The sequence below is a fragment of the Acidobacteriota bacterium genome, from assembly GCA_022562055.1.
GTDB lineage: Bacteria > Actinomycetota > Acidimicrobiia > Spongiisociales > UBA5794 > BMS3BBIN02.
On record JADFQA010000013.1, the window covers coordinates 1 to 57,671 of the forward strand.

The window sequence follows — 57,671 nt, forward strand, 5'->3', positions numbered from 1 at the left end:
CGCGAGAGGGTGGGAGGGAGCGGGAAATGGTGAGAAACGTTGAGAGGCGAAAACCCAGTCAGGACAGGCGTTTCACGGGTTTCCCCAGGTCAGCGGCACCCCCAGAATCGGGCTCATAACCCGAAGGGCGCTGGTTCAAATCCTGGCCTCGCTATGAAGAAAGCCCTTGTCTGATGGTTGCCGTCCGGGGCTTGGTCGTGTGTTCTGCTGTTCTACCGGCGGCTATCCGGTAGAGGGATCCGGGTTGAGGAGGGCGGCCATGCTGGCGGCGGCTTCGGTGTGCGTCTCGTCGAGGATGTGCTGATAGGTCGCCATGGTGACCGCCGGACTGGAACGGCCGCGCCGTGCGAAGACGACCTTGAGCGGCCCGCAGGTTGCGGAGCACGGCGCTGCCTATGTGGGGCAGCACGTGAAGGTGGACCATCCGCTGGTAGCCGGCGAAGATGCCTGGCGCGGCCTGGACCTCTCTGGCGGGCAGCCGGCAGCGCAGCTAGAACCCGGTGCCCGTGAGCTGCGGATGTCGGCCGGCTCTATGATCCTGCCGTTCGGCGCTGAGTCGGGCGGATCCGTGCCGCACCATGGAACGGACCTGGCCTGAGGCGTTCGCCGGATGTGCTGTCCGGCCTGGACTATCATCGCTGGAAGCTGCGGTGGTCAGTGCATCTCGATGGCTGGAGGAATCGGTGGTTTCGGCAGACGATTCGGCAATGTTGGATGCTCAGCGGGATCATTGGGAGTTGGTGCTTTCCGCGAACGTCGATTTGTTCGGGCTCGATCCAAGCGAGTCGGCGGTGGCCGCGGCGACGGGCTTCGAGGAGGCGGATGCCGTGGATTTGTTGGAGCTGGGGGCCGGCCAGGGACGTGACACGTTGTATCTGGCGGCAGCCGGGTTCTCAGTCACGGCGTTGGACTACACGGAGACCTCGTTTCGGACCATCGGCACCAAGGCTGCCGAGCAGGGGGCGAGTGTGGTGTGTGTCCGCCATGATGTCCGTGGGTCGCTGCCATTCCCCGATGGGTCGTTCGATGTGTGTTATTCGCACATGTTGTTCTGTATGGCGTTGACGACGGGCCAGCTCGAGGCGCTGGCCGCTGAGGTGCGGCGGGTACTGCGTCCCGGTGGTCTGGTGACCTACACCGCGCGGACAACCGACGACGCTCACCACGGAACTGGAATCTATCGGGGTGACGACATGTACGAGCATGGTGGGTTCATTGTGCACTTCTTCGACCAGGAACTGATCGAACGTCTGTCGGTCGGTTACAAGATCGTCGACCGATTCAACTTTGAAGAGGCCGGTTTACCACGGCGGCTCGTGTCGGTGACGATGCGGAGGCCCTGAGTATCGCTTCGGCCCCATCTACGGAGTACGGATCCTGGGTTGAGAGGCATGCTTTACGTGCTTAGCTGTGCTCGTGAGCGAACGGCATCGGAAAGTTCCTCGACACCCGGTACGGTTCCGGCGGCGGTGACATCGCCACCGATCATGAGCGTCGGGATGGCGGGGACCCGATACGAGGTGATCTGCTCGTAGTCGGAGACGACGTCGATCAAACCTACCGGATGCCAATCGGTACCCCCTTTGGACTCGTGAGCCAGCAGATCTTCGAAGGCGCCGGGTACACCGTGTGGTATCCGGCAAGTGATCGTTGTACGCCCTCCCCCGAACAGGGATGTAGCGTACGTGCCCGTCTCGACGACGTGGCCGCGCGGACTCAGCTAGTGGAGGTCGGCGTGGATTCCTACATAGTGTTAATCCGAGTGGGTCAGTACGCCAGGCCGTGATCAGGCGCGGAGGTGCCCAACGTGGTTCTTGTCGCGTGCTCTTTGACATCCTTCGTTCGACGTCGGCCGTCTGATCGAAGTCGTTGATTGTCGTACGGGCGTCACCCGGCGGACCCTTTCCTCCGGTCGATGTCGGAGCTCTGCCAGTCGGCTGTCACATCTGGGCGTCGACGAGTTCTTCTTCGTCTACTGCGCGGCCGGGTCGTACCAGGTAGATGAGTGGGATGGATAGCAGCGTCACGATGCCTTTGATCAGGATGTTTGTGCGGATGATGTCGGCCACGACCGCGCCCGAGAACACACCACCGAATGCGATGAGCGCAAATATGACGGAGTCGATCGGAATGGCGACGATGTTGGATGACAGCACCCTTCCCCATTGCATTCGTTCGCCGAAGTTCTTCACCCAGCGGGAGTAGATCTCGGTGTCGACAAGTTCGGAGATCACCTCGGCAATGATCGATGCAAACACGATTCTCCATACGGGTCCGAGCACGTCGCCAAACAACTCTGACTGGGGTCCTGTTTCCGGGATCAGGTTCATGTTCGTCACGATCCAGAACAACCCAGCCATCACAAGGTTGATCGCTGCACTGGCAAAGATCAGCGTCCGTGCGACTCTCTTACCGGCGACCTTGTGGACCATGTCGCGAAGGGTGAACGTGATCGGATAGATCAGCGTGCCTCCGTCCATTGCGAACCCGCCGATGTCGACAATGCGCAGACTGGTGATGTCGGCAAGGAGCTGCGCTGACACGTAGGCGGCGGCAAGAAGCGCCAGGATCTGGGCACTTCGGACGGTCATCTTGGCTGCCGAACTCATGGTCGCAAGCGTACTCGGAGGAGCAGGCCGCTGATTGTCACTCAACCAGCGGACGGCTAGCCGCTGAAGGAGTCAATTTCCACGGTGCAGTTCAACCGAACCTCGCCCTCTTGCGTCCACGGATACTCATCGAGATCAAGGTACTTCTTGGCGAGCTGGTTGATGAGCCACTTCCCATTGGTATCGGTCTCGACGACACGGCCCTGCATCGTCACGTTGTGATACGCATCACCGGCAGCCACGAAGCTGATCGAGACCCGTGCGTCGCGTTGTAGGTTGTTGGCCTTCACCCGGCCGAGCACAGTGCTGAACAATAGGTTGTCGCCGTCGCGATCAATCCACATCGCGGTGACGTGAGACGCACCGTCATCAAGCGTGGTCGCGATGAAGACCATCATCTTCTCGTCGACCATGTCCTTGATGCTCTGAGGAAGCTCTACACCCATGGTTTGACTCCTTCTCCAGGGTGCCCCATCGTAGGTCCCCTCGACGATCTCCGCCGACGCCGGTCATGGGGCCGGTGCCATTCGCTATCTTGAGTCCATGACCGACTCATTCCATGCCACATACAGGCGATCATTGGACCATCCTGAAGAGTTCTGGGCAGAAGCGGCACAAGACATTGACTGGACCAAACCGTGGCACACGGTGCTTGACCGCCAGGCAACACCGGCCGCTCGGTGGTTCGTCGGGGGAGAGATGAACACGTGTTACAACGCGCTCGACCGGCACGTCGAGCGTGGTCGAGCCGAGCAAGCCGCCCTGATCTACGACAGTGCAGTCAGGGGCGTGGTCGAAACGTACACCTACGCCAGTCTTCTCGATCGCGTCGCACGGTTCGCCGGAGTTCTCGTCGCTCGCGGTGTCGGCAAGGGTGATCGAGTCATCATCTACATGCCGATGATTCCCCAAGCGGTCATTGCAATGTTGGCGTGCGCGAGGATCGGCGCTGTCCACTCTGTCGTGTTCGGCGGGTTCGCCGCAGGTGAGCTCGCTGTGCGCATCGACGACTGTGAGCCGAAGGCCATCGTTTCGGCTTCGTGCGGTATCGAGGTCGATCGGATAATCGAGTACAAGCCCCTTCTCGATCGGGCGATTGAGATGGCGACGCACAAACCCGATCATTGTGTCATCTATCAGCGCGACATGTTGACAGCCGACATGCAGTCGGGTCGAGACCTCGACTGGGAGGAGGAGATGTCGATGGCGGCACCGCACGACTGCGTTCCGGTCGCGGCCACCGACCCGCTGTACATCCTCTACACGTCGGGGACAACGGGACAGCCGAAGGGGATCGTTCGAGACAACGGTGGCCACGCCGTTGCCCTGAAGTGGTCGATGCAGAACGTCTACGACGTGAGTCCCGGAGAGGTGTGGTGGGCGGCATCCGATGTCGGTTGGGTCGTAGGTCACTCCTACATTGTTTACGCCCCCCTCATGCACGGCTGCACATCGGTGCTTTACGAAGGTAAGCCGGTCGGAACGCCGGATGCCGGTGCGTTCTGGAGAGTCATTGCAGACCACGGTGTCGTGAGCATGTTCACCGCTCCGACCGCTATCCGAGTGATCCGCCAGCATGACCCGGACGCATCGTTGCTCGCCGACCATGACCTGAGCAGGTTGCGATCACTGTTCTTAGCCGGAGAGCGCCTTGACCCGGCAACGCTCGCCTGGTCAGAGGAGAAGCTGGGCGTTCCGGTAATCGACCATTGGTGGCAAACCGAAACCGGTTGGGCGATTGCAGCGACATCGCTGGGCATAGACAGCTCCCCAGTGAAGCCTGGTTCTCCGGGGCGACCGGTTCCGGGGTGGGAGGTGGCGGTGCTTGGTCCAAACGGTGCTGAACTTCCAGCAGGCGAGATCGGTGCGCTGTGTGTGAAGCTCCCGATGCCTCCGAGTTCGTTTCCGACACTCTGGAATGCGGAGCAACGGTTTGTTGAAACCTACCTCTCCGGGTTCGCGGGATTCTATGAGACTGCCGACGCGGGTTTTATCGACGACACCGGTTACGTCTTTGTCATGGCTCGGACCGACGACATCATCAACGTTGCCGGTCATCGTCTTTCCACCGGTGCTCTCGAAGAGGTGCTCATGTCGCATCCTTTGGTTGCCGAGTGCGCCGTGATCGGTGTCGCGGATGATCTGAAAGGGCAGCTTCCGATCGGGTTGCTGGTTCTCCAGGTCGGTGTCGATCAGAACACCGAAGACGTTGTTAGCGATGTGGTTGCTGCGGTTCGTGAGCAGATCGGTCCGGTCGCGGCGTTCAAGTCGACTGCTGTCGTCAAGCGTCTTCCGAAAACACGGTCTGGCAAGATACTCAGAGGAACGATCGCCAAAATCGCTAATGACGAGGCCTGGAAGATGCCGGCCACGGTCGATGATCCGGCGATCTTCGACGAGATCACCGAAGCGCTGGGCACGATCGGCTACCCACATCGGTAGTGACCGACCAAGGCGACGATCACTTCTAAGCTCCGGCTCAGAAACGGAGGCACATGGATACGGGACTTGCAGGCAAGGGAGTGTTGGTCACCGGTGGCGCCGGCGGCATCGGTACTGAGATCGTGCGTGCTTTTGCGCAGGAGGGCGCCAAGGTTGTGGTCCACTACCACACCTCTCGGGACGCAGCTGTGGAGCTCGCAGCCGAGATCGATGGTGTCGCCCTTGGTGCCGATCTGACCGACGAGGCCGAGGCGGACGCGCTCATACCCGCCGCCGTCGAAGCTCTTGGTCGGCTTGACGTTGTGTGTGCCAACGCCGGGTGGTGGCCTGGCGATGACACGCCCATTTGGGAAATGGACCTTGAGCGGTGGCGCACCACCATCGACGCCAATCTCACGACAACCTTCCTTACGGCGCGGGCCTTTTTTCGCCACCTCGTGACCACAAGAACAGGTTCGCTGATCTTGACGGCGTCGACCGCCGGACAGTTCGGCGAAGCAGGTCACTCGGACTACGCGGCTGCCAAAGGCGCCCTCCAGTCAGGGCTTTTGCTGTCTCTCAAGAACGAGGCTGCCCGTATCGGAGATGGCGTGCGGGTGAACGCGATCAACCCGGGATGGATCGTTACTCCGCGCAAGGAAGGATCGATCACACAGGACCACGTTGAGTGGGCAACCGCAACTATGTCGCTCAAAAAACTGGGGAGACCTCAGGATGTTGCTACCGCTGCTGTGATGCTTGCGTCGGACACCATCTCAGGGCACGTCTCGGGTCAGGTGATCACGGTGGCCGGCGGTATGGAGGGGAGGATCATTCAATGATTGATGTTGCCGCAGTTCGCGCCGACACACCCGGCGTCGACCATGTTGTTCACTTCAACAACGCAGGGGCGTCTCTCATGCCTCGGCCCGTGTATGACAAGATCACTGAGGTTCTCAAGGAGGAGTTTCTCGGGGGTGGGTACGAAGCAGAGCGCGCTCACGTCGAAGAGATCCAAGCTGTCTACACCTCGCTCGCAAGACTCGTCAACGGGGCAGTGGACGAGATCGCGGTCGTCGACAACGCGACTGTCGGGTGGCAGCAGGCGTTCTATGGCATGCGGTTCGAGCCTGGTGATCAGGTGTTAACGACGACCACTGAGTACGGCGCTAATTTTGTGGCCTACCTCCAGATCGCGCAGCGGAAGGGGATTACTGTCGACATTGTTCCTGATACCGAGACCGGCGAGATGGACGTTACCGCGCTGGAATCGATGATCACGGACCGCACCAAGTTGATCTCCATCAACCACATGCCGACGAGCGGTGGCCTCGTCAATCCAGTTGCTGAGGTGGGGAAGGTTGCCCGGAGTGCTGGTGTGCCATTCCTTCTCGATGCGTGTCAGACGCTTGGGCAGATGCCAATTGATGTTGAAGCTATTGGCTGTGACATGGTCATGGGTACGAGTCGTAAGTTTCTGCGCGGTCCGCGTGGTGTCGGATTTCTTTGGGTACGGGGCTCGATGTTGGACAGGCTCGATCCGATCGTGCTCGACCACCATGGCGCTAAATGGACGTCTCCGACGAGTTTCAGACCGGTCGCTACCGCACGACGGTTTGAGCATTGGGAGTCGATGATCGCGGCAAAAATCGGGTTTGGTGTCGCTGTTGATTACGCACTTGATCTTGGACTTGAGTTGATCTGGGAAAGGGTCCAGGACTTGTCGAGCGAATTGCGTGTACGGCTTCAGGAAACTCCTGGTGTGACCCTTCACGACCGTGGTCGGGTACAGGGCGCAATCGTTACATTTGATGTTGCCGGGGTGGATCCGCACGTGGTTCGTGATGTGCTCAAGTCGGGCGGCATCAATGTGTCTTTCAGTACCCGCGCTTCGAGTGTTATCGACTTTGATCGGCGCGGTATCACGTCGCTTGTCCGTGCGGCGCCGCATTACTTCAATACGAGTGACGAAATCGGCACACTTGCCGAGGCGGTTGGCGGTTTGGTGCTCTGACAGGCGGCGACCGTTTTTCCGTTAGGGACTGTATGGTTCCGCTCCAACACGGTGCCGAAGTCTTGTAACCGGACGGCTGAATCCCGAGAGGCAGGGGGCGTGTTTGGCGATGTAGCGCGGGTGTAAAATTGTCGCATGATGCACGGAAGTTCCTTCGGCGCGTTCATGCGCCAAGATGATTCTCAGTCACCTCCACCGATCGACCGTGCATTGCTCAGGCGCGTACTGACTTACGCGACTCCGTACCGGCCTCAGCTTGTCGTCGTTCTCATAACCATCTTCGTGATCTCGACGTTGACGCTCGGCCCACCGCTGCTCATGCGGACGTTGATCGACACGGCCATTCCCAAGGAGAACCTCAGCTTGGTGACATGGTTGGGCCTCGGCATGGTCGCGATCCCGTTGATCAATGGAGTGGTCGGCGTTCTCCAGCGGCGGGCAACAGCGCAGATGGGCGAGGGCATCATCTTCGACCTGAGAGGGCAGCTGTTCGACCATCTCCAGTCGATGTCGCTCGGGTTCTACACGAACACAAAGACCGGTGAGCTGATGAGCCGCCTGAACTCCGACGTGATCGGCGCCCAGCAGGCCGTCACTGCGACGTTCGTGTCGTTGGTGGCAAACACTTTCACCGTCATTGTGACGTCAATCATCATGCTGAGACTCGAATGGCGCCTCACGCTGCTGGCAATTTCGATACTGCCGGCGTTCATCTACGCATCGCGTAAGGTCGGCGTCCGACTGCGGGAAGTGCGTCGACTCCAGATGGTGAACAACGCGACCATGAACGCGATTATGCAGGAGACCCTGTCGGTTTCTGGGGCGCTGCTGGTCAAGTTGTTTGGTAGGGCGACCTACGAATCGGACCGTTTTAGTAACTCTGCTGCCCATGTGCGCGATCTCGGTGTTCGTCAGGCAGTGATCGGAAGATGGTTCTTCATGGCGCTCGGGCTGCTCTCGGCACTTGGTACGGCAGTGACCTTCTGGCTTGGCGCCGTATTTGTCATCAACGGTGCCATCACTATCGGTACGGTTGTCGCACTCAGCGCGTACCTCGGCTTGCTCTACGGTCCGCTCACCGCGCTTGCAAACGCCAGGGTTGAGTTCACGACTTCGATGGTTTCGTTCGAGCGCGTGTTCGAGGTGCTTGACCTACCGCTCGATGTGCCTCTGCCGGTCGACCCAGTGGACCTGGAGAACGTTGCCGGCTTGGTCGAGTTCCGCGACGTCTCGTTTGCTTACCAGGCGACTGCTGGTGCCGGTCTTGAGTCTGTGGCACGGTTTGGTTGGGGAGACAGCGGACAAACCGACGACATCCTCCGGCAGCGCTCGTCTGCGTTGACCCTCCAGGATGTGTCCTTCGTCATCCACCCTGGGCAGACCGTCGCCCTCGTTGGGCCGTCGGGCGCTGGCAAGACGACGATGACGTACCTGGTGCCGAGGTTGTATGACGTAGTCAGCGGGGCCGTGTTGATCGACGGTATCGACGTTCGCAACATCTCTCCCCGCACGCTGTCTCAGGCAGTAGGCGTCGTCACTCAAGAGACGTATTTGTTCCATGACACAATCGAGGCGAACCTCAGATACGCGAAGCCATCAGCAACCCTTGACGAGATGCGTGCTGCGGCCGACGCGGCGAACATACTCGACTACATCGATTCGTTACCTGACGGTTTCGCAACCAGGGTCGGCGAGCGCGGATATCGACTCTCCGGCGGCGAAAAACAGCGCGTCGCCATTGCGAGAGTGATCTTGAAGAACCCGTCGATTCTGATCCTCGACGAGGCGACCTCGCATCTCGATTCGCAGTCTGAGGCGCTCGTGCAAGACGCGTTGGAGCGCGTGATGCGGGACCGCACGTCGCTTGTCATTGCCCATCGCCTGTCGACCATTGTGAACGCCGACGCCATCCTCGTCGTCGACAACGGGCGCATACAAGAGACCGGGACTCACGAAGAGCTGCTTGCCCAATCGGGACTGTATGCCACCTTGTTCGAGAAACAGTTCAGGGACGTTTCGGCTGATGGAGCGGACAGGGCTGACGCCACAGAGCGGGCCGACGCCGCTGACAGATAGATCTGCGTCTGCGGCAACCGGTTCAACCGTCGCCGAGACTTGCCTGTGACGCCCGAGTCGGTTTGACTGCTGAGCTCTTGAACCCGGGGAATCCCGCCGCCTGCCACGAGTCGTATGCCTCCGAGTTTGGGATGTCGCGCATCTGCCGCTTGGCCTCCTCAAGGCGAAAACCGAGGAAGTCGCTGTAGGCCTGGAGCGCATCTTGGTCGGGTAGGTCGTCGACGATTTTCAGCATCAACGGTTCGAATATTGCTGATCGCCACTTGATCGCTGCGACCGCCTTGCCAGTCTTCGACATCCTTCCGAATTTGACTTCGTGATAGTTGAGGTCTGACAAGATGACCTGGGCCTGGTTTTCGGAAGCGTCGATGCCAGCGATTTGCCGAAGCCGCTGGGAGTGGTGATGACGTCCGCCAACTTTCACCCGAATTTTCACATTTGCTCCATCGTCGACCGGGATCAGATTGATATCGTCGATTGCGAACCCGAGGTCGTTGAGGCGGGTGATGCGTTCCCTAATTCGATAGTGGTCGCCCGCGGTGACGATCAGTGACGTCGTAAGCTCCTTCCACAGGCCGTGGTAGCGAGCAGCGATGTCGTTCCCGAGGGTCAGGTCCGCATCGTCGAGGTCGCCACCCTGCTCGACGGCGATGTCGGCCATCTCGCCCGCGACGTTCATCTCCATGATCTCCAGATCCTCCAAGCGTTGGCCCCTGGACATCCGCGAATACACCCGCGACGTCTCCGCGTCGATCATGATCGCTTCGATCAGCGAGGCGTCCCACCGGTATAACGTGTTCGAGAGCGAGCAGTCACCCCAGTACAACCCGTTGAGGTGCAACTCCACGAGTAGCCCGGCGAAGGCGTCGAGGAGCGCGTCTCGCTGGTTCCCGAATCCGTGCCCTGACACGAGGTCCCGATACGGGAAGGCGTGGGGCACATACGCCGTGATAACAGCACCAGACCATTCTCGGTCCCGCGGGACCCAGGGGCGTTCGACGGACCCGACCGCGCGGGCGGTGTGGCGGGTGGCGTCTTCCATCGAGCGAAGTACCTTGAACTCGTGTCTGGCGAGATGCAGCGGCATTTCCTTGATTGCGTACACGCCTTCGCTGTATGCAACGAAGACGACGGGGTGTCGATGAATACCTTTCGGCATCTCTACGAGGCGGTCATGTGTCCACTCAGAGATCGGTGTCGCCCAATCGAGATCGACAAAGTCAGGATGACCGAGTCTGGTGTGAATGTGCGGTGTATTGATCATCTGAGTCCGGTTCCCACTCGGCTTGGCAGAAGGCATTACCGAAGCCTTCAGAACATGACAAACTCGTCCCCGCCTGGTCCGGCGGGAAGCTTGTTGGTCGTCACGCTACACACGCTTCGACGTAGCAGGCGCAAGTGATCGCCGCGTCAGTCACTGGGACGAACGAGAGTGGCGGTGTGCGATCACGGCGGAGCCGGCCCCCGAGATCTCACACAAGAGAAGTCCCCGTCAGTCCTTTGGTTGGAGAACAATGACCGGGATCTGGCGAGTTGTCATTCCCTCATACTCGGCGAAGTTTGCAAAGTCCGCCTTCTGCTTCTCCCAGATTGGTGACCGCTCATCGTCGCTCAAGACACGAGCTGTAACTGGGAGGGTCTCGGTTCCGACCTCGATCCTTGCATCGGGATTGGCAACGATGTTGTGGTACCAGGCCGGGCTACTCGGTGCGCCAGCGGCCGACGCAAAAATTGCGTACGCTTTGTCGAGCTGTTGAAACATCAGAGGATGAACGCGAGATTGACCACTCTTCGCCCCGGTACTGTGGAGGAGCAGCAGCGACGCTCCTTCGAACATGCCCCCGACCTTGCCCGCGTTCTGGCGGAACTCGTTGACAATGTCACTGTTGAAGTCACTCATACCGTCCCTTTTCGTCTGGAGAGATGGACACACAATAGGGGTGACGCGCTGCTAGAGATGACGCGCATCCTCGAAGGGTGCCAACGGATGAACTATTCGGGCGGGAACGGGGTCCCTGCCCTGAACGCTGCCAACAACTCCGAAGCGGCTGGCTCGATAGTGATCACATACGACACGCCGTTCTGGTTGGCGATTTCTACGGGTAAGGTTCGCATTTCTAGTTGGTCGGCGTTGAGCGATAGGCCAGCCCGACCAAGCTCGAGTAGCACGCCTGGTGTCACCCCTTCATCTGCTGTGATCTGCTCTGCGAACGTGCCGACGAAACCCGGCAGGTTGAATGCCGAACCAACCCTCGTCGCCTGTTTGAACATGGTCAAAAGTACTTCCTGTTGGCGACCCGTGCGGCCGATATCGCTGCCGCGAACGCTTACCCACTTGCCGTTCTGTTTTTCCTGGTAAAAGCGGGATCGTGCGTATGCGAGCGCCATCTCACCGTCAAGCCGCTGTGTCCCAGCTTCGACGTTGAGGCCAGATTTCCTGTCGCGAGCGGGGTAATCGAAGGTGATTTCAATGCCGCCGAGCGAATCGACGATGCGCCCGAATCCGCCGAAGTCGATCTCAATGTAGTTGTTGATCGAAATGGCGAAGTTGCTCTGGATTGTTTGGATCAGCAGATCTGGACCGCCAAACACGAAGGCGGCATTGATTTTGTTCACCCCTCGGCCGGGAATGTCGACCTTCAGATCTCGAGGAAGCGAAATCAACTGGCCGGTGCCGTCCTTGTTGATCTGGGCGATCATGATCACGTCGGTGCGTTTGCCGGAGAAGTTGCCGAAGTTGTCTTCCCAATCCTCGGGGAGATCCTCGCGGGAGTCGCTGCCAACGAGCAGCAGCGTTCGTGGCTCGTTCTCGACGACCGGCCGGAGCGATGTCAACTCCGATGCCGGGATCTTGTCGATCTTCGCATCCGCCCACAAGATAAACCCGACCGCGCCGAACACCATCGTGATGGCGACGAGGAGAAACCCGAGGAGTACCTTCTTCGTGCGAGACATCCGTCTCTTCGTGGGTGCGGGCGCGGGTGGTTGCAGTTGATCGTGCATGGGGGTTGTCCTGCGTTCGACGTGAGGACCGGGCCTGAAGGATAGTGCAACCCTGCGTGAACGCACGTTCGCATGCGTATGGTTACGGCATGGACGATCACGGATATCTCAGTTTGGCAATCGCAGAGGCGCGTAACGGTCTCGCCGAAGGGGGCATCCCCATTGGTGCAGTTCTCGTGGCCGGAGGCGACGTGCTTGGTCGCGGGCGCAACCGCCGTGTGCAGATGGGGTCAGCAATCCGACATGGCGAAACCGATGCCCTTGAAGCCGCGGGACGACAGCCAGCGTCAGTTTACCAACGGGCAACAATGTATACGACACTCTCGCCATGTGACATGTGCACGGGCGCAATTCTGCTGTACGGCATCCCGCGTGTCGTGATCGGAGAGAACACGACGTTTGTTGGCGGCGAGAGTTACCTGCGTCAACGCGGCGTCAACGTGACCAATCTTGACTCCGCAGAATGCAAACAGCTTATGGCCGATTTCATCGCCGCCAGCCCAGAACTGTGGAACGAAGACATTGGTGAGTAACGGTTCGTGAAACCGAAGTCTTTGCGGCGCACTATTGTCGTGGTATGAGCATCAAGATCCACTCCCAGGATGTCACGATCGGTCCGGCTAGTGCCGGCGCCCGTGCAATGCTGCGTGCCGTCGGCCTCGGCGAAGATGACTTTGCGAAAGCGCAGGTCGGCGTCGTGTCGGCCGGAAACGAAGTTACACCGTGCAACCTGACGGGTCCAGAGCTTGCCGGCCTCGCCAAGCAAGGTGTACGTGCAGCTGAAGGCGTCGCACTTACGTTCGCAACTATCGCGGTTTCGGACGGCATCGCGATGGGTCACGAGGGGATGCGCGCCTCGCTCGTTTCCCGCGAGGTGATTGCCGACTCGGTCGAGTTGATGATGCACGCGCAGCGTTTTGATGCAATGGTGTCGATCGCGGGGTGCGACAAGTCGTTACCCGGCATGTTGATGGCAGCAGCGCGGCACAACCTACCCTCGGTGTTCCTTTATGGTGGATCGAGTCTGCCCGGCAACTACAAGGGTAAAGACATTTCAATCGTCGATGTTTTCCAGAGCATCGGTGCTCACAGCGAAGGGCTAATCGACGACGCCGAATTACTCGCGATTGAGCAATCCGCTTGCCCGGGCGTCGGGTCGTGTGCTGGGATGTTCACCGCAAACACCATGGCATCTGTCGGAGAGGCGATTGGCATGTCGCTGCCGGGTACCGCAACATTGGCAGCGTCCGACCCGCGTTTGAGAGAATTTGCACGTCAGTCCGGTGAGGCGGTCATGGGTCTGCTGAGGGCCGATATCCGCCCTCGCGACATCATGACTTCCGATGCATTCGAAAACGCGATCACCCTGGTCATGGCGCTCGGAGGGTCGACAAACGCAGTTCTGCATCTCATGGCCATAGCGCACGAGGCCGGAGTCGATCTCAAGCTCGAAGACTTCGATGAGATCTCCCGTCGCACCCCGCATCTCGGCGATCTCAAACCGTTCGGAAAGTATCATATGATCGATTTCGACCGTATCGGCGGTGTTCCGGTCGTGCTGAAGGCTTTGTTGGACGGTGGACTTTTGTACGGCGATTGCATCACGGTGACAGGAAAGACGATGGCCGAGAACCTCGCTGGAGTCGAGTTCCCCAGCGGCCAAGACGTCGTGCTGCCGCTTGAAAATCCGATCGCCACGCAAGGAGGCATCGCGATTTTGCGCGGAAATCTCAGCCCCCAGGGTGCCGTTGTGAAGATTGCAGGCATCGAGTTGGATGTGTTTGAGGGGCTGGCGCGCGTGTTTGATGACGAACAACACGCCCTCCAGGCCATGTGGGATCACGATCTCCGTGCCGGCGATGTCGTGATCATCCGCTACGAGGGACCCAAGGGCGGCCCCGGTATGCGTGAAATGCTCGCGATCACCGCGGCCATCAAGGGAGCCGGTCTTGGCAACGACATTCTGCTCATAACCGACGGTCGGTTCTCGGGTGGCACCACCGGTCTATGTATCGGTCATGTGGCTCCCGAGGCAGCGCACGGTGGTCCGATCGGTCTTATCGAAGAGGGTGACCGGATACGCGTCGACGTCTCTGCCCGGACTCTGGACATATTGGTGGACGACGCAACGCTCGATGCCCGCCGGGAGAAGTGGGAGTGCATCCCTGCGCGCTACACGACGGGTGTGCTCGCAAAATATGCCAAGCTCGTCGGTTCCGCCGAAAACGGAGCCGTCTGCGACTGAGGATCGTCGAGATATCGGATCACGTCAGCGTTTGTGGCCCGGTTCGTTGATTCTTTTCGCGCTCTGGTGTTGCTGGCAGGTCGGTACGGAGCTAGAGGATTGTGCGTTTGACCGTGAGCAAAGGCGGGTTTTAACGAAATTCGCTTGCGATCAACGGTCGGCGGTCGCCACCGCGGCATGTGCGCTAGCGGGGTCTCACGCCACGCGAGACCGCCATCACTCCCGCTCGGCCCGTGGTTGTACAAGACCCAATTTCTGATGCGGCGGCGGGGCCCGCCGGGGGGTTGGGCCTCGTGATTGGTGTAGCCCGTCAAGACAACGGAGAAGCTCTGGCCGCGGCGGGAGCTGACGTCGTTGTCACGGTCCTTGCTGACGTTTCGACGGTTGGCTTCTAGGGTACGCCCACCGATTTCGCTGATGAGGGTCGTCTCGTGCAGGCACCAACAGACGCTACAGTGCTGGGCATGAAAATTTCGATTGAATACTGCGTCGCCTGAAACTACACAGGCCGTGCGGTCAGCATGGCAGAAGGACTGCTCAAAGAATTTGAGCAGTACATCGACGATTTTACTTTGATCCCCTCAAGAGGAGGCGTGTTCGAAGTGCAGGTTGGCGATACCTTGGTGTACTCCAAGATTGAGACTGAGCGCCACGCTGAGTACGAAGAGGTCGCGGCCCCGATCCGTAAGATTCTCGACAGGCCCGATCCCGAACCCACCCAGTAGTGACCGGCAGCCGCAAGACTCTGTCGACCTCTGAGGGTTCGCACAGTGGCGACTTCCAGAAGCGACATTGGCTGCTCGTTGCCATCGTCGCTCTGGTGTTCGGTTCAGCTTTCTTTTGGATTGCACTTGCGCTGCGGTCCTTCGATCCCCGGTTCCTTGCCGTGGCCCGTGTTGCACTCGGTGCTGGCGCGCTGTCGCTGATCCCGTCCGCCCGCAAGAGAATCGAACGCGTCGACTACCTTCGGATCATCATTGCAGGTGTGGTCGGTCAAGCTGCACCAGCCATATTGTTCGCTCTCGCCGAGCAGCGAATTGAGTCTGCCCTGACAGGTATGATCACCGGTGCTGCTCCGATAACGGCTGCGATCTGGGCTGCCCTCTTTATGGCTAAATTGCCCCCTCGTCGGCGAGTTTTGGGGCTCGCCATCGGTTCCGTGGGCATCGTGATTCTGTCGCTGCCATCGCTGGGGGAGGGCGGTTCGAGTCTCCTCGGGGTGCTCTTTGTCATCATTGGAATTTCGGGATACGGCCTCGCCGCGAACCTGCTTGTCCCGATGCAGCCGAAATACGGTTCGCCGACCGTTATTTTGTGGGCGCTGATTGTTGCGACAGTTGTGTTGGCACCGATCGGCATTCCGGCATACAGCGCGGGTGCGTCGTCGGAATCGATTGGTGCGCTTTTGATTCTCGGAGTGGTCGGCACCGGTTTGGCGCGGACGGTGCATGTGTCGTTGATCGGAAGAGTCGGGGCATCTCGTGGATCTGTGATCGGCTATTTTCTACCCCTTGTTGCCCTCTTCCTTGGCGTCGTTGTACTCGACGAGACCATTGTTGCGATTCAGCTCGTCGGTATGGTCGTGGTGGTGTTCGGCGCCTACGTCCTCAGCCGAGCCGACTGACGTCGCGTCTCAATACGTCCCTGGAATCACTGAGTGTGCGCGCACTCATGCTTGCTAATCTGCGTAGGATCGTCGAGAGGGACCACCCATGGACACTGCTGAATTTCTACGAGGTACACCGCTGTTTGCGAGTTGCTCTGATAAGCACGTCAAAAGCATCGCAAGACTGGCGCGTAGGAGAACTGTCGCGGCGGGCGAAAAGATTATTCGTGAAGACAGTCAAAGCACCATGGGGTTTTACATGCTTGTTGAGGGATCCGCCGTGGTAACACGCGGGGATCACCTGCTCGCCGAGTACGCCCCCGGCGACTACTTCGGTGAAATCGCTCTGCTGCTTGATGACACGGTGCGGACTGCCACGGTGTCGGCCAAGACCGACGTCACTGTCTTGGTCATCACTCGGTGGGATTTTCGAGCGCTCGTCAAGACGAATCCTGAGATCGCGGTCGAGCTGATGGCGGTGTTGGCGAAGCGCCTTGCGGATACCGACCGAGTGCTCAGCGAATAGGGCGCGGTTCGGGTTCGGGAGTAGGAACGTTGTGTAGACAGCTCGTTGGGTGTCGGGTCACGCGATGGTGACCAGCGGCGTCAAAACCATCATGTTCACGGACCTTGTCGGCTCGACGAGGATGCGTGATCTCCGTGGCGACGACGTAGCTGATCGCATCAGTAGCGAGCACGACGCGATCGTCGAGGCTGCTGTGTCGTCAACGGGGGGTCGCATAGTGAAGCGCCTCGGCGACGGTGCGCTCGTCGTGTTTTACTCTTCAGTTGATGCCGTCAGGGCTGCGCAGCGGATCCAAGAAGGCGTTCGGGTGCACAACCGGTCGGCCGAGGAATCTCACCAAATCGACGTTCGTATCGGTATTAACGTGGGAGAGGTCGTCACTGATGCCGATGGTGATGTAACGGGTCTACCGGTCGCTGTCGCGTCGCGTGTTTGTGATCAGGCTAATGGTGGTCAGATCGTGGTGACGTCGGCTGTCCAATCGATGATTGGGCGGAGGGCGAGGTTCCCGTTTTTGTCCATCGGCATCCATGTTCTTAAGGGGGTGGCCGAGCCTGTGGAACTGTGGTCGGTCGAGGAAGCTTCTCCAACGGCGGGGCTGGGCCGTGGCGGATCGGTTCCTCTGCCTCGTTTCGTTGCGAGGGGTGCCGTATCCACGCTCGTCGGGCGCGGCGATCACATCGCTCAGCTCGACGCTTGTTACGAGGCCGCCGCTGGCGGTGTGCAGTTCGTCACGGTGGTTGGAGAACCCGGTATCGGAAAGACCGCGTTGGTCTCAACATGGTGTTCTGCGTTGGAGGGGGAGGGGGCGATGGTGGTTGCGGGGCGCTGCACTCCGGATGTAGCTTTGCCGTATCAGCCTTTCATTGAGGCCGCCAGGCAAGTATTGGAATCTCATCCCGAACTGCTGCCAACACTTGGCCCGGCCGCCGGCAACGTTGCGCAGCTTGTCCCGAGTGTGAACGTGGTGTCGTGGCTCCCACCACCGCCCCAGACCGATTTGGACACCACTCGCTATTTGATGGCAGAAGCTTTTGCGGCCCTGTTGAGACCGCTCGGCAGCGTCTCCCCAACGGTCATCGTGCTCGAAGATCTTCACTGGGCGGACGAGGACTCCTTGGCCGTTCTTGCCCACCTCGTGCGATACCAGGACCGACTCCCCCTCATGATTCTTGGCACCTACCGCGATACCGATCTCGTTGCTGGTCATCCGTTGCCTGCATTGGTCACCGATTTCCGCCGCGAACGCAGGCTCACCAAGATCCCCTTGCAACGCCTCGATGGGGGAGAGGTTGGCGAGATGGTGGGGAGGCATTTCGGTGCCGAGGTCTCAGAGCTGGTGGTTGCATCGATTTCTGGCGAGACGCAGGGCAATCCTTTTTTTGTCGAGGAGGTTGTAGCTCACCTCATCGACGTCGAAGCATTAGACCAAGATGGCCAATGGGTGTCCGACGTTCCGATCGAGGACTACGGCATTCCCGAGGGGATCCGGGACGTGGTCGGCCGTCGCCTAGAGCTTCTCGGCGAGGAGGCAGTTGCAGTCCTTGAAGTTGCGGCAGTGATCGGACCTACCTTTTCACTGGATGTCGCAGCCGCGATCGAGGGACTGAGCGAGGAACAGTGCGATGATGTCATTGGCAAAGTCACAGCCGCGGGGATTGTCGGCGAGGGCGACGGGCCGGACGAATTTACTTTCACCCATGCCCTCATACGGCAGACGTTGTACGACGATCTGTCGGCGAGGCGGCGGACCCGCCTCCACAGAAACGTCGGTGAGGAACTTGAGCAACGGAACGAGCCCGCTTCGGTGGTACTTGGCCATTGGTTGAACGCTGGCAGTTCCGATAGGGCACTTCGAGCAGCGCTGCGTGCAGCGGACGCCGCGCAAGAAGCTTCGGCCGGCTCGGATATCCTGCGTTATCTGCAGTTGGTTTTGGATTTGTGGGACGACTTTGACGATCCAGAAAAAGTGGCTCGACAATCGCATGCCGAGATCGTGATCCGCTTGGCGCGAACGCAAATGGACTTTGCCGATCCGCGCATCCAAACGGTCGATCTGGTTGCCTCGGAAATCCAGGATGGACATGTAGACGATGATGAGGTGAGGGGGCAGCTTTACTCCATTCACGCTGGAGGGCTGTGGCAGGTCGGACGCCAAGCTGAAGCTGAAGCCGCTGATCTGGAGGCGCTTCGGCTAACAAAGGACGACCCTCCAAACTCCGCGCGGGCCGAAGCCCTCGCTGGCTACGGACGCCGTCTGGTACTCCAAGCAAGATTGCGCGAGGGGATCGGGTTCGCTGAGAGGGGTCTTGCGATGGGCCGAATCGTCGAATCTGACCTTGCTATCGCATCTGCTGTGACCGCTCTCGGGACTTCCTATGGATTCCTGGGTGAACTCGAGAAGGCGAGTGTCCATTTCGAAGCTCTGAGTGCTCTTGCGCAGAGGACGGGCCGTTTGTCGTTGAGGCTTTTGATGCACGTGAACTGGGGTTCAATCCTCCATGACAGCGGCAAGCCGACCGACGCCCTGCATCTCTTTGAGGAGGGGATTGAGCGCGCCACTGCATTGGGTGAAAACAACAGGTACGAGGCTATGCTCCGCGTCAATGCGGCATTCACCCTGTTCGATCTCAGCCGGTGGGATGAAGCGGACAGATACATAGGAGCTGTTCCGCCCTCCGACCGGATAGACCACCCCGGCATCAATCGTGCGCTGTGCGTTCTCACAATGGCCGCCGAGCGCGGCGACGCCAACAGCATTGCTGACGAACGGGGGCGCCTCGCCGGTGTAGATGTTGCAGCTCTGAACCCGCAGATGAAGGGGCCTATTTGGGCGGCGACTGTTGCGGATCTGCGGTGGCGTGGAGAGCTTGTCGAGGCCTACGACCTCGCCGCTGAGGCATTGGTTGTTATCTCTGATGGCGACGCCTGGCCCTACGTAATCCGTCTCAGCGCCTTCGCCATCGAAGTGGTAGCCGACGGCGCCCATGTAGGCATCGGTGATCACTCATGGTTGGCGTCTGCAAGGCTGTGGCACGCTCGATTTGCACAGGAACATCCGCCGGGGGCATACAGTGCAGAATTTCACGTCACTGCAACGGCCGACTTGGCCAGAGCCGAAGGAGAGAATGACCCTGATTTGTGGCGCATCGCGGTGGATGCGTGGGGTGAGCACAGTTACTACGGAGCCAAGGCCCGGTGGCGTCTTGCAGAAGCGGAGCTCGAAGAAGGTGGATTAACGTCAGAGGTCGCGACGCTGCTCGACAATGCCGCTTCTGTTGCGACGCGCTTGGGGGCGCAACCGCTTCTGCATGCGGTTCGATTACTTCGTGACACGACGTGACATGGGGTCTGTCGTTCCCTTTACCCTTGCTGAGGACGACTACCGACGCATCGCGTTCATGCGCGACAACCTAGAAATTGCCAGCGGGTCTCCTGCTCTGAATCGGCGTGACTCGTGGCATGCAATCGTTCGCGGTGCCCGGTTCGTTATAACGATTCATGATGAGTCATTTCTCGTTCTGCAGCGTGAGTTCAAGCGTTTTGACAAGAACCGGCGTCGTCTTGAAGTTTTAGCCCAAGACGACACGCTTCGGTGGACCGTTGAATCTGTCGGACGGTTTGCGGGCCATGTAAAACGCGTCGATCGTTCCTTGGTCGGTACGCTCACGCGAAGTGGCGCGTCGTGCATTGCCCCCACTGAAACCGAGCAACTCCTGGTTGCAATGCTTGATGCACTTCAAGTGCGCCTGGTCCTGTCGGTGCCCTGGATTGGTTTGGCCTTCCGCGGATTTTGATCATCCGGTCAGGTATCAGTCTTCGCACTACCCGCCCCACAAAGACCGTTCTAGCGTCCAATAGTGCAGGATCCTGCACTATTGGACGCTAGAACGGTCTGGAATCGGCGTTCGTACTGCCCGCACCTCGAAGCCGCGTGGATCGAGGGGCCAAGCACTAGAGTTTGACGGAACCCCACGGTCCAGTCGCCGCTTTGGTGGTGCACGGTTATGTGGGTCATCGAATCGCCGACAGGTTGATCATGGTGCAAATGGCTAGCCGAGAGTTATTCGGGTTCGTTCACCGGGCAGGAACAGAGCGGTCGGGCGCGAGGGTTCTCGCTGAACTCAGTCGCTTCATCGGGAACCGGTTGTCGGTACACCGAGTAACGGTGTACGCGCTAGATGGTGAACACCTAGTTCCGTTGGTGTCGGAGTATTCATCGGGAACGACTGACGTGCGGCAGTTCGCCAGATGGCGAGGGGCGATGTCCTTGGCTACGACCGAGATGGCCGATGATCTGCGTGGTAGTGAGCGGCCGATCTTGGTAAGGAACCCCAGAGACGCGCTGCCAAGACGTCTAGTAAAGGCATTGGGTATCCAGCCGTTTCTCGTGGTAGCCCTCCGTGCTGATACGGAGTTCATCGGTGCCTTGATTGTTGAGGGCGACCCCGATTCCCTGATCGCCCAAGAGGACTCGATTGAGACGCATGCCGGGGTTGTCGCCCTAGCCCTTGAGGCTGTCAAGACGTTTCGGATCGGACGCGAGCGGATCCGAGGAACAAAAGCGTTGCTCGAAGTTGGAGCCGTGCTTGCGAGATCGACCTATCTCATTGAGGTCCTCGCTTCGGTCGCCCGCAATTCTGCCCGGGTGTGTGATTTCGAGCGCTGCTCGATATTGCTTTTGGACGAGGCGGGGACACTCAAACCGGTCATGAGTCAGTTCGCCGATGGCCATACTGATATGGAAATGTGGGATATGTTCCGCTCGATAGAAGCGGATCTTCCCGCCGCTCGACAAGTTCTCGACTCCGGCAAGCCCGCTGCTTATTCGGACCCAGAGAACAATGCAGACTTGAATCCGGCGTTGTGGATTCGTCCGTTCGGCAGCAAGTCGATCCTCTTTGTCCCGCTCACGGCCTGGGACGAGCGTTTCGGGGTGCTCATGCTCGACCATCAGGAGCGCCGTTCGATCAGCCCAGCGCAGATCAGTGCTACCCAAGTGGTAGCCGACCAAGGCGCTGCCGCGATCGGTGTCAGCCGACTCCTCGAACGTGAAGCAGCGAGTCGTCATCGCGCTGTGACGGCGTTGGCGGATCTCAGCGCCCGAGAAGCACAACAGGCCGCCGTTGCTGCGGTGAGTCAGGTGGCGGTGACGGGTTCAGACCTCGGTGAATTGATGAGCGAGGTGGTCCGGGTCCTTACGAAGACACTGGACGTTGAGTATGCGAAAGTGCTCGAACTCTTGCCCGATGGTCGAAAGATGCTTCTGAGGGCAGGTGTTGGCTGGGATGTTGGGTTGGTCGGCACGGCCACAGTGGAGAGCGGTGTCAGCTCGCAGGCTGGGTTCACGTTGGCTTCTTCTGGTCCGGTCATTGTCGAGAACCTCGATACCGAACAGAGATTCCGTGGACCCGAACTCCTCGTCAACCACAGAGTCGTCAGTGGCGTGAGCGTGATTATTGGAGGTCGGGAGAAGCCGTACGGAGTGCTTGGCATCCACACGGTCCGACAGTGCGTTTTCACCGCGGAAGACGTTAACTTCGTGCAATCGCTCGCCAACGTGCTTGCTGGCGCAATCGAGCGAGATCGAGGAGATAAGGCGATAATAGACAGCGAGGGCCGTCTCCAGACGATCCTCAACACCGCCAGCGACGCCATCATTTCAGTCGACGAGAAACAAACAATCACTCTCTTCAATGAGTGCGCACGCCAGATATTCGGGTATAGCTCTGACGAGGCGCTGGGACAGCCTCTCAACATGTTGTTGCCGATCAGATCCCGTCAGGTGCATGGTGAGGATGTGCGGCGCTTCGCCGGCGGCGAGCAGGACTCGCGCGGTATGGCTGAGCGCTCTACGCTGCTGGGGCGCCGCAAAAACGGGGAGGAGTTTCCCGTCGAGATCACGATCTCGAAAGCGAGGCTTGGAGACCAGTTGATCTTCACCGCGATCGTCCGTGATGTGACCGCGGTACATGCCACCCGGTTGCTTATGAGAAAAACTGAGGAGCGTTACAAGAATCTGTTCGAACGTTCGCCGATCGCGATATGGGAACAAGACTTCTCCGCCGTCGGTGCGTGGCTTGATGGTCTGCGAGATGCTGGTGTTATCGACCTCGGTGTGTATCTGGCAGCGCATCCAAAAGAGGCAGAGGTCGGTATGATGCTGGTAAGAACACTCAGCGTCAACCCCGCCGGCCTCGATCTCATCGGAGCCAGGAGCCTCGAAGAAATTCTCGAGACCGCTCCCGAGGAAGCCCACGACGCGGGGATCCGGCAGTCCTTCATCGTGCAGTTCCTTGCCATCTGGGACCAGGTCGACCGTGTCGAGTTCGAGTTCACTGCCACGGACCCCTCAGGCGATCGCATTGATTGCGCGCTCCACTTTGCCGCCGGACGAACCGGTGGTCGGCTCGACCTTGACAGTGTCATCGTTGCTCTCGTTAACATCACCGAGCGAAAAGTCGCCGAGGCGCTCCTGAGGGATTCGGTACGCTCAAAGGAGGAACTCATCGCCTCCGTTTCGCATGAAATCAGAACGCCGCTCACGGCGATCCTCGGATTCGCCGAACTGCTCAGCAACGACGCCAGCGGTTTTACCAAGGAAGAACATGCTGAAATGTTGCGAGTGCTCGTCAGCGAGAGCATTGACGTCGCCAACATTGTTGAGGATCTGCTCGTTGCCGCCAAGTCCGACACCGGGAACCTGCAGGTCATGCGTGTCCCTGTTGATCTTCGGGCGCAGGCAGCGCAGGTGCTCGAAGCGTGGGATCAGAGTGTTACCGGCCATATTCGATTGGTGGGCGGCCAGGTGCGATGCGTTGGTGATCCCGCCAGAGTTCGTCAGATTGTTCGCAATCTGATCAGCAACGCCCTCCGCTACGGCGGCGATCACATTCGGATTGAAGTCGGGCGCCACGAGTCCGCCGGCTACATCGTCCTCGTCGACGATGGACCGGGAGTGCTGCCCCAAGACGTGGATCGCGTGTTCGAGTTCTACCGCAGCGGCGAACAGGTACCCGGTCTCACCGTTGCGATGGGTTTGGGTCTCGGGATATCTCGGCGCCTCGCCCGAATCATGGATGGTGATGTCACCTACCGCCGCAGCGACGGAGAGACGGTTTTCGAACTCGCTCTCCCGCTTGCGGTATCCGTTGATGTCGGGGTCAACGCCACCGACTCTGCTGACCCCAATTACTCGTTACGGTCCACCAGATCTGATGCTTGATAGGCGTGCGGTGAACCTCACGATTGTCGAGAGCGACCACAGACGCGTCGTTGTCCCGACTTCGATGAAGTTCGGGACAACGATCAACCTAAGCTACAGCTTTGCTCCACCTGGCGCGCCTATCCGCCTGTGTCGAAGTGGTGACACGCGTAGGGGCCATTGCCGACACCGCTTAGATCGTGATAGGCGCTGCCGTCGTCGGTCATGCACGGCTGACCTGCATACACCGCGGCGGAGATGAGTAGCTCGGTACCGAGAAACTCTGAACCATCCACGGAGAATACCTTCACGACAGTCGCTTTCGTGTTGTTCGATCCACCTCCGGGCGCAAAGCAATGCGTCCAGTCATTGGGACCGGCGGGGACGCAGGACCAGCCGGCGTTCGATAGCGTTCCAGCGCTTTGGCCACCGGCAGATGCAGCGGGGGCCATCGCGAGCATCATTGCCGTTGCCAGGCCTATCGTCGCAAGTAGTCGTTTCATTTCTATCCCTCCTTTGGTACATGCACTTTGTTGTGCATTGAAATTGGCGAGTGTTGTGGGTCGACGTACTTAGCTGTGTTCGCTTACGGCGAAGATTTCGTCGGCGACCAGGCCGTGCGCCTCACGATGAACGGTTGCGGCGTCCTCAGCGGTGTCCGCCTCAACCAGGCAAAAGATCTTGCCCTCGTCTTGGCTCACCCAGTACCTGAGGTAGCTAACGCCATACTTCTCTTGGGTATCTAGGTCCTTCTTGTGTGCGTCTGCGACGTCGTCGGCCGAAACGCCACCGTCCAAATTGTGGACATCCATAAACAGGGCCATGTCGTTCTCCTCAGAGCGGGTATGTGTCTGTGTTGAACGTCTGTGGTCGGTGCGTTCTAGTCATGAGGGTGTACTACCCATCTCTGCGCGAGCGAACACTCAGATTTGGATCGGGATCGCGTGACGGGCGCAGCGGCCACGGGGAGTACCCGCCCCGTCGGTGGGTCTTTCTAGAACGCGATTCCGCTACCGCCATACACGCAGAGTCCAGCGGACGAAGTCCGAAGCGTTAACGTGCCGCGAGAATGCCCCGTTTGCGGGCAGCGTCAACAGCAGCGCCTCGTGTCGGCACGTCGAGCTTCATCAGGATGGCCGAAACGTGGTTTTCTGCTGTTCGATAGGAGACGAAAAGCCTGTCAGCAATTTCGGCGTTGGTAAGGTTCTCGGCGAGCAGTTGGAGGACCTCGGCCTGTCTAGCTGTCAGCCCCGCCGCGTGGTCTCTTGTGGAGCGCGACTTGCCGCGTGACACCACAACACCCTGGTTCTGAAGGACCCGTCTCACCTTCGCTGCTGTGGCCGTTGCCCCGAGTTGCTCGAAAATGCGTACGGCTTCTATCTGTTCGTTCTCGCTGCCGTGCATGAGAGCAAGGCCCTCCTCGTATGGAATCGCTCGTTTCCGCCAGAACTGTGCTGACTTCGCGTAGTCGCCGCGGATGATCCAACCGTAGAAGTCCGCCGTGCCCTCGGGCACAGCGTCGAGCAGCCCAAGTTTCCACATCCAGAAAGCGAACGCACCGCTCGGCCACGGTCTTCCTGCTTGCAAACCCATCGCGAGCACCGTGCGAAGGTCGGACTTCCACTTTGTGTCGTCCTGACCTGTTAGCCACATATGCTCGGCGAGGACGGCGGCTGCCGGCTCCATGACCGTCAGCTGCTGGGCCGTCTGCGCCAGCGACCACATGCGGGTGAGCGCGGAACGTGCCGTAGATCGACCCCTTCGCGTCTGTAACGTTGCGAGTACTCGCCATGAAAGCGTGGCCGATTCGGCAGATGAGTCGACCGACTCGGACGCAGCATTTTCGGCTTCAAGCCAGGCTCCCGTCCACAATAGATATTCACTATGCATCGATCTCGCGGTGGCTTCGAGCGCGGGCGTCTCATTTCGAATGGCGGTGTCATGTGCCCTCCGTACGAAATCCATCGCTCGCCCGATGTTACGGTCATCACCCGACATCGAAGCCAGGTTAAGTAGCGCCCGTACCTCTTCGTGTGCATATCTGCCGCGTTGCGCCAACCTGAGGCCCTCTTCGACCAGCGACATCCCGCGCTGGTCGCCACCGCTGTACATGATCGCACCCTCAATCTCCAGTGCGATGAGAGTGGCTATCTCATCGGCAGACTCCACGGCGACCGCAGTTGCCTGCTCGGCTAGGAGCAGCGCCATTGGGATGTCTTCGTAGCTGAGCCAATTCATGAGTGCGCGGATGCTTAAGGCTTGGGCGAGATCTCCCGTCGCTCCATACGGTTCCAGAATCCTGACGGCATCAATTAGGTAAGCCAACGCGTCAGCGTTTTTCAGATGTGACCTCATGATGCGTGCGGCGAGGGTCAAGGTTCGTGCTAGCGCTTGATCTTCGCCGACGGATCGGCGGATTTCGATTGCCCGGTCAACAAGTGTGAGCGATGAGACGTCGTCGAGGTAGTACTCCTCTAGCGCCCAATCTTCCAAGATGTCGGCTTGCTCGCTGATCGGCATTTGTGCGAGATGTGGTTCGAGAGCCCGGAAATGGGCAACCGCTTCGCGTGTACTCTTGCTGGCCGATGCTGCTCTCGCAGCTTTGGGAGCATGGGCGATGATCGACTGGATATCACCAGCTTCTCTTGCGTGATGCGCAAGTAGCGACGGGTCGGCGTTCGCTGAGATCTGCTTCAGCACCAGTGCGTTTAATCTGCGACGGTCGGTTGAAGAGAGCGAGGATTCGAGTGCCCTGCGCTGTAGTTCGTGGGGAAAGGTCACCGTGCCATAGTCAATGCGGAGAAGGCCCTGTCGGACGCATTCATCCAACTGTGAGTCGGCTACATCGAGTATTTTACCAATCAGAGAAAGGTCGGCTTCACCGGGAACGACCGAGACGAGGTCGAGAATCTGTCTGGCCCCCGTGGAAACTTTCAGAGCTCTTGCAAGCACTGAATCTTGTACTGACGTCGGTGCCGCTTCGACTCCTGACGAGACGACTTCTGTGACGAAGAGCGGGTTTCCGTTTGTCAGGGAGTGAACCGTGGCGAGGTCGAACGGCCGATCCCCGATTATCGCGGCGGTTGCCTCGGTCGAAAACCTATTGAGACGCATTCGGATGAGGCTCCGCGGTGGGAGAGTGCCAATTACCTGGCGCAGAGGGTGGCTGGCGTCGACCTCGCTGTCGCGATATGTGAGGATCAGCAGGCCATTGGTCTGAGCAATGCGCCTAGCGAGAAACTTGATGATGTCGAGCGTTGCCTCCCCTGCCCACTGGGTATCTTCGAGCACGAGCAATGTTGGACGCAGTGCTCGAGACAGTAGATCGAGTAGGACTTCCATGACTGCCCTACGGTCGCCGTCCGATAACGAACGTGCAACGGAGGTCTCCTCCCGAGCGATGTCCCAAATGGGTCCGAGAGGTTGAGGCGTAAGAAGGTCGTCACACGTACCGAACAGCACATGAGCCCGGTCCTCAATATCGGAAATGAATTGGCCGATGAGAGCGCTTTTGCCGATTCCTGCCTCACCGCGGATAAGGATGACGCGGCCACCCAACGAATCGAGATCGCCAACAGCTCTATTCAGTGTTTCGATTTCAGAGTCCCGCTCAAACAGCAATACATAGCTCCTGCGTGGGGTCGCTCCGTTGTCTCGTGACGACTTGCTCGCTCGGACGTTGCCTCGGCGGGGCATGATTCTGGCCCGCCACCGCCCGAATTCGCAGCGACATCAGGCTACTCGTCCCACCACCGTACACCAGGGTCGGCGGGAACCGCAACGCCGTCAACATAGGTTTCTAAGACAACGGTAGCGCGTAGCTCATCCGGAGTGCTGGTGGTCGGGTCTCGGTCGATGACGACGAAGTCAGCCGGGCTCCCAACGCGCAGCGGCGCCGACTCCCTCAGCGCTGCTGCACTACCGACTGTGAACAGCGCCAGGGCTTGCGAAGCGGTGAGAGCTTGGTTCGGGGCGATCCCGCCCCTGTCGATTGCAGCTGCCATGCCCCAGAATGGATTAGGCGGTTCCACCGGGCAGTCCGAACCGCCCGCCAACAGCACTCCGGCGTCGATTAGCGATCGAAGCGGATATGTGAACGGCAATCTCTGCGGTCCGACGCGCGATTCGAGCCAATCAGTTTCTGATACGAGGAACGCCGGCTGGACCGACGCGATGACTCCCGCACGTGCGATGCGTTCTATCAAGTCGCCGGTGAGCACGGATGCATGTTCGATCCGGAGTCGTCGCGGGTCGCACCCTGAGGCGATCAGACGCTCGAAACTGTCCAGGATGGCCCCTACGGCAGCGTCGCCAATTCCGTGAAATGCTACGTCACCTCCCAACGCGATCGACACCTTGGCGAGCATGGTGTCGTACTCGGTGAGTCTGAGGGTCCCAATCGTGTCGACATCGCTGAACGGTGCGCACAACGCTGCTGTGTGTGCTCCGAGAGACCCATCGGCGAACCGCTTGAGGCCCCGCCACACCAGCCGCGGCCCAGCTGCACCGATTTGGGTCCTCGCCTCGGCGAGATCATCGCCAGATTCAGCAATTACATAGGCGTAAACCTTGAGGGGCAGTTGACCGGCGACCTCAACCATGGCGTCGACTTCGTCACCGTATCGAAGCATTGCCCCGATCGCAGTTAGACCCAGGCCGGCTAAGGCACGCATAGCTTTAACGAGGTCGCCAGCCTGGACGCGTGGCCGCGGAACCGCCGCCAAAACGGTCGCGATAGCCGTTTCGCGCAGAACTCCGTTGGGAACCCCGTTGGCATCGCGATCGAAACTTCCCCCGGCTGGATCTCGGGTGGCGGCCTCTATACCTGCGGCCTGCAATGCCATCGTGTTCGCCACCGCGACATGACCGCAGTACCTGGTAACGATGACCGGACGGTCAGCTACAGCAGCATCAAGTTCCAAGGCTGTCGGAAGTCTGCGCTCGGCCAGGTGGTCGTCATCGAGGCGGGGTGCATGGATGGGCTTCTTGTCCGGGTCTGCGGCCGCGGCTTTGCGGAGAAGACTTTGTACCTGGAAAATGGACGCCGCGGACTTGAGAGACATTCCCGCGAGGAGGTCGGCGTACCAAATAGGGTGCAGGTGGGCGTCGCGTAGCCCCGGGATTATGGTCGCTCCAGGGAACCGCTCTTGTGGAATTGCCGGCGAGCTGAGTCTGCTGTAGTCCCCGATGGCCGCCAATACGCCGTCTTCGATGAGGAGTGTGTTGCCCAAGACCGCGTCATGGCTGCGGACGCTGTCGGCGACTACAAGCTTCTTCACCGTGTTAGCCGCTAGGTCCGTGTGCTCAGATGAACCGGAACCGCGGGTTCGATGAGTTCGAGCAATCGGTCGTGGATCTTTCCGTTGCTTGCGATCACGATCCTCGACTCGGGGACTTGTGGAGCGCCGTGCTGGTTGGTGGTTTTGCCTCCGGCCTCTGTCAGAATGACGATGCCCGCGGCACTGTCCCAGGGCGACAGGTCGAGTTCAAAGTATGCGTCGAATCGTCCTGCTGCGACCCACGCGTAGTCGAGCGCCGCCGAGCCGAGGCGCCGGATGCCGTTGACTTCTCTGAGGACGGCCGCGAAGGGTGCAATGTACTCGTCGGTGTAAATGTCGTGGTCGTAGGGAAACCCCGTGACTACCACGGACTGGTGCATCTTTTCGACATTGCTGACGTGAATCGGTTCGCCGTTAAGCGTTGCGCCTTCGCCACGAGACGCGGCGAATGTTTCGCTTTGAATCGGGTTGGTGATCACACCGACAAGACCGATATCGTCGTCCCACAGTGCAACCGACACGCTAAAGAGCGGGATTCCGTGGATGAAATTCACCGTGCCGTCGAGTGGGTCGATGATCCATCGGCGTCCCGATGTTACGTCTCCTGATCCTTCTTCCGCCATGATTCCATCATCTGGCCGCAAGTCGCGCAGCAGTTCTACGATCGCCTTTTCCGAAGCCAGGTCGACCTCGGTCACAGGGTCGAGCCGTCCCTTTTGGGTCACCGAAACCCTGTCGCCAAACTTGGTTGCGAGAATTTCAGCGCCGGCGCTGGCTGCCTTAAGAGCTACGTCGAGATCGTCCATTTGGTCACTCTACGGCAGTTTCGGGAGGCTGAACTCGCACAAGAACGTTGATCGCCTGTCCTTCCGGGGACAAACCGTGCAACCCACTAACCTCCCCTGGATGGCTGGACTCGGTGCTGCAATCTTAAGTGGACTTCTCCTGTGGGCGTCCTTCCCCCCAATCGGCTTCGGGGTGCTCGCGTTTATCGCGCCCGTCCCGTTGTTGTGGGCCATTCGCCACTGCGAATCGGCCTTCACTGCGCTGATGTATGGGTGGGTCACAGGGGCTGTGTATTTTGGTCTGCTGCTGTTCTGGATCAGCGAACTCGGCATGGTCGCTTGGCTTCCACTCACCTTGTACCAAGCGACGACAATGGGGGTGTTGTCCCTAGTTCTGTGGCTGTTCAAGTTGTGGCCTGAGCGCCGTTGGTGGTTCATCACGATCGGTCTCTGGGTGGGTCTCGAGATCCTTCGCAGCTACTTCCCGTTTGGCGGTTTCCCCTGGGGAGCGATCGGGTACGCAACGGCTGGGCTTCCCGGTGCAATCGGCTCCGTGCAGTGGATCGGTCCGGCGGGTTGGTCGGCGCTCACGATTGGCGTAGCCGCAGGGATCGTGCTGCTCATCGAGGAGAAATCGCAATGGCAGTACGTTGTTGACTCCAGTGTCGCGGTAATTATTCTGATCACAGCCGGTTCGTTTTTTGGCCCGTCTCCCCAGGGTCCGTTGATCAATGTAGCGATCATCCAGGGTGGCTCACCGTGCCCTCAGGTCCACTGTCAGAACGAGAATCAGCGTATCTACGACAGTCACCTTGCGTTGACTCGCGGCCTCCCCGACCTCTCTGTTGAACTTGTCGTTTGGCCCGAGAACTCATCGGGGCCTCCCGTCTCGCCCCTCGACAATGATACGGCGCGAGATGAGATCACTGCAGAGGCGGCGCGCCTCGGGGCGTACCTTCTTGTAAGCGGTACCCTTACCCTGTCACCCGAGGAGTTCAGAAACTTCAACGTTATGTACGCGCCGGGCGGGAATCTCGTCGGGATCTACGACAAACGTCATCCCGTCCCCTTTGGTGAGTTTGTCCCAATGCGCGAGTTGCTTTCGTTCATTCCCCAGCTCGATCAGGTACCGCGCGACATGAAACGAGGCAGCGATCCTGTCGTGTTCCAGACCCTGTTTGGTGGTATCGGATCAGTGATCTCGTTCGAGGGGGCGTTCTCTCGCTATATGCGTGAGGAAGCGCTCGAAGGAGCTCAATTGATGATTGTCGCGACCAATGAGTCGTCGTTCGGCCCGGGACCGGCGAGCGACCAGCTTTTGGGGCTGACGAGAGTGAACGCAGCCGCGGTTGGGCAAGATCTGGTTCACGCAGCAATCACCGGAAAGTCAGCGTTTGTTCAGGCTGACGGTACGGTTATCGGCGAAACGGATCTTCTCACCGAAGAGGTGCTGGTCGGCGCTGTGCGGCTGCGTACGGGGCCTAGGACGTTGTTCACATCGCTCGGTGAGTGGTTTGGGGTGCTCTCAATGTTGGCCGCTGTCGTCGCTTTCTTGATCCCGGGTAAAGATCGGCCGCAACGGCGTTCCAGCGTCGCGCGGTCTTCGCGATAATTGCCACTGGATTCGGCGCGAGCGAGATCTAGATGGATTTCTCGTAAGCCGTAATTGCGGCGTCGAGGATATCGATTCCCTTGTCAAGGTCGTCCATCGTGACGTTGAGGGGCGGGACGAATCGGATGACGTTACCGTCGGGACCGCAATTGAGAATGAACATTTTGTTCTCGCGTGCGTACGCCCCTACCGATTTCCATGCATCTTGGTTTGGTGTGTTGCCGGTGCTCACGAGTTCGATACCGATCATAAGGCCGAGGCCGCGTACGTCTCCGATGGTCGGGTGGTGTTCCCTCATGTCGTTGAATCGACCGAGCGCGTGAACCGAGCGTTCCGTGACACCGGAGATAACGTCTCGCAACGCATCCACGGTCGCCATCGACGCAGCGCACGCGACCGGGTTGCCGCCGAACGTAGACCCGTGTGAACCGGGCGGCCATTTCTCAAGGAGTTGCGTGGATGCACCAAGTGCTGAGAGCGGGAACCCGTTCGCAATGGCCTTACCCATAACAAGTATGTCCGGTTTGACGTCGTACACCTGACTGGTGAACCAATCACCGGTACGACCGAATCCGGTCTGTATCTCATCAAAGATCAATTTGATGCCGTGTTCATCAGCAAGGTCGCGGATCGCCGCGAGGAAATGCCTTGTGGCCGGGTAGTACCCGCCTTCTCCCTGCACCGGCTCGATTAAGAAACACGCTACCTCGTGCGGCGTGATTTCGTGCTTGAACATCAGTCGTAGTTCGTCTAACGCCCGCTCAGTCGCGGCGTCCTGGCTCACACCCCAGCGGTAGGGGTGTGGGAACGGTGTGACAAACACGGACCCGACCAGAGGGTGATACCCCTGGCGATATGCAGCCTTTGACGTTGTGTACGACACGGCTCCCATGGTGCGTCCGTGAAACCCGCCGCGAAACACAATGACACCCTGGCGTCCGGTCGTTTTGCGGGCTAGTTTTACGGCACCTTCGATCGCCTCCGATCCTGAGTTCATAAAGAAGAACTTGTCGATCCCCTCCGGAGTGACTTCCTGGAGCCGATTGGCGGCACCGAGCAAGCTATCGAACCGGAACACGCCCCCGGCGTGCCAGAGCTTGTCAACTTGGGCGTGGACGGCCGCCTTGACGTCGGGGTGTTGGTGCCCAAGGTTGCTGACGGCAATGCCACATGCGAAGTCGAGGTATGAGTCGCCGTCCTTGGTGGTGACGTAACTCCCGCTCCCGCCGACGATCTCGACGTCAGTGTCCCAGGAGACGAGCGGGGCAATGACGCGTGCATACTGCGATGCAACTTGTGACGAGGATACGTTGTTGTCCATGTGGCATTCTGTCACATGACACGGGGGTCCGGAGCGCACCGGACCAAGGTGGCGCGGCGTATGTCGGCGGTGTTCGTGAATGCTAACGACGGGCCGGACACGTGTGGTGTATCCGGTCCGTGCTGGTGGTCTGATGTAGCTAGCCGAGCAGGCCGGTGGTCTTGGCCTGCTGCTCAATCCACTCGTATGTTGGGCGGAGGCCATCTTCAAGCGTGGTCGACGGTTCCCAACCGAGGACCTCGTTGAGGAACGTATTGTCACTGTTGCGACCTCTGACGCCTTGCGGTCCGTCGACATGTTCAATCACTAACTCGGACATGCCGGCGATGTTCGCAATGATGTGTGCGAGTTCGTTGATGCTCACCATGCGATCGCGGCCAAGGTTCACGGGCGCGTCGTTGAGACCCTCGGCGTCCATGATCCGTTCGAGACCCTCGATACAGTCGTCGATGTGCATGAAGCTGCGAGTCTGCTCGCCGTCACCCCAGATTTCGACGGGACCGCCCTTGTGGATTGCAACGGCGACCTTGCGACACAATGCCGCCGGAGCCTTCTCTCTTCCGCCGTTCCAGGTGCCACGAGGACCGTACACGTTGTGGAAGCGAACCGACCGCACCACCGGAAGGAGTCCTTCCATGTTGTAGTAGTGCACGATCTTCTCAGAGGTCAGTTTTTCCCACCCGTAGGCATCCTCGGGATCTGCTGGATACGCCTGATCCTCCCGCAACGGCGTCACGTCTGTGACCTTCTGCGCTCCGGCGGGGTAGACGCAGGCTGAACTTGTGTAGAGGTATCTGCCGACGCCGGCGTTTGCCGCGGCGTGGACGGAGTTCAGGTTGATCAGCAGGTTGCTGTGGATGATCTCGGCGTGGTGAGACGAGATGAACCCCATGCCACCCATGTCCGCGGCCAGTGCGTACACATCGTCAAAACCGCCAGTAACCGCAAAGGCTTTTTCTGCTGCGTCCTTTTCCCGTAGATCGAGCATCAAAAACTCGTCAGCGGTGGTTTCGCCGAATTCGGTGCCTTTTATGTCGACACCCCGTACCCAGTATCCGCGCTCCTTGAGCCGGGTCACCAAATGATGACCAATAAACCCGCCTGCGCCCGTCACTAATGCCTTCTTCACTGTTCCACCTTTTTGTTGTGTGGTCGGTCTTGCAGACCTTCCGAATATAGATCGCCCGCTGTGCGCCCGCCCTGGCTGGCCGCCCGATCAGGTATCGGGTGAGGTCTCGGACGGGTACCGCTACTCTGAGTGGTCGATTAACGCCTCTATGTGGCATAGTAAACGTCTTATCACGATCGGTCTAGGCGTTTTTCTGGAGTCGGCGATTTTCGTCCCGGGCGCCCTCGTGCAGCATTCCGAAGCCTGTTACCAGACAAGAGAGACTGCGCCCGAGCCGGGTGTGGTCACTCCTATCGCGGCCCCGCTGCGGCCAAGCGAGGAAATTGTTGAGATGGTTGTGTTCACGTCTTGAGGAGACACGAAGAGCACGAACCCGATACCCATGTTCCAGGTCGCATACCAATCATGTTTGTCTCCACCGCTCCAACCGGCAAACACGTTGAAAACTTCAGGCGTGATCCATGAACCGACCTCGATAACCGCATCCACGTCACCGGGCAAGATACGCGGAACGTTGCCGATCAATCCCCCGCCCGTGACGTGACACAGGCCTTTCACGTCGACAGCGTCGATGAGTTTCTGCACCACGGGGGAGTACAACACGCTCGGTTCGAGAACAACGTCGGCAACAGTTCGGTCGGTGCCTGGAAACGTGGCGCCTAACGAGGTGTTGTCGGCGATCAACTTGCGAATCAGCGAGAAACCATTTGATCGAAGGTTCGGGCTGTCTATCCCGATGACGACGTCGCCTTGCTGAATTCGCGATCCGTCAATCATCCGGGAAGCCTCAACGACGCCAAGGGCGGTCCCGGCGATATCAAACGCATCAGGTTCCATCACACCGGGGTGCTCTGCGATTTCGCCTCCGAGCAGCGCAATGTCAGCCTCGATGCAGGCCTGAGCAACCGATTCGACGATCCGGGTAACGAGCTCTGACCGGAGGTGGCCTACAGCGATATAGTCGCTCATCGCAATAGGCTGGCCACCTGCGGCCGCGATGTCATCGATACACATGGCAACAAGGTCCCAGCCAAGTCCGTCGACTGAGTCCGTTTGACGAGCTATCTCAGCCTTGGTGCCGACGCCGTCAGTGGACATCATCAACACCGGTTCGGTGTACCCGGTTGGAAACTTCAGACCTGCGGCGAACCCTGCGAACCCTCCAACGACCTTGTTTCCCCAGGTCGCGGTCACTGCGGGTTTAATCCTGGCGACCGTCTCATCTGCAGCGTCGAGGTGAACACCAGAATCGGCGTAGGACGTCATGTCGAATGTTCCAGAGCCAGTTTGTTTGTTGTTGTTGGGATGTCGGTCGCGTAGTCGCCAGACAAGCACGCCGTACAGAACTGCTCCCGTGGGAGGTTTGTCGCATCGAGAAGACGGTCGAGGTCGAGGTAGGCAAGCGAGTCGACATCGAGAAACTCGGCGATCTCTTCGACGGACCTTCCGGCCGCGAGGAGGGTGTTGCGGTCCCCGGTATCCATACCGTAGAAACAGGGCCAGCGATACGGAGGTGAGGAAATACGAAGATGGACTTCGGTAGCGCCGGCATCGCGCACCATTGTTACGAGCTGTTTTGTGGTTGACCCACGAACGATCGAGTCATCAACGAGCACCACTCTGCGCCCGGCGAGTTCTTCAGGCATGGCGTTGAGCTTCAGTCTGACACCGAGGTCACGCATAGATTGGGCCGGCTCAATGAACGTCCGTCCGACGTACCGGTTTTTCACCAGCCCGTCTGTGTAGACGAGCCCGGTTTCGGCCGCATAACCTTGTGCGGCCGGGATCCCCGACTCGGGTACAGGGACGACGATGTCAGCATCAACCGGCGCTTGCTCTGCCAAGCTCATTCCCATACGTCTGCGGGCCCCATGGACGTTGACCCCGCTCATGATGGAATCGGGGCGCGAGAAATATACGAACTCGAACACACAGAGCTGTCGTTTGTCTTGCTCGGGGAACGGGAAGCGGCTCTCCATGCCACCCTTCGTGAGTACGACCATTTCTCCTGGCTCGATCTCCCGCAAGAACTTTGCCTCAACGATGTCAAGAGCGCAGGTCTCTGATGCGATGATCCATGCGTCGTCGAGTGTCCCGAGAACGAGTGGCCGAAACCCGAACGGGTCCCGAATTCCGATGAGGGTGTCGACATCGAGAATCGTGAGACTGAACGCGCCGACGAACGACGGTGCCGTCTGTGCGACCGCGTCGGCGAGCGAGAGTCCGGAGTCCACGGCGTTGCCGATCATCTCGGTCATGATGTCGCTGTCGCTCGTCCCCGGATTGCCAAGAAGCGCTGCTAGTTCGTGAGTGTTGGACAGGTTGCCGTTGTGTGCCAGCGCAAGCCCCGACCCGTTGGCATGGCGGTAGATCGGCTGACTGTTCATCCATGCATTCGACCCCGACGTTGAGTATCTGGTGTGTCCGATAGCGATGTCACCAGTGAGACCGCTGAGGGTTGTTTCGTCGAAAACTTGGGCGACGAGACCGAGATCCTTATAGACGGTGATGGTTTCACCATCGGACGTGGCGATCCCCGCGCTCTCCTGGCCACGGTGTTGGAGAGCGAACAATCCGAAGTAGGTCAGGCGTGCGGTGTCACGATTCGGAGCGAACGTACCAAAAACGCCGCAGGCTTCGCCTGGGCGATCGTCCGCGAGGACCGGCGGCGGAAGTGCTCTCTCAAACACGTAGTGAGATGATAGCGGATGTTGGTCGGGCGATGTCTCTCCGATTGCGTCCGGATATTGTTCGAACATGGCGGAGCGAGGAGGTCGCTGATCAGGCCAAAAGTTGGCGCTTGGTCCTCGACTCGAATGCACCCACCATAGGTGACGCTGGTAAACAATCGAGGAGGCCGACGCCGGTCCAACAGTGCGACGGGCGATTCGTACAGGGACTATCAAGACAGGTAATCTCGCGTCATCACGTGCCCCGTTCCCTAAGTAGAACCCGTGTCAGATACCGTCGCCCTCCCAGAAAAAATTACCGTCATCTCGACGGGTATCTCCGCAACATCGCTTGAGGAGGTCGCGGGTCTCATCGTCGACCCGCCGCCCGAGGGATTGACGGTCGCCGTTTCGAACGTGCAGTCCGTAATGATGACGCGCTCTGACAAGGAGTATGCGGCTGCTCACGCTCAAACATCTGTCGCAACAACTGATGGCGTGCCACTCGTGTGGGCGTTGCGAAAGCTCGGGCGACCGGAGCAGACACGTGTTGAGGGTTTCGAGATAACGTCGCGTGCGATTGAACTCGGTCTTGAAAAGGGACGCCGCCACTTCTTTTATGGCACAACTGCGGACACGCTGGAACTATTGGAGACCAACCTGAAGCAGAAGTACCCATCTATCCAGATCGCCGGGACCCATTCACCCCCATTCGGCCCGCTCACCGAGGAAACGGTGAAGGACGTCATCCAACGCGTCCGAGAGTCAAACGCTGACATCCTGTGGCTGAGCATGGGTCTTCCAAAACATGACATCTTAATGGTCAGGGCGCATCCTGAGCTTCCGGGTGTCTCCATCAGCGCGATCGGTGCCGTGTTCGACTGGTTTGCGGGGAACGTGACAAAAGCACCCGAGTGGATGCAAAAGACCGGTCTGGAGTGGTTGTACCGCCTCTCCAAGGAACCGCGTCGTCTGTGGCGCCGCTATATCTACAACAACCCTGCCTACCTTGTCCTGCTCGGTGTTCAGGTCCTCAAGTTCAGATTCAAAAAGACCAAGGCGGACGCGTGAAACGAGCGTTTGTAACCGGAACAACGGGTCAAGATGGCTCATACTTGGTGGAGCTGCTTATCGACAAGGGTTACGAAGTCCACGGCACGATGAGGCGTGCTTCCGTGTTCAACACCGCCCGCATTGAGCACATGATGGACCATCCGCGCTTAAAGCTATACCACAGCGATCTGACTGATAGCTCGAGCCTCAACAAGCTTCTTTCCACGATCAAACCCGATGAGATTTACAACCTTGGTGCGCAGTCGCACGTCGCGGTGTCGTTCGAAGTGCCCGAGTACACCGCCCAGGTCGACGCCACCGGCACCCTCCGTCTCCTCGACGCGATGCACACGTTTTGTCCCGAGGCGCGTTTCTATCAAGCCTCGACGTCTGAAATGTACGGCAAGGTACGAGAGGTTCCTCAAAGCGAGACTGGGGTTATGCCAAGGAGTACGTGCGAGCCATGTGGCTGATGCTGCAGCAAGATGGGGCAGATGATTTCGTCATTGCGACCGGGAGGAATGTACAGCGTGCGTGACTTCAGCGAACGGTGCGCCGCGTGGCTTGGGTACAACCTCGTATGGGAAGGTGAGGGTGTGGACGAAATCGGCCGCGACGAGGCTACCGGCAAGCTCCTTGTCGAAATCGACGAGCGGTATTTCCGTCCGGCTGAGGTTGACGAACTACTCGGTGATCCGTCAAAGGCTGCGCGCGTGCTCGGTTGGAAGGCCAAGGTCGGGTTAGACGAGCTTGTTGACATCATGATGGAGAGTGACATGAAGGTGGTAAAAGACGAGGCTGGCGTTGTCGACTAACACGATGTCTCGCGCTGCCAAGGTTTTCGTGGCGGGGCATCGCGGCATGGTCGGTTCAGCAATCGTGAGGGAGCTGCAGGCCAGGGGCTACACGAACCTCGTCGTTCGCACCGCCGCCGAGCTTGACCTTCGCAACCAGGCCGCGGTTGTTGAGTTTTTCGAGCGTGAGACACCGTCGCATGTGGTGCTCGCCGCGGCCAAGGTCGGTGGCATCCGTGCCAACAACATCTACCGTGCCGAGTTCCTCTACGACAACCTCGCCATCGAGATGAACGTCATCGAGCAGTCGTATCGGAATGGCGTTGAGAAACTGCTGTTTCTCGGGTCGTCGTGTATCTATCCAAAACTTGCCTCGCAACCCATGGTCGAGGAGGCTCTGTTGACCGGTGCGCTTGAACCGACCAACGAACCGTATGCGATCGCGAAGATCGCCGGCCTAAAGCTGTGTGAGGCGTATTGGGATCAATACGGTGCCCATTTCATCTCGGCCATGCCCACCAACCTTTACGGGCCGAACGACAACTACGACCTCGACAATTCGCATGTTCTGCCGGCGTTGTTGCGCAAGTTCCACGAGGCGAAGAACGCTGGCGCAGAATCCGTCGAAATCTGGGGCGACGGTTCGGCGCTACGCGAATTCATGCACGTTGACGACCTCGCTGCGGCATGTGTGTTTTTGCTGGAGAGCTACGACGAGAAGCAGTTCGTGAACATCGGGACTGGTGAGGAAGTGTCAATTGGAGAGCTCGCTTTGACGATCAAGGACGTCGTAGGGTTCGCTGGAGAGTTGGTGTTCGATACCTCCAAACCAAACGGTGCGCCACGCAAACTCATGGACTCATCAAAGCTGCACGCGCTCGGTTTCACTTCGAAGGTGTCGCTCCGAGACGGTATCGAGTCTGTGTACACCGACTTCGTCGACCAGATCGAGCGGTACACCCGGTAGGCCGAACCGTTAGCTATTCGCCCTTGAAGGATGGCGCACGATTCTCTTTGAACGCATTCATCGCTTCACCGATATCGTGTGACTTGAGAAATGAGCTGTTCCATAGCGCAATGTAGTCAAGAGCTTGGTCGACGCTCATGTCGTCGCCAGCTTTCATCACAGCCTTGGTCCCCTGTACGACAAGGGGAGAGTTTGCGGCGATCTCGGCACCTACCGCCATCGCGTGTGTGTACACCTCTTCATAGTCGGCGAGTACCTTGCTGACGAGGCCTATGCGCAGCGCTTCCCGTGCGTCAAAGTCTCTACCGGTCAACGCAAGCTCATTGGCCTCTCCGCGGTTGATGATGCGGGGAAGGCGTTGCAGAGTCCCTACGTCGGCGGTGATGGCGATCTTTGTTTCGCGTACCGCGAACTTTGCGTTGGCGGCGGCGAACCTAATGTCGACCGCGGTGATGAGATCCATCCCTGCCCCGATGCAGGCTCCGTGGATCGCGGCGATGACAGGCTGGCGGGCCTTGTCAAGAACCGTGAAGGTGTGTTGCATCAGCTTGATCTGCTGATACAAGGCACGGTTCTGTTTCGCCATCGATTGATCGTCGGCTACCGCAAACAGCCCAGCGAACTCTGCGAGGTCGAGACCTGCGGTGAAGACACGGCCCTTGGCGGCAATAACGATGACACGCACGTCGTCTTGGTCCGAGACTGCCTCGATGATGGCGGGGAACTCCGTCCAGAAGTTCGGCGCCATTGCGTTGAGCTTGCGCGGGCGGTCGAGCCATACGGTGGCGATGTGGTCGGCGTATTCGACCGAAATGACGTCGCTTGGTGGGAGAGCTGTGGTGTCCATGCGACAACCCTACCGGAGGTACAAGGCTCGCGGCGCCGGTCCGGCGCCTTGCATCGAGTCCCGGTGGTACTTCTCAATGCCCTGCCAAACAGGATCGCCGCAGATCTGCGAAGGTCTGTGGCGACGACGGAGGAACAATGAGTCTTGAGACAATTCATCGGAAACCCGACAATGGACACGCTACGCCAATAGTATTGCTGCACGGCGCTTGGCATGGTGCGTGGGCTTGGGACAACGGGTTTGTTGATCGACTTGTCGATGGCGGATTCGAGGTGCTGGCCTTAAGCCTGCGCGGACACGGCGACAGTAGCGGTTCCGCTCGATTTGCCTCCCTGGGCAAGTATCTCGCCGATCTGTCGTCGGTGGTCGAGGATCTCGACCGCGCACCTGTGGTCGTTGGTCATTCGATAGGCGGGCTCATCACCCAACGCCTCATCGCGAAGCGGCCGGTGGCGGGGGCGGTCCTCATGGCATCCGTCAGTCCACGCGGGCCATGGGCTTTGACGTTGTCCACAGCAACGAAACATCCATGGTTGTTTGCAAAGTCGGCCGTCACTCTGAGTCTGGGGCCGCTCGTGTCGAGCGAGTCCTTGGTGCGTGATCTGTTCTTTACCACCGACACACCTGAACAACTCGTGGGGTGGACCTCTGAGCGTCTTATGGCTGAGTCGTACATTGCGTATGTCGGCATGTTCCTCGGCGCACCCGCAAAGAAGGTCAAAGGCTTGCCGATGCTCGTCATCGGTGCCGACTGGGACGCCGTGTTTCCACCCACCGTTGTTCGGTAGACCGCTGCTGCGTACGGAGTTGAGGCGGAGATATTTGCAAGTATGGGTCATGACATGATGCTCGATACCGGTTGGAAATTGGTGGCGGATAGAATCATGGAGTGGACCACCAGTCTGTCCTGATGGCGGGACGGGTGGTGTGAGGGCTTAGGTACCTAGCGAACGGGTCGACACTATTGTTGACAATGCGAGGGATCGTCCATACTCTTGCGCCAACGCGATCATCCAGAGCGGTTGAGGGACAGGCCCTTCGACACCGCGGCAACCGGGGTAACACACGGTGCCAATGCCTGAACGATGAGCGACCCGAGACGGCGTAGCCATCTTGAGTGCTCACCGAGCGCGTCAAGATAACTGAGCTATTCCACAAGGATCGGGTTCATGAAACGTCCGCCAAAACGTCGATGTTTGTACGGTGCTCCCCGTAGGGGTCTCGCGTGACTTCCTATATCGAGGCTGTCAGGTCTCGCGTAGTCATCTTCGACGGGGCCACCGGCACCACTCTGCAGCAGGCTGGTCTAACCGAAGATGACTTTGGTGGCCCCGATCTTGAGGGCTGCAACGAGCTGCTCTCCGTAACCCGGCCCGACATTATCGAAACGTTCCACGATTCGTTTCTCGCAATCGGGTGCGATGTTGTCGAGACGAATACGTTTGGTGGTTCCTCGATAACTCTCGCCGAATATGGGATAGCGGACAGGGCCTACGAACTCGCAAAGATCTCCGCCGAGATAGCGGTTCGTGTCGCCAAGGACCACGCCACTGTCGAACATCCGCGGTGGGTTGCCGGTTCTATCGGGCCAGGCACGAAGTTCGCGTCCCTTGGACACATCCGATATGCAGAGCTGCGCGATAGTTATGAGGAGCAAGCGAGAGGCCTTCTCGACGGAGGCGTCGATCTCTTCATCGTCGAGACTCAGTTCGACTTGCTTGGTCTGAAAGCCGCGGTGAATGGTTGCAAGGCTGCCATGTCACATGTGGGGCGTCCCGTGCCCATCCAGGCTCAGATCACCATGGAGCTCAACGGCCGCATGTTGCCAGGGACCGAGATCGGCGCGGCCCTCGCGGCGATCGATCCGCTTGGTATTGACGTAATCGGTCTCAACTGTGCGACCGGACCGTCCGAGATGACCGAGCATATTCGTCACCTATCCCGCCACTCAAGGATGCCAATTTCGGTGATTCCGAACGCAGGTCTCCCGTCTGTCGTCGATGGCGAGATGCACTACGACCTCGCAACGGGGGAACTAGCCCGACGCCACGTAGAGTTCATTTCGGAGTACGGAGTCAGCGTCGTGGGCGGATGTTGTGGGACGACGGTCGACGACATGCAAGCAGTCATCGACCTGTGTCGCGACCTCGAACCCGCCAGTCGAACCCCAGTTCACGAGGCGGGCGCCACTTCGATTTACTCGTTCGTTCCGTTTAAGCAGGACACCTCAATGTTGATCATCGGCGAACGCACCAACGCCAATGGGTCGAAGAGGTTCAGGGAGGCGCTTCTTAAGGAGGACTGGGATGCGTGTACCCAGGTGGGGAAGGACCAGGTTGCAGAGTCCGCCCACCTCGTCGATGTGTGCGTGGACTATGTCGGTCGGGACGGCGCCGCGGACATGGACGAGGTCGCCCAACGGTTCGCAACCCAGGTCGTTGCACCGCTCGTCCTCGATTCCACGGAGCCCGAAGTCATGCAGGCGGGTCTTGAGCGAATTGGTGGTCGCTCGGTACTCAACTCGGCCAACCTCGAAGAGGGGGATGCGCCAGGGTCGCGTCTCGATCGTGTTCTAACGCTCGCCAAGGAACACGGCGCTGCGGTGATCTGTCTGCTAATCGATGAGGACGGTCAGGCGCGTGACGTTGAGTGGAAGATGCGGGTTGCCCACCGGCTGTTCGATATCGCCACCGACAGGTACGGCCTGGAACCGTCTGATCTCATCTTTGACGCGCTCACGTTTCCGCTGTCGACCGGTGGGGAGGATCTTCGCCGCGATGCAATGGCCACGATGGACGCGATCAAACGGATCAAACGCGAGCTGCCGGGATGTTCGACGACCCTCGGTATTTCCAACGTTTCCTTTGGCCTCAACCCGGCTTCACGCCACGTCCTCAACTCGGTCTTTCTGAATGAATGTGTTGAGGCTGGCCTCGACTCCGCCATCCTCCACGCTGGTCGTATCGTGCCAATGAGCCGGATAACCGACGAGCAACGTACCGTGTGCCTCGACCTAATTTATGATCGCCGGACTCCCGACTACGACCCGCTCACAGAACTACTCGAGATTTTCGCCGACGTGAAATCTGTCAAGAACGTCGACGAGGACCGCACCGGATGGTCTGTCGAAGACCGCCTGATTGCTCGGATCATCGACGGTGAAAGGGAAGGACTGTCTCACGACCTGGACGAGGCACTTGAGACTGTGGGCGCCCTCGCAATAGTGAACGACATCCTCCTCGCAGGCATGAAGATTGTTGGCGAACGCTTCGCTAGCGGTGAAATGCAGCTCCCGTTCGTGCTCCAATCGGCGCAAACGATGAAGGCTTCGGTCACCTACCTTGAGCCCCACATGGAAAAAGCGGATGCCACCGGTAAAGCGTCGATTGTTCTCGCAACCGTCCGCGGTGATGTGCACGACATCGGTAAGAACCTTGTCGACATCATCCTCACAAACAACGGATATGTAGTGCACAACCTGGGTATCAAGATCGGAATCCAGGAAATGCTGGCAAAGGTTGTGGAAGTTGATGCCGATGCGATCGGGATGTCGGGGTTGCTTGTGAAATCGACTTTGGTCATGAAGGACAACCTCGAGGAGATCGCGCGACAGGGACTCGAATCAACGCCCGTTCTTCTCGGTGGCGCCGCGTTAACGCGCAAATACGTTGAATCCGACCTGCGTTCGGTGTACGAGGGTCCGCTGTTTTATGGCAAAGACGCCTTCGCTGGTCTTGCGGTGATGGAACAGATCGCTGAGATGAAACGAACCGGGGATACCGTGCCCGACTTTGGTCGAATCTCGACGAGACGATCCTACCCACAGGTCGCCAACAGGGCGGCCCCCGCCGATGTCCCGAAGCGTTCCCCAGAAGTCGCCACCGACAACCCGATATACGTTCCTCCGTTCTTAGGCTCGCGGGTTGTGAAGGGCATCGCGATTGATGAGATCGCTACCTTTATCAACGAGACGGCTCTGTTTAGAAACCAATGGCAACTCAGACCGGAGGGGGGCGAGACAGATGCCGAGTTCAAGGACCGAATCAGGCCTGAGTTGCGCAAGCGCCTCGCCGGTGTGAAAACCGACGAGCTGCTCAACCCACAGGTTGTGTACGGGTATTTTGCGGTGAACGGTGACGGTGACGATCTTATTGTGTGGGAGGACGACTCAAGGACTGTCGAGCGGACGAGGTTTGCGTTTCCGCGCCAGCGCCAGGCCCCGTTCCTGTGTATTGCCGACTTCTACCGGCCAGTTAGCTCCGAACAGCCGGACTATGCAGCTTTCCATATCGTGACGATGGGAGAAAGAGTCTCTGAGGTCACAGCCAACCTGTTTGCCGCCGATGAGTACCGCGATTACCTCTTCACCCACGGTCTCGGTGTTGAGATGGCCGAGGCTCTTGCGGAACTGTGGCACAAACGCATCCGAGACGAGTGGGGTTTTGGCGACGAGGACGGGCCCACCGTGTTGGGTCTGTTTCGGCAGCAGTACCGGGGCAGTAGATATTCGTGGGGATATCCGGCGTGTCCGGATCTGCGCGACAACGCTCGTGTTGCCGATTTGCTCGGTGCCGAGCGGATAGGGATAAACGTCAGCGAAGACACCGGATGGCAGTACCAACCCGAGCAAACGACCTCAGCAATTATTGCCCATCATCCGCGGGCCAAGTATTTCATTACCCGAGAGGACAAGTATTTCATTATCCGAGAGGACAAGTCCGATGAGTGATCGCCGGCAAGCAAGAGTGAAAAGGAGGCTTAGCGGTGTTCACCAAACACGATGAGTGGCTCGAGGTTGCCGAGGTCAACCCTCCAGATCTGCCTTCGATGGATCACCTGATGCTTGCGGGGGTGTGGCGTCATGTGTTGATCACTGACAACGTCTTTGGGAAAGTGAGGGTGTCGCCGTACGCGTACGCTGCCCGGATCACACACGATACGCCCGAAGTCCACCCCACGGTGGTGGTGTCGACCCGTGACCGAAACATTCTGGCTATCGAATCAGAGGTTCGGGGTGCGCTTGGTAACGGCGTGAACTCGTTTTTCGTCGTGATCGGAGACACCGTCCCCCAGGTCGATCACTACTCGCACCACTACGAGATTGTTGAGCACCTACGTGCCCTCCAGGCCGATATGCCTTGGTTTGAGGTTGGGATGCCGACCCGTTTTCGCAAGTGGCAGTTCCGCAAACGCGTCGATCTTGGTGCTGAGTTCCTTGTTGCCGGACCCGTACTAGACCCGGTCACCGTCGCCGAAAATATGGCGATGCTCGAACGTCGTGACGACGATCCACCGGTGTTTCTTGCTGTCATCCCGCCGTTCTCCCCTGGCTGGGTTAAGCGAGCGGAGGGGTTTGGGGCTATCTCCGCCACGGACGACCTGAAGAAGCGCCTTCTGGGGCTGCTTCCAGCCGAGCGTCGCGCGTTCGGGTGGGACGTAGCTCGGGAGACGGCCGAGGCTGCTCGCGAGGCGGGAGCAAGCGGAATTGTGCTCATGGGTCTTAAGTATTCAACCGTGATCGACGAAGCTCCGCTTGCATGGCGGCGCTAAAAGCGCAATCTTACAGAAACCAGATTGCGCCGATCGCGGCTACTCCGACAGCGGCGCCGACCATCGTTCGAAGCCGCGCGGCATTTGGACTCCGGGGGATCTGCCGCCACAGATAGGTAATGAGGACACCACCGATGAATCCTCCGAGATGCGCTTGCCAACTGATTTGAGGTATCGATAACCCGATGACGGCGTTGATCAGCAGCAGCGTGGTCATTTGCCGGAACATGGCGTTGCCGGCCGGGGTGTGGCGCGTGCTGTAGCCCTGGAGAAACCATGCGCCGAAGATTCCAAAGATTGCGCCCGACGCTCCCACAGCTACGAACGGGCCCGTTGCAATGATCAATGAAACGAGCGTGCCGACAACCCCTGAACCGATGTACAGCATCAGGAAGGGTCCTGATTTGGTCGAGCGCTCCAATGTCGGCCCGAGCACATACAGCGCGTACATGTTGAGTCCGACGTGCCAGATACCGGCGTGGAGGAACATTGCCGTGAACACCCGGTGTATCTGTCCTCCCTCTATCAGCCACGATGCGGCCGCGAAGTTCATGAAAATCGTATTGTCCAGTTCGACACTGAGTGCCCGCACGACAAACACGGCCACGTTGATTGCGAGCAGCGTCATCGTCACCGGGGCCGTTTCGAACGACGGCCGGCCAAAACCCTGTCGCGCGTTGACCACGCGAGTCGTGCCCGCCTTTTTCACACATTCTGGACATTTCTGTCCGACGGGCCCGGTCACCGCACATTCTCCGCAAATGTACTTGTCACATTCGCTGCAGCGCAGCTTCGTGGGTGTGTGCGTGTGCCGGTAACACGCTGGGTGGCTCTCGTTCATTTCGCCGAGACTAGTGGTGTCGCTGTGGATAACCGTGCACACAACGGTTCGGGCGAATGCCCTAGGACGCACCGTCGTCGCTACTGGCCTGTCAGCCGGTCGCCGAGACCGGTTCTAAGTCACGGCAACGATCACGCGGTAAAAGCTGTCACACAGTAAAGGAGGTTGTCGTTGCAATGGTCTCGCCGTTGCTGGCGAGGCGCAGGCGAACAGGTCCCGCGGGAATGTCCCCGAAATGGAACGATCCAACAGCGTCGAGCTGTTGCATCTGTTCTCCTGCGGTGTGCACAAGGACGATGTGACCTTCGATGTCAGGGATAACCTGGCCGGTGATCGATCGGTCCCGTTCGTTGATTTCGAACTCGAAAGTGATCGTCTCCGACTCGAAGCTCATAACCCGTGGCAACACACCAACCGACCGCACGGAGACGGTTTCGTCGCGCAGCGAGTCGTATGTCATCTGGGCCAGGTCGCCATCGAGTGTCCTCAGCACATAGAGGCTTGACGCGAGGGAGACGAGGTTGTCAGGCTCCGGGTGGAGCAGCTCAATTCCTTGTCGCAGTTTGTTCAGCATGGTCCGTTCCCGCTGTTTCTGCTCGTCTGGGTCTACATCCACCTGAATCCCCTTCGTACACAACAGAGTCGCTGAGAGGTGTCGTGATACATTGTCATGGGGCACCCTCCAACAGGCTCTCCAACTTTGCAAGACAGCGTGATCGTGTAGGCCCTAGAGAACCGACGGGTTTCCCAATAGTTTCGGCCACCTCTGTGTAGGTCAATGGCGGGTCCAATGTGAGCAGCGCGAGAAGCTGCCGGCATGGTTCGTCGAGATTCAGGAATGCTTCCCCGATTCGGCGGCGCTCATCGTTATCGATCGTTTCGCTTTCGGGGGAGTCCAGCGCGACAAACTTGTCTTCGAACTCGGTCGGTGTTTCGCGCGACAGTTTCTTGGAGACCCGCATGGCCTCGTTGCGCGCAGTTGTTGACAGCCACGAGGCGAGATAGTCCGGGTTTCTGATGGAGCCGAGGTTCTCGACAAGTTTGCACCAGACGGTTTGATAGACATCCTCTGCCGTTGCGCGGTCGAGACGATACGGTGAGAGAACCCACCACACCAGGCGGTGGTAGCGCTCAAGTAGCTCATCCCACGCATCCCGGCTACCCGCATCGGCGGCCGAGAGAAGGGAGGCGTTGCTTGAGTCGGTGTGTCGTGCCACTTCGAAATGATAGGGAGCGCCACATTGAACAGTCGATTCTGGCAAACTGTGCCCGGTAGGGTCAAGGGTCAGGTGACGAGGAGTTCACGATGAGTTCTGCACGAGGTAAGGGTTCGAACGGGGGAGAGAAGCGACCGGACAAGAGTCCGCTTGACGGACCACGGGCGAAGGTGGGGGGAAGCGAATTCGTCATTCTGGAAAGAGCTTTGGCTCCCGGTACCACTACGTAACAGGTGAGTTGGTGGCGGATGCTGCAGCCGCCGACGAAGTGTTGTCCGCACTTCGCACGATGGGCGTCGAAGTGTCCACGATTGTTCCGATCGGCAATACTGATCTGGTTTCAATTGCAGTGGACGCACGCACCTCGATCGACCACGTCGCGAGTCTCCTCAACGGGTCTCTCCCGGTCGAACCGAATCATGTTCTCACGACCCATTCTCACCTGGGCGGTCTGGGGGTGCTGAGACCGCAGGCAGTTGACCCCTCAAAGATCCCAACTCGTGAGCTTAAGGGCCGTGGCGCCGGTGTCACGATCGGCGTTGTCGACTCTTCGTTCTATGCCCCCGGCGACGCAGGCCACCCTGTATGGGCAATCGATGGAATTGTCTTCGACACCGTCGCACCCGTTCCCTCAACCGCAGGAGTCCACGACGTGTCGATCGGTCACGGCAACGCGGTGGTGAGCATCATTAAGCAGCTCGCACCGCAGGCCTTGGTGTTCACGTCGACAGTCCATACGGAGAAGGGCGATGTAGCCGGTGCAATGTCCGATTGTTCTGTCGCAGCCGCGATCGAAGAGCTCCTCGGCAAACATCGAATCCACATACTCGTACTTCCCCTGGGTGGATCGACCAGGGCGGGAGCAATGCCTGCTATCACACGCGCTCTTGACCCGTATCTGGCGTCAACTGTCGTGATTGCATCGGCTGGCAACAACGGTGACGATCCAACGGTGTATCCGGCGTCGGACCCTGACGTTGTCGGTGTTGCGGCTTGGAGGTCGACAGCGGTGGATCTCGGCTATGCCAAGGGCGCAGCGAAGGTTGTTATGGAACCCTTTGCCGGGCTCCCGAAACTTTCGCTTGCACCATGGTCAAACGGTGGCGTGTGCGCCCAGCTTGCCGCTCCAGGCGTTCGTGTTCCCACCCCGTTCTTGACAGGGTCGTTTGCGATCCGCGGCGGAGACAAAAACACCGGCGACTACGTCACAACGCAGAATTTCGACGGCTGGGCGTTGTTCACCGGCACATCATTTGCTGCTCCGATCGCGGCTGGGGTTGCCGCCGGGGAAGTGGGTGGCACGACGCCAACGGTCGGTGACATCCTCGACTCCCTGTTCTGATGTCAGATGGAGCGGGCGACAATTTTGTTATCCCCTTGGGAGTAGTCCGCAAGCCGCGGTTGGATCGAATTCGCCGGACGACCGTGCATGTCTGGGGGAGTTCGGCGGCTCGCGTTGACGGTTAGCTCTTGAGCACTCCGGACCTTGAACGGGCGCGTCGGGCCTATGCCGTCAGCAGGGGTGACCCGGTGCGTGCGATCCGCGAAGCTGAGGCTCTGATTGCTGAAAAACCAGGGGTCGATGCGGAGATAGTCGCGTTGTCTGCGATCGGACTAGCTAAGCGCATGGTGTTTGAGGCGGATGTCGCGGTCGAGTTCTTGGAACGAGCCGCCGATCTTGCCCGCTCCGCAGGGAATGGTCAGCTCCTCGGTGAGACACTTCGCAGTTTGGCCTTTGACTACGCAAGCGGCGGTGACATTCCGCGGGCGGTCGAGACCATTCAACAGGCCAAGGCGCTGCTCGACGGCGATGACTTGATGAAGGCGGAGCTTCAGCACGCGTTCGTGATGTTGCAGGATGCTCGGTACGTGGAGGGGATTTCGCTCATAGACAACGTGCTCGACTCGTTCGACATTGCTGACCCAAGCCTCCTCGAACTGATGCATGGCAACCGCGGATCCGCACATCTGACGTTGGGTCGTGTCGAGTTGGCGATTTCCGACCACCATGTTGTTTACGACATCGCTACTGAGAACGATCATCCGGCTACGGCGGCGGATGCCGCGTTGCACCTGGCTCAGGGATACGCCGACCTCGGCCAAATGCCGATCGCGATGCACTGGCAGGGTGTTGCTGGGGAGTTGTACGACACACGAGTACCGCACCACGTGGTCGGGCACATGGAGCGCGCTATCGTCCTCATCGAGGCAGGGTTGTACGAGGAAGCGACAGGCGTTCTCGAGGTGACCATCCCCCGATTAGAAGCGTCGGATGGGAACGAAATCATCGTTCGGATGGCACTGCTGCACTTGATCGACGTTCATATGCGCGCTGGGAGGAAAGCCGAGGCGCTTCGGGTTGTCGAGTCGATGAAGATCCCCACCGACAACTCGCGGTTCGCTCCGGATCTCCTTCTCGCCGCCGCCCGGGTTCGTCTCGCCAATGGCGTTGCAGACAACACGACTCTTGCGAGCCTCCTACTTGATGGCGAAGAGACCGAGCACGATGAGGGGGTTCACGCAATGGCGGTCAGGCTCGAAGCTGTCCCGCTTGCGATCCGGTTGGGCTCGACGGATATTGCAAGATAGCTCTCCCAAAGTGTCGCACACGATGTCGGCGGTTTACGACTCGATCTTCTCCGGGCGATCGCCAACGCTGCGCTGGCGGTGGCAGCCGGCGACTTTGTAAGTGCGCTGCAGCTTCTTGGTGAGACTGTGTTGATGTTGGACCGGCTCCGAGTCACACTTGGTGCGACCAAACTACGGTTGCTCGTCGCCCGCCAGGGTCACGACACGGTAACTCTGGCCGTCGGTATCGCGCTTGCCGAATCGGACCCTGACCTGCTGTTCACTTGGTTGGAACGCAGCAGAGCCTCGACGCTGACGCTTGAACGAATGGCACACACCCCCGCCATCGACGGGGCGAGAGTCGCGCTGAGGAAAGTGGCCCAGGCGTTGGCGGATGACCCTGGAAACGCCGACCTGGTGGCCGAGGTGCCGATCCGAGAGGCCGATCTCGCCAACGTAACGCGCGCGGCTGGCGGCACAAAACACGTCGCAAACGAGCTTGTCACCCTCGTGGACGTTGTACCAAGACTCGATGGGCGTACTCTCGTGATGTTCTTTGAGCATGGGACCCGACTCAGTGCTCTGGTTGCGGACGCTGCCGGTCGACGCATCGTCCAGTACGGCGAGCTTTCGCCGATCTCCGCTTCGGTACGTCACGTGGCGGCGGGGCTGCGTCGTATCGCTCGCGACGCTGGGTCTCCGAAGGGGATTGATGCGGCTGGCGTCTTGGTGCGACATCACGTCGAACGGTTGCGAGCGGCACTGCTCGATCCGCTGGGGTCGGTGGGTCGGCTGCTCATTGTCCCTTCGCCCTCAAACGAGGTGGTCCCGTGGGTTTTGCTGGCTGCGGTCCCCGTCGAAGTAACGCCGTCGGTGCAGACTTGGCTTAGGCCGCAGCTACCAGTGAATGGCACCCGAGTTGTTGTAGCCGGGCCAGGTCTGACCCGCGCCGAGGAGGAGGTGACGGCCGTCGCTGAAACGCTGGACGCCTCAGTGGTGAGAACTGGCCAAGACTTGCTTGCCTCTCTGGACAACAGTGCGGTTCTTCACGTGTCGACCCATGCCACACCGCGCTACGACAACCCGATGTTTAGTTTCATCTCCATGGATGACGGCCCAGTCCGGATTTACGACTTCGAGTCGGTCGGATCGTCACCACGTCTGGTTGTGTTAGCGGCATGTGATGCAGCAGCGTCGTCGTCCCGCGCGGGCAGCGACGTGATGGGCCTTGGAACAGCATTCTTGGGTCTGGGATCGACCTCGGTTGTCGCGCCGCTGTTCGTCGTGTCTGATGAGATGACGACAGCCGTTATGGCGGGGTTCTACGAGGCCTTAGTGGCGGGGTTGGACACCGCCCAAGCATTGGCTCGAGTAGTGGCAACCGCGAAATCGGCTCGCGAACGTTTTACCGCTGGGTCGTTCATTTGTCTCGGCCGAGCGGTGTGTCTGTAGCTCGGCGAAGTCCTCTGGCTCGTCGGTAACACCCCATCGGCGCGCTCCACGACGAAGGCTTGTCAGAATTCTTCGAAAGTTCTGTATCAGAGGCAGGGGTGTGCCCTCTATTGGGTTGTCGGCGTAGCCACGAGGGGGGCCGCCGGCAGAGCGGGGGGTACAACCAGGTGGGGCACGGGACGGTTTTGGACCCGGGCCTGACCGATGGTTGGACCGTCGCATACATGCGAGGGGCATTTGGACGGCGGGCCACGGGTGAGGGCTATCGATCTTGTAGGGGAGATCGGTAGCCTCCACCGCGTGTAGGGGAAATTTGCGCGAGGTGGCAAGACGGCTGATTCTTGTCGGGCGTATTTGTTACGTCTGTCAGGCAGTCGAAAGGCGGGCCGTGCGCACCGACAATATGTCGATTATGTGGCGCGGTTTTCGTAGTAATTGTGGGTCGGCAAATGCACCGATCCGGAGGCATACGCAAGGGAGCGCTCCTATGGGTAAGACAGGCGGATTCAATTGGGTCGACTTGATGTCGACCGACGCAGCAGGGTCCAAGGAATTCTATGCAAAGCTGTTCGACTGGACGGCAACGGATGTGCAGACACCCGACGGAAGCGTCTACGCGCTTCTTTCGCATGACGGCGACCTCGTTGCCGGCTTAGGTGAGCACTCGAGCGAGATGATTGAGCGTGGCGTGCCGTCGGTGTGGGCCAGCTATGTGACGGTCGATGATGTCGGGGCGAGTGTTGCCAAAGTCGAAGGACTCGGTGGCACGGTCGTGCGGCCCGAGATGGAGATTCCGGGTTCTGGGACCATGGCCGTTATCAACGACCCCACCGGCGCAACGGTTGCGATGTGGCAGGACGGCGGTCACACCGGCGCCGACAAGTTCAATACACCGAACTCTCTCACATGGAACGAGCTGCTGACACGGGATCCGAGCGCGGCAACCGAGTTCTATTCGGCAATGTTCGGCTGGACGTTTGATCCAATGGAAGGTGCTGATCCAGCGTACAACATCATCATAAATGACGGTGCTCCAAATGGTGGCGTGATGGATGCTGGGAGCGTTCTGCCAGACGGAGTCCCGAACATGTGGGGTGTGTACTTTTCGGTCGCCGACGCCGATGCCACCGCGCAAGCTGCCGTGGCTGCAGGAGGGTCGATCGTTCGCGAGCCATTTGACGCTCCGGGGGTGGGCCGCATCGTGATAATCGCTGACCCGCAGGGCGCGGTTTTTTCGGCGATCGTGTCGGTGCCGCAGGAGTAAACGCAAACGGTCCGGGCTCCCACTGCGAGGCCGTGGAGACGGGGTGCCGCTTGGGCGGCACCCCGCTCTCGTCCATCCAAACTTCGTAGAACGATACTAAGACGCATAGGTTGTAGGGTGCGAACGTGTGATCAAGCAACAGCCGGTAGGAAGTATGGATCGCAGGGAGAAGGGAAGGGTCCGGTTCGTGACAGCGGACCCGACGGCCCGTGTCAGCAAGGCTCACGTACGCGCCCTCGACGCGGATCGAGTCGAGCGATACCTCAATCGGATCGGTGTGCGACCATCGGGCCCCCCGACGCTCGCAGCACTCGGCGCCTTATCCCATGCTCATTGCACGACGATTCCGTTCGAGAATCTCGACATTCACCTTGAGAAAGCTATCTCGCTAGTCCCGGATGAGATTGTTGACAAGATCACATCCGGGCACCGCGGCGGCTTCTGTTACGAACTCAACGGGGCGTTCGCTTCACTGCTGACGTCGCTTGGGTACGACGTAGATCTGCTCGAGGCCCGCGTGTACAGCGGTGGTCGGCTGGGGGTGCGTTTCGATCACCTAACGCTTGTTGCGTATTTCGAGGGAGGAGAGTGGTTGATAGATGTCGGCTTTGGCATCCTGATTCCCGCGCCGATTCGAATCGACGAACTCGGCTCGGCCGGCACCTTCTACTTAGCTCCCACCGAGACAGATTGGATCGATCTTGTCGACGCCGGCGTGCTGCAGTACAGCTTCGACCGGCGGCCCCATCGACTTGTAGATTTCGCGGCTGCGTGCATATACCACCAAACGTCAGTCGATTCGGCTTTCACGAAGAAGACCATCTGCACGTTGCCAAACGATCGGGGAAAAGTCACAATCTCGGGCCGTGACTTGATCGTCACAGTCGACGGAGTGAAGAGCCGACGCACAATTACAGACGACGACGAACTCAAGTCGCTGTACGAGACGGAGTTTGGGCTGTCGTTGTAGGACGCGGAGGGGGAGGATTTGTGTTCAAAGGATCTGCCCCAGGACCATTCGAGTTGCGATCAGCGTAAGTGTAGTTTTGTACAGAAGTACAAACGTCCGTCCGTCGACCTTGTCGAGTATCCGGCTGCCCACGATGGTGCCGGCGATCACTGCGAGAACTGTTAGAAAGAGCAACGTCGTGTATTCGGACCACGCAAATCCGGCGACACCGAACACGATGATCTTCACAACATGGCCTTGCATCTGGCACACTGCCTTCGTGCCAATTACCTGGTGCCTGGTGAGTCCAAGATGGAGGAAAAACGGCGCGATCAGCGGACCTGAGCTGCCGAACGAAGACCCGCGATCCGTTCGATGCGATTTGGATGACGCCGTGCAGCGGTATCGCGACGACCGGAGGGAGGAAGGAGACCAGCGCGCCGAGCAGCAAGATACCGCCACCCATCCCGATGATGGCGGATACGATTGCGGTCGCAAACGAGATTGCGACGAGCAGGGCGAGCGTTGTTGGTTCCATCACCTTCCGTTGGTTGACTAGGTCTAGTGTTCCATGGCGATTCCCACAAACGGCGGGGCCACGGAGAAAGCTCTGGGCAATTGTCCCGCGTGAAACGATTGGGATTGTTTCGGGGAGAACCCTGGGGAGCGGGGTTTGCGGTGCAAGAACGACCATTCTTGGGCGCGCTGATCCGTGTGAAGGGACACGAAACGGCGTAGATTGGTCCGCGGCGCTACCTTGCGAGACCGCGTCGTATGATCGTGAGCGTCTGGTCAATGACGGCTGCGTCGTCGACCGGGAACGGTGTCGGGTCGTTGTTCTTGTTGATCAGAACCAGCGCGGTGCCATGGACAGAACCCCACAGAGCGATCGCTGCCTGTTGCGGATCGACATCAGCGCGAATTTCTCCCGTTTTCATACCCTCCGCGATGAGCGCTGCAACGATGACGAGCAGTTGGTACCCCGGGAGTGACTGCCTTTCGTCTTCAGTCATGTCACCTGGGAGCGTGAAGGTCCACATCGCTACATACTGTTCACCGCGGTGGATGCCAAACTTGATGTACGCCTCGCTTATCGCTTGGAGGCGATCAAGCGCAGATCCGCCCTGGAGCGCGGACAGGACAGCTTCTTCGAGCTCTGCAAAGCGGCGCGTGCAGCACTGGAAGAACAGTTCGTCCTTGTCGGCAAAGTGGATGTAGAGCGACGGCGGTGTGACGCCGACGAGATCCGCAATGGCGCGCATCGAAACACTGTCTGTAGAGCCCTTCTGGATGAGAAGCTGCTCAGCAGCATCGAGGATTTCTTCTCGGAGCCTGTCGCCTTCCCCCTTGCGGGCACGCTGTCGCGTCGTTCCGACCCCCGGCGCAAGCGCTCGCCGGGGGCCACGTGAGATGTGGAATGGGTCTGACATCACGCCTCTGTGGGTAGGCGCTCCAGTGTAGGTGCGGGATCGGCATCGAGTTCGACCGTGTCGGAGATCCCGATACGAGCATGGAGCCGAACCATCCAACGTGGCGCCCACCAGTTGACCGATCCAGCCAGTGTCATAAACGCTGGTACGAGGGTTGCTCGTACGATGAATGCATCGACGAGCACGGCCAGAGTCATGCCGATGCCGAACATTTGGATTGTAAGGACGCTCGACGTGGCAAATGCGATGAACACTACGGCGATCAAGACTGCGGCTGCGGTCACGATGCGACCCGTCTTCTCGAGACCGAGGGCGACCGAGGCTTCGTTGTCGCCGGTTCGGTCGTACTCCTCTTTGATGCGCGAGAGGAGAAAGACTTCGTAGTCCATGGACAAACCAAAGGCGATCACGAAGATCAGGATCGGCATCGTCAGATCGATGCTCCCGGTGCTGGTGAACCCGATGATGTCAGCGAGGTTTCCGTCCTGGAAAATCCACACCAGCGCCCCGAAGGTCGCCGTGAGCGACAGGACGTTCAAGATGATCGCCTTTATGGGCATAATCACCGACCCAAACATGACGAACAGCAGCACAAACGTGACGGTTGCGATGATAAGTATGGCCCAGGGGAGCGATCCGAACAGCGACGCCTTGGTGTCGACGAAGTCAGCCGCTGAACCACCGATGAGGACATCGAACGGTGTCTCGATTGCGCGAGCGTCGTTGACAAGGGTTTCCGCTGCCGGGCTGATTGGATCGGCGCTCGTGATCACGGACAGATAAGTATCGGTTCCGTTGCTGAATCGGGCGCTGGCGGGCGTCGGTTCAGCTACCAGACGTCCGTCAACGTAGGTGCCGCTGAACGCATCGACGCGGGCGACGTTGTCGATTGCCGACAGCGTGGCTGCGTACAACGCAACGGAAGCATCGTTTCCTGGAACACCCGCAATCACAGCATCAAGAGGTGTTGATTCGAAGGATATGAAATCGCTCCGAAGGATGTCGCCGACAATTCGTGCGTTCGAGGTCTCTTGGAGTACCCGGTCATCGGACTGGCCAAGCTGAATTCTGGTGAAGGGGAGTCCGAGCACGATGAGAAAGACGATCGCAACGGAGGCGATCATGACCGGACGCCTCATCACCGTGATCGCGATTCGGTGCCACACCCCGGACCCTTCAGCAACCGGCTTGATCTTGCGCACCCGGCCTCTTTCGATCCTGTGGCCGAGCGTGGCGAGTGTCGCGGGGAGAACGATGACTGCACCGAACGCTGCCATAGCCACTACGGCAATACCGGCGTAGCCGAACGATCGGAGAAATGCCAGATCGAAGACGAGCATTGCGCTCAGCGAAGCTGCAACGGTGGCAGCGCTAAACAACACCGTCCGACCCGCGGTGCGCGTTGTGCGTACGGCCGCCTCGTGCGGCGAGAAGCCGAGCGAGAGTTCCTCTCTGAAACGCGACACCACCAGCAGCGAGTAGTCGATGGCTAGGCCGAGACCGAGCGCTGTGGTCAGGTTGAGAGCGAATATCGAGACCTCGGTGATACCGGTGAGTATCTGGAGGATGGCGAGTGTTCCCACGATTGCGAGTCCGCCGATTAGGAGCGGCAGGGCCGCTGCCACGAGGCTGCCGAAGATGAGAACTAGGAGAAGTCCCGTGAGGGGGAACGCGATGGCCTCGGCTGTGGCGAGGTCGTTTTCGATCGTTTCGGTCATCTCGGCAAACAGAGGACCGGAACCACCGATCTGCACTTCGACTCCGTCGATTGTGCCCTGGTACTTTTCTGCGAGATCCCCAGAGCGGGTCAAAACTTCGCTTTGTGTGCCCTCGACGCTTACGAAGATCAGGGCGCGGGTGCCGTCGGTCGATTTCAGCGCGGCGGGAGAACCGAGTTCCCAGTACGAGGAGGTGCCGGTAACAAATTCCTCCGCGGCCAGTCGCTGTGAAATGCCGACCCCGGTTTGTGCGACCAAAGGGTCGTCGACGCTACCGGTGGCAGTGGTGATCACGATCGCCATTGCCGGGCTCGATACACCGAACTGGTCCTCGAGGTAGTTGTCAGCCAACACCGACTCGGCGCCCGCATCCTGGAAACCCCCGCTCGACAGCGACTCCGCGACCGAACCACCGTAGGCACCGGCGGCGACAAAACCCACAAGCGTCGCGATCAGAATGATCTTGCGCCACCTGACGATGGCCTGTCCAAGAGTTTCCACGAGTTCTCCTAGGATAACGAT

General features: G+C 59.2%; 48 protein-coding genes, 1 pseudogene and 1 riboswitch. Of the genes and pseudogenes, 27 read left to right on the plus strand and 22 right to left on the minus strand.

Annotated features, from left to right (window positions below):
• Window positions 1–313 precede the first annotated feature (313 nt).
• Window positions 314–598 carry a hypothetical protein gene (locus IIC71_06040; GenBank protein MCH7668746.1) on the plus strand — a complete coding sequence of 95 codons (285 nt, stop codon included), beginning with the start codon at window positions 314–316 and terminating at the stop codon, window positions 596–598.
• A gap of 109 nt (window positions 599–707) precedes the next feature.
• Complete coding sequence (locus IIC71_06045; protein ID MCH7668747.1) at window positions 708–1,343, plus strand: class I SAM-dependent methyltransferase; 636 nt, start codon at window positions 708–710, stop codon at window positions 1,341–1,343.
• Window positions 1,344–1,396: 53 nt separating this feature from the next.
• On the opposite strand, the gene IIC71_06050 is transcribed toward IIC71_06045, so the two are convergent.
• The 3 genes from IIC71_06050 to IIC71_06060 all read right to left on the minus strand — a co-directional run bounded on the left by IIC71_06050 (window position 1,397) and on the right by IIC71_06060 (window position 3,055).
• Window positions 1,397–1,555, minus strand: a complete 159-nt coding sequence (locus IIC71_06050; protein MCH7668748.1) for a thioredoxin family protein — start codon at window positions 1,553–1,555, stop codon at window positions 1,397–1,399.
• A 385-nt stretch (window positions 1,556–1,940) separates the two neighbouring features.
• Window positions 1,941–2,609 (minus strand): queuosine precursor transporter, encoded by a 669-nt coding sequence (locus IIC71_06055; protein ID MCH7668749.1) that lies wholly within the window; start codon window positions 2,607–2,609, stop codon window positions 1,941–1,943.
• A 56-nt stretch (window positions 2,610–2,665) separates the two neighbouring features.
• On the minus strand, window positions 2,666–3,055 hold the full coding sequence (locus tag IIC71_06060) for a TIGR03618 family F420-dependent PPOX class oxidoreductase (protein MCH7668750.1): 390 nt from the start codon (window positions 3,053–3,055) through the stop codon (window positions 2,666–2,668).
• Window positions 3,056–3,152: 97 nt separating this feature from the next.
• Here IIC71_06060 and IIC71_06065 point away from each other — a divergent pair, with 97 nt between their 5' ends.
• From IIC71_06065 to IIC71_06080, 4 genes are all read left to right on the plus strand, one after another.
• Window positions 3,153–5,051 carry a propionyl-CoA synthetase gene (locus IIC71_06065; protein MCH7668751.1) on the plus strand — a complete coding sequence of 633 codons (1,899 nt, stop codon included), beginning with the start codon at window positions 3,153–3,155 and terminating at the stop codon, window positions 5,049–5,051.
• A 53-nt stretch (window positions 5,052–5,104) separates the two neighbouring features.
• Window positions 5,105–5,872, plus strand: coding sequence for an SDR family oxidoreductase (locus tag IIC71_06070; GenBank protein MCH7668752.1), 768 nt, complete (start codon window positions 5,105–5,107; stop codon window positions 5,870–5,872).
• Complete coding sequence (locus tag IIC71_06075) at window positions 5,869–7,044, plus strand: aminotransferase class V-fold PLP-dependent enzyme (protein ID MCH7668753.1); 1,176 nt, start codon at window positions 5,869–5,871, stop codon at window positions 7,042–7,044. The genes IIC71_06070 and IIC71_06075 overlap by 4 nt, the downstream gene beginning before the upstream one ends.
• Before the next feature lie 135 nt (window positions 7,045–7,179).
• Window positions 7,180–9,120, plus strand: coding sequence for an ABC transporter ATP-binding protein (locus IIC71_06080; protein MCH7668754.1), 1,941 nt, complete (start codon window positions 7,180–7,182; stop codon window positions 9,118–9,120).
• A 22-nt stretch (window positions 9,121–9,142) separates the two neighbouring features.
• Here IIC71_06080 and IIC71_06085 read toward each other — a convergent pair whose 3' ends face one another.
• The 3 genes from IIC71_06085 to IIC71_06095 form a co-directional block, all read right to left on the minus strand.
• On the minus strand, window positions 9,143–10,384 hold the full coding sequence (locus IIC71_06085; GenBank protein MCH7668755.1) for a DUF4032 domain-containing protein: 1,242 nt from the start codon (window positions 10,382–10,384) through the stop codon (window positions 9,143–9,145).
• A 228-nt stretch (window positions 10,385–10,612) separates the two neighbouring features.
• Window positions 10,613–11,020: a nitroreductase family deazaflavin-dependent oxidoreductase gene (locus IIC71_06090; GenBank protein MCH7668756.1), complete on the minus strand. Its 408-nt coding sequence runs from the start codon at window positions 11,018–11,020 to the stop codon at window positions 10,613–10,615.
• A gap of 92 nt (window positions 11,021–11,112) precedes the next feature.
• The gene (locus IIC71_06095) at window positions 11,113–12,075 is read right to left on the minus strand and encodes an LCP family protein (protein ID MCH7668757.1); all 963 of its coding nucleotides are present in this window, start codon (window positions 12,073–12,075) and stop codon (window positions 11,113–11,115) included.
• A gap of 137 nt (window positions 12,076–12,212) precedes the next feature.
• On the opposite strand from IIC71_06095, the gene IIC71_06100 reads away from it, so the two are divergent.
• The 9 genes from IIC71_06100 to IIC71_06140 all read left to right on the plus strand — a co-directional run bounded on the left by IIC71_06100 (window position 12,213) and on the right by IIC71_06140 (window position 23,725).
• Window positions 12,213–12,656, plus strand: a complete 444-nt coding sequence (locus IIC71_06100) for a nucleoside deaminase (protein ID MCH7668758.1) — start codon at window positions 12,213–12,215, stop codon at window positions 12,654–12,656.
• Between the two features lie 44 nt (window positions 12,657–12,700).
• Window positions 12,701–14,368 carry a dihydroxy-acid dehydratase gene (gene ilvD / locus IIC71_06105; protein MCH7668759.1) on the plus strand — a complete coding sequence of 556 codons (1,668 nt, stop codon included), beginning with the start codon at window positions 12,701–12,703 and terminating at the stop codon, window positions 14,366–14,368.
• A gap of 233 nt (window positions 14,369–14,601) precedes the next feature.
• The gene (locus tag IIC71_06110) at window positions 14,602–14,763 is read left to right on the plus strand and encodes a hypothetical protein (GenBank protein MCH7668760.1); all 162 of its coding nucleotides are present in this window, start codon (window positions 14,602–14,604) and stop codon (window positions 14,761–14,763) included.
• Between the two features lie 126 nt (window positions 14,764–14,889).
• Window positions 14,890–15,093, plus strand: coding sequence for an Rdx family protein (locus tag IIC71_06115; protein MCH7668761.1), 204 nt, complete (start codon window positions 14,890–14,892; stop codon window positions 15,091–15,093).
• Window positions 15,093–15,992, plus strand: a complete 900-nt coding sequence (locus IIC71_06120) for a DMT family transporter (protein MCH7668762.1) — start codon at window positions 15,093–15,095, stop codon at window positions 15,990–15,992. Before IIC71_06115 ends, IIC71_06120 begins: the two co-directional genes overlap by 1 nt.
• An 88-nt stretch (window positions 15,993–16,080) precedes the next feature.
• Window positions 16,081–16,500: a cyclic nucleotide-binding domain-containing protein gene (locus tag IIC71_06125; GenBank protein MCH7668763.1), complete on the plus strand. Its 420-nt coding sequence runs from the start codon at window positions 16,081–16,083 to the stop codon at window positions 16,498–16,500.
• 64 nt (window positions 16,501–16,564) lie between these two features.
• The gene (locus tag IIC71_06130) at window positions 16,565–19,843 is read left to right on the plus strand and encodes an AAA family ATPase (GenBank protein MCH7668764.1); all 3,279 of its coding nucleotides are present in this window, start codon (window positions 16,565–16,567) and stop codon (window positions 19,841–19,843) included.
• Window positions 19,830–20,297, plus strand: a complete 468-nt coding sequence (locus IIC71_06135; GenBank protein ID MCH7668765.1) for a hypothetical protein — start codon at window positions 19,830–19,832, stop codon at window positions 20,295–20,297. The genes IIC71_06130 and IIC71_06135 overlap by 14 nt, the downstream gene beginning before the upstream one ends.
• Window positions 20,298–20,548: 251 nt before the next feature.
• Window positions 20,549–23,725: a PAS domain S-box protein gene (locus IIC71_06140; GenBank protein ID MCH7668766.1), complete on the plus strand. Its 3,177-nt coding sequence runs from the start codon at window positions 20,549–20,551 to the stop codon at window positions 23,723–23,725.
• 119 nt (window positions 23,726–23,844) lie between these two features.
• Here IIC71_06140 and IIC71_06145 read toward each other — a convergent pair whose 3' ends face one another.
• The 5 genes from IIC71_06145 to IIC71_06165 all read right to left on the minus strand — a co-directional run bounded on the left by IIC71_06145 (window position 23,845) and on the right by IIC71_06165 (window position 29,789).
• Window positions 23,845–24,207, minus strand: coding sequence for a hypothetical protein (locus IIC71_06145; GenBank protein ID MCH7668767.1), 363 nt, complete (start codon window positions 24,205–24,207; stop codon window positions 23,845–23,847).
• Window positions 24,208–24,276: 69 nt separating this feature from the next.
• Window positions 24,277–24,528 carry a DUF4242 domain-containing protein gene (locus IIC71_06150; GenBank protein ID MCH7668768.1) on the minus strand — a complete coding sequence of 84 codons (252 nt, stop codon included), beginning with the start codon at window positions 24,526–24,528 and terminating at the stop codon, window positions 24,277–24,279.
• A 229-nt stretch (window positions 24,529–24,757) separates the two neighbouring features.
• Window positions 24,758–27,325: an AAA family ATPase gene (locus IIC71_06155; protein ID MCH7668769.1), complete on the minus strand. Its 2,568-nt coding sequence runs from the start codon at window positions 27,323–27,325 to the stop codon at window positions 24,758–24,760.
• 116 nt (window positions 27,326–27,441) lie between these two features.
• Window positions 27,442–28,983: an amidohydrolase gene (locus IIC71_06160; GenBank protein ID MCH7668770.1), complete on the minus strand. Its 1,542-nt coding sequence runs from the start codon at window positions 28,981–28,983 to the stop codon at window positions 27,442–27,444.
• Between the two features lie 11 nt (window positions 28,984–28,994).
• A complete protein-coding gene (locus IIC71_06165; GenBank protein MCH7668771.1) occupies window positions 28,995–29,789 on the minus strand; it encodes an inositol monophosphatase in 795 nt (264 codons plus the stop codon).
• A 100-nt stretch (window positions 29,790–29,889) separates the two neighbouring features.
• Between IIC71_06165 and lnt the strand changes: the two genes are divergently transcribed.
• Entirely contained in the window at window positions 29,890–31,380 is a 1,491-nt protein-coding gene (gene lnt / locus IIC71_06170) for an apolipoprotein N-acyltransferase (protein ID MCH7668772.1), read from the plus strand.
• Between the two features lie 28 nt (window positions 31,381–31,408).
• On the opposite strand, the gene IIC71_06175 is transcribed toward lnt, so the two are convergent.
• The 4 genes from IIC71_06175 to purF form a co-directional block, all read right to left on the minus strand.
• The gene (locus IIC71_06175) at window positions 31,409–32,701 is read right to left on the minus strand and encodes an aminotransferase class III-fold pyridoxal phosphate-dependent enzyme (protein ID MCH7668773.1); all 1,293 of its coding nucleotides are present in this window, start codon (window positions 32,699–32,701) and stop codon (window positions 31,409–31,411) included.
• A gap of 139 nt (window positions 32,702–32,840) precedes the next feature.
• Window positions 32,841–33,830 (minus strand): NAD-dependent epimerase/dehydratase family protein, encoded by a 990-nt coding sequence (locus IIC71_06180; protein MCH7668774.1) that lies wholly within the window; start codon window positions 33,828–33,830, stop codon window positions 32,841–32,843.
• A gap of 246 nt (window positions 33,831–34,076) precedes the next feature.
• Window positions 34,077–35,096 carry a phosphoribosylformylglycinamidine cyclo-ligase gene (locus tag IIC71_06185; protein ID MCH7668775.1) on the minus strand — a complete coding sequence of 340 codons (1,020 nt, stop codon included), beginning with the start codon at window positions 35,094–35,096 and terminating at the stop codon, window positions 34,077–34,079.
• Window positions 35,093–36,589, minus strand: a complete 1,497-nt coding sequence (purF, locus tag IIC71_06190) for an amidophosphoribosyltransferase (protein ID MCH7668776.1) — start codon at window positions 36,587–36,589, stop codon at window positions 35,093–35,095. Before purF ends, IIC71_06185 begins: the two co-directional genes overlap by 4 nt.
• 195 nt (window positions 36,590–36,784) lie before the next feature.
• Here purF and IIC71_06195 point away from each other — a divergent pair, with 195 nt between their 5' ends.
• The 3 genes and pseudogenes from IIC71_06195 (at window position 36,785) to IIC71_06205 (ending at window position 39,313) form a co-directional block, all read left to right on the plus strand.
• Entirely contained in the window at window positions 36,785–37,570 is a 786-nt protein-coding gene (locus IIC71_06195; protein ID MCH7668777.1) for a WecB/TagA/CpsF family glycosyltransferase, read from the plus strand.
• Window positions 37,567–38,367: pseudogene (locus IIC71_06200) on the plus strand (GDP-mannose 4,6-dehydratase). Before IIC71_06195 ends, IIC71_06200 begins: the two are co-directional and overlap by 4 nt.
• Before the next feature lie 4 nt (window positions 38,368–38,371).
• Window positions 38,372–39,313: a GDP-L-fucose synthase gene (locus tag IIC71_06205; GenBank protein MCH7668778.1), complete on the plus strand. Its 942-nt coding sequence runs from the start codon at window positions 38,372–38,374 to the stop codon at window positions 39,311–39,313.
• 13 nt (window positions 39,314–39,326) lie between these two features.
• Here the strand turns inward: IIC71_06205 and IIC71_06210 are convergent, their stop codons facing one another.
• Window positions 39,327–40,160 (minus strand): crotonase/enoyl-CoA hydratase family protein, encoded by an 834-nt coding sequence (locus IIC71_06210; GenBank protein MCH7668779.1) that lies wholly within the window; start codon window positions 40,158–40,160, stop codon window positions 39,327–39,329.
• A gap of 137 nt (window positions 40,161–40,297) precedes the next feature.
• On the opposite strand from IIC71_06210, the gene IIC71_06215 reads away from it, so the two are divergent.
• The 3 genes from IIC71_06215 to IIC71_06225 all read left to right on the plus strand — a co-directional run bounded on the left by IIC71_06215 (window position 40,298) and on the right by IIC71_06225 (window position 45,710).
• Window positions 40,298–40,948 carry an alpha/beta fold hydrolase gene (locus IIC71_06215; GenBank protein ID MCH7668780.1) on the plus strand — a complete coding sequence of 217 codons (651 nt, stop codon included), beginning with the start codon at window positions 40,298–40,300 and terminating at the stop codon, window positions 40,946–40,948.
• Between the two features lie 218 nt (window positions 40,949–41,166).
• A riboswitch (SAM riboswitch) is annotated at window positions 41,167–41,252 on the plus strand.
• A gap of 133 nt (window positions 41,253–41,385) precedes the next feature.
• Window positions 41,386–44,889 (plus strand): methionine synthase, encoded by a 3,504-nt coding sequence (gene metH, locus IIC71_06220; GenBank protein MCH7668781.1) that lies wholly within the window; start codon window positions 41,386–41,388, stop codon window positions 44,887–44,889.
• Window positions 44,890–44,924: 35 nt separating this feature from the next.
• Entirely contained in the window at window positions 44,925–45,710 is a 786-nt protein-coding gene (locus IIC71_06225) for a hypothetical protein (GenBank protein MCH7668782.1), read from the plus strand.
• Window positions 45,711–45,720: 10 nt separating this feature from the next.
• Here IIC71_06225 and IIC71_06230 read toward each other — a convergent pair whose 3' ends face one another.
• From IIC71_06230 to IIC71_06240, 3 genes are all read right to left on the minus strand, one after another.
• Complete coding sequence (locus IIC71_06230) at window positions 45,721–46,395, minus strand: rhomboid family intramembrane serine protease (GenBank protein MCH7668783.1); 675 nt, start codon at window positions 46,393–46,395, stop codon at window positions 45,721–45,723.
• 304 nt (window positions 46,396–46,699) lie between these two features.
• Window positions 46,700–47,167 (minus strand): hypothetical protein, encoded by a 468-nt coding sequence (locus tag IIC71_06235; GenBank protein MCH7668784.1) that lies wholly within the window; start codon window positions 47,165–47,167, stop codon window positions 46,700–46,702.
• Between the two features lie 52 nt (window positions 47,168–47,219).
• Complete coding sequence (locus IIC71_06240; protein ID MCH7668785.1) at window positions 47,220–47,768, minus strand: sigma-70 family RNA polymerase sigma factor; 549 nt, start codon at window positions 47,766–47,768, stop codon at window positions 47,220–47,222.
• 241 nt (window positions 47,769–48,009) lie between these two features.
• On the opposite strand from IIC71_06240, the gene IIC71_06245 reads away from it, so the two are divergent.
• The 5 genes from IIC71_06245 (at window position 48,010) to IIC71_06265 (ending at window position 54,022) form a co-directional block, all read left to right on the plus strand.
• Window positions 48,010–49,110 (plus strand): S8/S53 family peptidase, encoded by a 1,101-nt coding sequence (locus IIC71_06245; protein ID MCH7668786.1) that lies wholly within the window; start codon window positions 48,010–48,012, stop codon window positions 49,108–49,110.
• 128 nt (window positions 49,111–49,238) lie between these two features.
• Window positions 49,239–50,357, plus strand: coding sequence for a hypothetical protein (locus IIC71_06250; GenBank protein ID MCH7668787.1), 1,119 nt, complete (start codon window positions 49,239–49,241; stop codon window positions 50,355–50,357).
• Between the two features lie 132 nt (window positions 50,358–50,489).
• Window positions 50,490–51,788 carry a CHAT domain-containing protein gene (locus tag IIC71_06255; protein MCH7668788.1) on the plus strand — a complete coding sequence of 433 codons (1,299 nt, stop codon included), beginning with the start codon at window positions 50,490–50,492 and terminating at the stop codon, window positions 51,786–51,788.
• Between the two features lie 487 nt (window positions 51,789–52,275).
• Window positions 52,276–53,052 carry a VOC family protein gene (locus IIC71_06260; GenBank protein MCH7668789.1) on the plus strand — a complete coding sequence of 259 codons (777 nt, stop codon included), beginning with the start codon at window positions 52,276–52,278 and terminating at the stop codon, window positions 53,050–53,052.
• A 154-nt stretch (window positions 53,053–53,206) separates the two neighbouring features.
• Window positions 53,207–54,022: an arylamine N-acetyltransferase gene (locus IIC71_06265; GenBank protein ID MCH7668790.1), complete on the plus strand. Its 816-nt coding sequence runs from the start codon at window positions 53,207–53,209 to the stop codon at window positions 54,020–54,022.
• Between the two features lie 24 nt (window positions 54,023–54,046).
• Here IIC71_06265 and IIC71_06270 read toward each other — a convergent pair whose 3' ends face one another.
• The 3 genes from IIC71_06270 to IIC71_06280 all read right to left on the minus strand — a co-directional run bounded on the left by IIC71_06270 (window position 54,047) and on the right by IIC71_06280 (window position 57,650).
• Window positions 54,047–54,265: a hypothetical protein gene (locus IIC71_06270; GenBank protein ID MCH7668791.1), complete on the minus strand. Its 219-nt coding sequence runs from the start codon at window positions 54,263–54,265 to the stop codon at window positions 54,047–54,049.
• A 488-nt stretch (window positions 54,266–54,753) separates the two neighbouring features.
• Complete coding sequence (locus tag IIC71_06275; GenBank protein ID MCH7668792.1) at window positions 54,754–55,434, minus strand: TetR/AcrR family transcriptional regulator; 681 nt, start codon at window positions 55,432–55,434, stop codon at window positions 54,754–54,756.
• Window positions 55,431–57,650, minus strand: coding sequence for an MMPL family transporter (locus IIC71_06280; protein ID MCH7668793.1), 2,220 nt, complete (start codon window positions 57,648–57,650; stop codon window positions 55,431–55,433). The genes IIC71_06275 and IIC71_06280 overlap by 4 nt, the downstream gene beginning before the upstream one ends.
• Window positions 57,651–57,671 lie beyond the last annotated feature (21 nt).

Excerpts from the sequence above, each read along its gene's own strand:
- IIC71_06040 (MCH7668746.1), top strand. The coding sequence starts at position 314 with ATGGTGACCGCCGGACTGGAACGGCCGCGCCGTGCGAAGACGACCTTG.
- IIC71_06045 (MCH7668747.1), top strand. The coding sequence starts at position 708 with ATGTTGGATGCTCAGCGGGATCATTGGGAGTTGGTGCTTTCCGCGAAC.
- IIC71_06055 (MCH7668749.1), bottom strand. The coding sequence starts at position 2,609 with ATGAGTTCGGCAGCCAAGATGACCGTCCGAAGTGCCCAGATCCTGGCG.
- IIC71_06060 (MCH7668750.1), bottom strand. The coding sequence starts at position 3,055 with ATGGGTGTAGAGCTTCCTCAGAGCATCAAGGACATGGTCGACGAGAAG.
- IIC71_06065 (MCH7668751.1), top strand. The coding sequence starts at position 3,153 with ATGACCGACTCATTCCATGCCACATACAGGCGATCATTGGACCATCCT.
- IIC71_06070 (MCH7668752.1), top strand. The coding sequence starts at position 5,105 with ATGGATACGGGACTTGCAGGCAAGGGAGTGTTGGTCACCGGTGGCGCC.
- IIC71_06075 (MCH7668753.1), top strand. The coding sequence starts at position 5,869 with ATGATTGATGTTGCCGCAGTTCGCGCCGACACACCCGGCGTCGACCAT.
- IIC71_06080 (MCH7668754.1), top strand. The coding sequence starts at position 7,180 with ATGATGCACGGAAGTTCCTTCGGCGCGTTCATGCGCCAAGATGATTCT.
- IIC71_06085 (MCH7668755.1), bottom strand. The coding sequence starts at position 10,384 with ATGATCAATACACCGCACATTCACACCAGACTCGGTCATCCTGACTTT.
- IIC71_06090 (MCH7668756.1), bottom strand. The coding sequence starts at position 11,020 with ATGAGTGACTTCAACAGTGACATTGTCAACGAGTTCCGCCAGAACGCG.
- IIC71_06095 (MCH7668757.1), bottom strand. The coding sequence starts at position 12,075 with ATGTCTCGCACGAAGAAGGTACTCCTCGGGTTTCTCCTCGTCGCCATC.
- IIC71_06100 (MCH7668758.1), top strand. The coding sequence starts at position 12,213 with ATGGACGATCACGGATATCTCAGTTTGGCAATCGCAGAGGCGCGTAAC.
- ilvD (MCH7668759.1), top strand. The coding sequence starts at position 12,701 with ATGAGCATCAAGATCCACTCCCAGGATGTCACGATCGGTCCGGCTAGT.
- IIC71_06115 (MCH7668761.1), top strand. The coding sequence starts at position 14,890 with ATGGCAGAAGGACTGCTCAAAGAATTTGAGCAGTACATCGACGATTTT.
- IIC71_06125 (MCH7668763.1), top strand. The coding sequence starts at position 16,081 with ATGGACACTGCTGAATTTCTACGAGGTACACCGCTGTTTGCGAGTTGC.
- IIC71_06130 (MCH7668764.1), top strand. The coding sequence starts at position 16,565 with ATGGTGACCAGCGGCGTCAAAACCATCATGTTCACGGACCTTGTCGGC.
- IIC71_06140 (MCH7668766.1), top strand. The coding sequence starts at position 20,549 with ATGGCTAGCCGAGAGTTATTCGGGTTCGTTCACCGGGCAGGAACAGAG.
- IIC71_06145 (MCH7668767.1), bottom strand. The coding sequence starts at position 24,207 with ATGAAACGACTACTTGCGACGATAGGCCTGGCAACGGCAATGATGCTC.
- IIC71_06150 (MCH7668768.1), bottom strand. The coding sequence starts at position 24,528 with ATGGCCCTGTTTATGGATGTCCACAATTTGGACGGTGGCGTTTCGGCC.
- IIC71_06165 (MCH7668771.1), bottom strand. The coding sequence starts at position 29,789 with ATGGACGATCTCGACGTAGCTCTTAAGGCAGCCAGCGCCGGCGCTGAA.
- lnt (MCH7668772.1), top strand. The coding sequence starts at position 29,890 with ATGGCTGGACTCGGTGCTGCAATCTTAAGTGGACTTCTCCTGTGGGCG.
- IIC71_06175 (MCH7668773.1), bottom strand. The coding sequence starts at position 32,701 with ATGGACAACAACGTATCCTCGTCACAAGTTGCATCGCAGTATGCACGC.
- IIC71_06185 (MCH7668775.1), bottom strand. The coding sequence starts at position 35,096 with ATGACGTCCTACGCCGATTCTGGTGTTCACCTCGACGCTGCAGATGAG.
- purF (MCH7668776.1), bottom strand. The coding sequence starts at position 36,589 with ATGTTCGAACAATATCCGGACGCAATCGGAGAGACATCGCCCGACCAA.
- IIC71_06205 (MCH7668778.1), top strand. The coding sequence starts at position 38,372 with ATGTCTCGCGCTGCCAAGGTTTTCGTGGCGGGGCATCGCGGCATGGTC.
- IIC71_06210 (MCH7668779.1), bottom strand. The coding sequence starts at position 40,160 with ATGGACACCACAGCTCTCCCACCAAGCGACGTCATTTCGGTCGAATAC.
- IIC71_06215 (MCH7668780.1), top strand. The coding sequence starts at position 40,298 with ATGAGTCTTGAGACAATTCATCGGAAACCCGACAATGGACACGCTACG.
- IIC71_06255 (MCH7668788.1), top strand. The coding sequence starts at position 50,490 with ATGTTGGACCGGCTCCGAGTCACACTTGGTGCGACCAAACTACGGTTG.
- IIC71_06260 (MCH7668789.1), top strand. The coding sequence starts at position 52,276 with ATGGGTAAGACAGGCGGATTCAATTGGGTCGACTTGATGTCGACCGAC.
- IIC71_06265 (MCH7668790.1), top strand. The coding sequence starts at position 53,207 with ATGGATCGCAGGGAGAAGGGAAGGGTCCGGTTCGTGACAGCGGACCCG.
- IIC71_06270 (MCH7668791.1), bottom strand. The coding sequence starts at position 54,265 with ATGCAAGGCCATGTTGTGAAGATCATCGTGTTCGGTGTCGCCGGATTT.